The sequence below is a fragment of the Streptomyces sp. NPDC057565 genome, assembly GCF_042801455.1.
GTDB classification, from domain to species: Bacteria; Actinomycetota; Actinomycetes; order Streptomycetales; family Streptomycetaceae; genus Streptomyces; species Streptomyces yanii.
In genome coordinates, this window is record NZ_JBHVFU010000002.1 from 625095 (window position 1) to 682765 (window position 57671).

The window sequence follows — 57671 nt, forward strand, 5'->3', positions numbered from 1 at the left end:
GGTGTACGACGTCGGCGTCGGCGTCCACGTGCCGGTCCGGGCGACCAGACCGGTACCGACCCGGACCGTGCCCGCGATGGTGGGGGCGGCTGTGTTGGCCGGGGGCTGGGGCGCGGTGACCGTGAACTGACCGCTGGAGTACTGCCATCCGTTGGTTGTGATGACGCTGAGCGCCCACGAGCCCGTGGCCGCGTTCGTCAGGTCGAGCGTGGCCGTGAGGGTCCGACGGTCGGGCGCCACCGAGACGGTGGTCGACTCGATCGTTGTGCCGCCGGAGCTGATCCGGACCTTGTCGTCCGCGTGCAGGGCCGAGCCCGACACGTTGACGGTCACCTTGGTGCCGGTGACGCCCGTGGTCGGGGTGACGCCGGTGACGCTGTGCTTCTCGGTGCCACAGGTCGTCGAGCAGACCAGCTCCGCCTTGTAGGGCGTCTGGGACGCCTTCTCGGGCAGGCCGAGGACGAAGAGGGTCGGGACGACCTGGGTGCTGTACGACCCGTTCAGACTGCAGCGGCTCTCGCCGCCGGACGCGGCGGCGCAGGTGTTGTCCAGGTCGGTCTCGTACAGGGCGGGCACGGCGGTAGTGGTCGCGCCGTTCGTGTCGCTCACCTTGACGGTGAAGGCGTCGTTGTACGAGGTGGGTAGCTGGGCGCAGAACGCTGTGTGCTGCTCGTCCAGCGTGCCGGTGAACGGCCCGTATCCGTACGTGATGTTCGGGACCTTCACGCACTCCGGCGACGGGCCGGCGGCCGTGGCGATGCGCAGGGCGTCGAGCCGGTACGAGTCGGCGGCCTTCAGGGACGACGGGACGGTCAGCAGCACCTGGTACCGGGTTGAGCCGGTGACCGCGCAGCTCCTGTTCCGGTTGGTGCACGTGGTGACGGCGCCGTCGCGTCCGTGCGCCAGGATGTTGGTGGTGCCGAGCGCGTCGCGCACATCGAGGTGCAGGACGTTGGCCGGGTCGGCCGTGGTGACCTGGTGGCACACCAGGGTGCCCGGCTCCCCGGGGACGCCCGGCGTCGCGGGGCCGTTGACGGTGGTCGCCGGAGTGGGTGTGCAGCCCTTGGCGGTCCCGGTGACGTCACGGCGGACCAGGGTGTGTTCGGCTGTGGCGTCACGGCCCCGGAAGAGCGCGGTGTACGCGGCCCCGGGGGTGAGGTGGCAAGTGGTCCAGGTCGCGGGGGCCGAAGCGGCCGAAGCGTTCATGGAGCAGGCCTGCTTGCCCGCGGCGTCGAGGACCCAGAACATGGCGCCGTTCGTTTCGGCGACGGTCCGCATCTGGAAATTCTCGACGGCGCTGTGCCCGTCCGCGGGGATGGCCAGGCAGTACGAGAACCCGTCGGCGCCGGCGCCCGTGCGCAGCCGCGCGGACGCGGTCGCGGCGGTGAAGTCACCTGCGGGGAAGACCTGGCAGCCGCTCCCGGCCGGGTCCGTACGGTGGAACGCGACGCGGTACGTCTTGTTTCCCGCGTTGCCGTCGCCGTGGGACACGAGGGCGCGGTACGGGGCCGGGCCGGTGAGGGCGCAGGAACCACCCGCGAGGCTGGAGCCGGAGCACAGGGTGTCGCCGTCGGCGTTGACGACGGTGACGTCCGGGGTCGCCGCGAAACCGGTGTACGCCGTGAGAGCGGCCATGCGGGCGCCCTGGGGCAGAGGCAGTGTCAGGCAGTCCACCGCGGCGCCCGAGGCCCACGCTCCGTCGTTGACGCCGAGGCGCGCGGGCCGGCAGCCGGCGGTGGACCTCCGGTCCAGGACGAGCGTCGCCTCGTCGGTCAGGATCGTGTAGTCACCGTCGGCCGGAACGGTGCAGGTGTTCCCCCGGCAGACCGTGCGCCCGGCGCTGTCGTACAGGAGGGTGGCGGACCGGTAGCCGTCCGGCCCCACGCGGTACACGTCGTAGCGGCCGGCCGTCGAGGCCCTGAAGACCTTGCAGCCGACGGCCGGGTCCACGACGGTCGCAGCGGAACCGTAGGCGTTGACGGGCACGGTGGCGCAGCCGACCGGGTCCGACAGCCTGCGCGCCCCGAGGACGTACGCGGCGGGGTAGCCCTGCGGCGACTTCGCGACACGCACCAGCACCCGGTACGGGCCCTCACCGCGCAGGACGCAGCCCGGATTGTCGTCCCCGCTGGAGGCCGGGCAGAGTGGGGCGCCGCTCTCGTCGGTGATCCACGCTTCGACGGCCGTGTCGTACGTCTGCGGATCGAGGCGGATCCGCTCACCGGCCGTGGCCACGAGGCCGTGGCACCGGACCGTGAACGGGTCGGGAACGGTACCGGTGACGTCGGGCGAGGTGAAGGGCGTGTGGATCGCTTCCCCGGCGCAGTCGGCGGTGGCGGCGCCGAGGGGTACGACGACGAGGGTGCTCGCCTGTTCCTCGTCCCAGTAGTTGGGGATCCGGATCGTGTACGCGCCCGTCCGGGGCAGGTCGCACCAGCCGCTGTAGTACGAGACGTTCTGGTCCTCGCACTGGACTTCCTGCGCACCGTCGTAGACGTGCGCGTACAGCAGGTCGTTGCCGGTGAGGACGCGGTGCATACCGGGCTGCTGGACATCGACGGTGAAGCAGACGGACCCATTGGCCGGAACCGTCGCCTTGCCCATGGCCTCTTCCCCGGTGCCGCCGATGGAGGCGAGCGGGAGAGGTGCGCATTCCTCGGTTCCGGCGGCCCACGCGGTGCCGGCGCCGGCCGGCACCAGCAGCGAGAGCAGGATGGCCAGCGTGGCCATCAGAGCGGTGGCGTGCGGCCATCCGGTTCCGGATCTGCCTTCCGCACGCGGGCGGTACAACATGAAACCCCCAGGAGATCACAGGTTCGGGCTGCATGACCGCCAAGAGGCACAGATGGTTGTATGACACATGGCGCAGGCCGACCGATCCGTGACCGGAGGTCACCGGCTTCGGTGACTCGACGGCCCAATGGGTGCCGGTGAACGGTGCGTTGGTGTGGCGTCCTGCACCCGGCCGTAATGGGGCGCCAGTTGTCACGCACGTAGGAGTACGCACGCCCTGTTGCGATACGAGGCGCCTGGACCGGTCCCGGGCAACAAAGAAGCCCCGGTGCAGCCGAACGCGAAGGGCACGCCTGACCCGTACGGCCAGTGATCCAGCATCTCGTCTCGGGTGACGCGTTCGTGAAGCAGCTCGTCCCGCCCGATCAGCCACGGATGGGGCATGGGCGTGGACTCCACCGTAGGGGGCAGGAACGCGAGCGGGCTATCGCTGGGGAGGATTGGCGCGAGTCGGGGTTCGTCTTCACTTCCCCGTGGGCGAGCCGCTGGTGCCGAGTACGGACTACGACGTGTGGAAGCGGCTGCTCGCCGATGCCAAGGTCCGGGACGGGTGCCTGCACGATGCGCGGCGCACCGCGGCGGCGACGGTGCTCCTCGTCCTCGGTGTCCCCGAACGGGTCGTGATGCAGATCAGGGGCTGGTCGTCCACAGCGATGACGGCCCGGTACCAGCATGTGACGGGCGGCATTCTCGCCGACGTTCCGCAGCGGGTCGGGGGACTTGTCTGGGAAGTGGCCAACCCCGAGGAGAGCGGCCCGGAGGGCTCTGAGAAGTCTCGTTGAGACTGCAGAGGAGACTACGAACGTCGAAGGGCCCCGCAGCAAGCTGCGGGGCCCTTCGACAACGTGCCCGGTGAGGCACTGGCGGAGGATACGAGATTCGAACTCGTGAGGGGTTGCCCCCAACACGCTTTCCAAGCGTGCGCCCTAGGCCACTAGGCGAATCCTCCGCGGCAAACAATACAAGACGTTGAGGAGTGCTCGCGAACCCGTTCCCCGGGGAGGGGTCGGGAGGGCGGGCGGGTGGACTCGACCGGGTGGGGATCGGCTAAGGTGGGAACCAGCCCCTCACGTGGCGCTATCTGACTGAACTCCCCCAGGGCCGGAAGGCAGCAAGGGTAGGTTGGCTCTGGCGGGTGCGTGGGGGGCCCTTGCGTGTTCGGGCCCGTGGCGTCGATTCCCGCGGCCTGCGAGCCGTCGCGGCCGCTCGTTCCCCGGTGCGGCCGCTCCTTCCCCGGCGGTGTTCCCGGTCCGGGACCGGTTGTCGGTCGGCCCCGATAACCTCGTATGTGTGTCGTCCCTTGCGCTGTACCGCCGCTACCGCCCCGAGTCGTTCGCCGAGGTCATCGGGCAGGAGCATGTCACTGACCCGCTGCAGCAGGCCCTGCGGAACAACCGGGTCAATCACGCGTACCTGTTCAGCGGTCCGCGCGGTTGCGGGAAGACGACCAGCGCGCGGATCCTCGCCCGCTGTCTGAACTGTGAGCAGGGCCCCACGCCGACGCCGTGCGGGGAGTGCCAGTCCTGCCGGGACCTCGCGCGCAACGGGCCGGGATCGATCGATGTCATCGAGATCGACGCCGCATCGCACGGTGGCGTGGACGACGCCCGTGATCTGCGGGAGAAGGCGTTCTTCGGGCCCGCGTCGAGTCGTTACAAGATCTACATCATCGACGAGGCGCACATGGTCACATCGGCGGGGTTCAACGCCCTGCTGAAGGTGGTCGAGGAGCCGCCGGAGCATCTCAAGTTCATCTTCGCGACCACCGAGCCGGAGAAGGTCATCGGCACGATCCGGTCGCGTACGCACCACTACCCGTTCCGCCTCGTACCGCCGGGGACGCTGCGCGAATATCTGGCCGAGGTCTGCGGCAAGGAGAACAGCTACGTCGAGGACGGCGTCCTACCGCTGGTCGTGCGGGCCGGCGCCGGTTCCGTGCGTGACTCGATGTCCGTCATGGACCAGCTGCTGGCCGGCGCGGGCGACGACGGTGTGACGTATGCCATGGCGACCTCGCTGCTCGGTTATACGGACGGCTCGCTGCTCGACTCCATCGTGGACGCGTTCGCGGCGGGCGACGGGGCCGCGGCCTTCGAGGTCGTGGACCGGGTGATCGAAGGCGGCAACGACCCGCGGCGCTTCGTCGCCGACCTGCTGGAGCGGCTGCGCGACCTGGTGATCCTGGCCGCGGTGCCGGACGCCGGGGAGAAGGGCCTGATCGACGCACCGGCCGACGTGGTCGAGCGGATGCAGGCCCAGGCGTCCGTCTTCGGCGCCGCAGAGCTGAGCCGCGCCGCCGACCTCGTCAACGAAGGGCTCACGGAGATGCGCGGGGCCACCTCGCCGCGTCTCCAGGTCGAGCTGATCTGCGCCAGGGTGCTGCTGCCCGCCGCCTTCGACGACGAGCGTTCGCTGCAGGCCCGGCTGGACCGGCTGGAGCGCGGTGCTTCGTTCGCGACGGCCGGAGCCGGGCCCGCCGTGGGGTACGTACCCGGGCGGGAGGCGGAGGCGCACGCGCCCGTGGCCATGGTTCCGCCGGGCGGCGGCGTCGCCGCCGCGCGGGCCGCGGTACGGGGGGAGGTACCCGAGACCGCGCCCGTGCCCGCCGCGCCCGTGGCACCGGCCGCGCCCGCGCAGCCTGTGCAGTACGTGGCACCCGCCCCCGCACCTCAGCCACCCGCCGAGACTCCCTCCGGCGGTCAGCGTCCCGGGGCCTGGCCCGCCGCGGCCGCGCCGGAGCCGGGGCGCCGTCCCGGTGGCTGGCCGACCGCCTCCGCCCCCGGTCAGGCCCCCGCCCCCGTCACGCCTGCGGCCTCCGCCCCCGCTCCCGTGCCCGCCGCCGCGCCCGCTCCCGGTGCCGCCGAGCCGGCCCCGGGGATGGCTCAGGGCGCCGCACAGGTGCGGAACATGTGGCCCGACATCCTGGAGGCCGTGAAGAACCGGCGCCGGTTCACCTGGATCCTGCTCAGCCAGAACGCGCAGGTCACCGGGTTCGACGGCACCACCCTGCAGATCGGCTTCCTCAATGCGGGCGCCCGCGACAACTTCGCGAGCAGCGGCAGCGAGGACGTGCTGAAGCAGGCACTCGCCGAGCAGTTCAACATGCAGTGGAAGGTCGAGGCGATCGTCGACCCGTCGGGCGGCGCGGGGCAGCCTCCGCAGACCGGCGGCGGCCGGCCCTCGGCCGCAGCCGCACCGCAGCGTCCGGCCGCGCCCGCCCCGCAGCCGTACGAGTCCCGGCCCGCACCCGCGCCGGCCCCGCACCAGCAGCCGGGCACCGGTCCCGCACCCGCCGCGGCGCCCGCACCCCAGCCGCACCACGCCCCCGAGCCGCCGCGTTCGGTCGCGCCCGAGGACGACATTCCCGAGGCGGACGACCCGGACCTGGTCGACTCCGCCCTCTCCGGCCACGACCTGATCGTCCGGGAGCTGGGCGCCACGGTCGTCGAGGAGTTCACCAACGAGTAGCGGTCCGGAAGCCGCTCCACGGGGTGTCCACGGAGCGGCGCCCGTCAAGGGCGCCGTGCCCCGGCGGCTAGGCTGCACCCCGTGAAGGTCCTCGTCATCGGCGGCGGCGCCCGCGAACACGCCCTGTGCCGCTCTCTCTCCCTCGACCCCGACGTCACCGATCTGTACTGCGCTCCCGGCAACGCCGGCATCGCAGAGGTGGCCGAACTGCACCCGGTCGACGCACGCGACGGCGCCGCCGTCGCGCGCCTCGCCACCGAACTGGGCGCCGAGCTGGTGGTCGTCGGCCCGGAGGCGCCGCTGGTCGCCGGGGTCGCCGACGCCGTCCGCGCCGCGGGCATCCCCTGCTTCGGCCCCTCCGGTGAGGCGGCCCAGCTGGAGGGCTCCAAGGCGTTCGCCAAGGACGTGATGGCCGGGGCAGGTGTCCCCACCGCCCGCAGCTATGTCTGCACCACCCCTGCCGAGATCGACGAGGCCCTCGATGCCTTCGGCGCCCCGTACGTCGTCAAGGACGACGGACTCGCGGCGGGCAAGGGTGTCGTCGTCACGGACGATGTCGAGGCGGCCCGCGCCCACGCGCTTGCCTGCGACCGTGTGGTCATCGAGGAGTTTCTCGACGGCCCCGAGGTGAGCCTCTTCGCGATCACGGACGGCACCACCGTGCTGCCGCTCCAGCCCGCCCAGGACTTCAAGCGGGCCCTCGACAACGACGAGGGCCCGAACACCGGCGGCATGGGCGCCTACTCCCCGCTGCCGTGGGCCGACCCCAAGCTGGTCGACGAGGTCATGCAGTCGGTGCTGCAGCCGACCGTCGACGAGCTCCGCCGCCGTGGCACCCCCTTCTCCGGGCTGCTGTACGCGGGTCTCGCGATCACTTCGCGGGGCGTCCGGGTCATCGAGTTCAACGCCCGCTTCGGCGACCCGGAGACCCAGGTGGTCCTGGCCCGGCTGAAGACCCCGCTGGCCGGTGTTCTGCTGGGCTCCGCCAACGGCACCCTGGACGAGCTGCCCCCGCTCAGGTGGCGTGACGCCGCCGCGGTCACCGTGGTCATCGCCTCGCACAACTACCCGGACACGCCGAGGACGGGTGACCCGATCGGCGGCCTCGACGACGTTGCGGCGCAGGACGCTCCGCATGCGTACGTCCTGCACGCCGGGACCAGGCGGGAGGGCGACACGATCGTCAGCGCGGGCGGCCGGGTGCTGTCCGTGACCGCGACGGGCGAGGACCTCGCCACCGCCCGGGAGCGCGCCTACACGGCGGCCGCCCGGATCCGGCTCGACGGCTCTCAGTTCCGTACGGACATCGCCCGAAAGGCCGCCGAGGCCTGATCGGCCGCTCCGGTACCTCCATTTCGCCCCCTCGGGCCTCGGGCCCGAGGGGGCGAAATCTTGCCCTTGCCCTATGGGTACCGGCGCGTCAGCACCTTTACCCAAAGCCATTCCATCGAGTGACGGCTGGGCTATCCGGATGACGCCCGCCGAGGCCCCAACTAGGGTGCGGCGCAAGCATTCCGGCACTTGGCCCACCGGCATTGCGATGTCTGTGACGGGTGCCACAGTGGGGGAGTGAGCAATACCGCCGCGGGGGCAGAGGGGGTGACGTCCGGCCGTGTCCGGTACTGGTGAGGAGCTGGGCGCGCAGGCTGCGCGCGCCCGAGCGCTCGCCCTGCTGCGCATTCGCAGCAGGGCAACGGCCGCGGCCCTGCTGCCGGCGGCGGTCGCCGTCGTGCTGCTCGTCGCGGGTGCGCAGGGCCGTATCGGCGGTGGCGGCTGGTACGCCGTGCGCTGGGTGGTGACGGCCTGTGCCGCGCTCGTGCTGCTGGGCGCCGTCGCGGTCTCGGTCGCGATCGCACGGGCGAGACCTGCGGTCAGTCCGACGGTCCCGCTCAGCGAGCAGGCCGCCCCCGATCTCTACCGGCTGGTCCGGGACCTCGCCGACCGGCTCGGTGTCCCCGCGCCGTCGGCCATAGCTCTCACGCCCGACTGCGACAGCTGGCTGGAGGACCGGACCCACCCCTCCGCGCAGCGGGCGGAGGGCTCCATGGGCCGCCCCGCGGTCTCCGGCAGCCGCCGTCATGGCGTGCAGGCGGCGCCCGTGCTCGTCATCGGTTCGCCGTTCCTGTGGTGGATGCGGGTCGCGGAGCTACGGGCGGTGCTCGCCCCGGTCGTCGCGGGCACGGGCTCCTCCGCCCATCCCGACATAGCCGCCGCCCGCCGTTTCGTACGGGGTCTGGACGGCGCGGTCGCCGACGCGGACGCTCCCGTGCCCGGACCGCTCGCGACGCTGCGCAGAGTACCGCGCCGCTTCGTCGGCTGGATCGCCCGGCTGCTGCTCCGTACCTGTCGTGGTCATGCCGCGGCAATGGAGCGGGCTGTCGCCGCCGCCGCGTCCGAGCGTGCACAGGCTGTGGACTACGGGCTGCGGATCGTCGCCCAGGAGCAGGTCGGTCTCGCCTACGCGGGCTGGGACCGGCTGCTCACCCGGGTCGCGCTGCCGGCCTGGCGGATGGGCCGCTGGCCGTCCCGGCTCGACGCCGGCGTCGTCTCCGCCCTCACCGAGCTCTCCCGGCGCGACCGGCTCGCCGAGGGCTTCGCCTCCCGGCTCGGCGAGCGCCCCGCCTGCGACCTCCTGGAGGAGCCCGGAGCGGCCGACGAAGCGGCCTCGCTGCTGGCCGCCCGGCTCTTCCACGGCGGTCCGGCCGAGACCGGTCCCGGCTGGTCCCCGGTCGACTGGCAGCAGTATCCGGAGGAGGTCGTCGACCGGAAGTGGCGCACCGAAGCGGCCCGTCTCCACCGCGTCCTGGACGCACTGGGCGTACGGCATGCGCCGGCGGCCGCGGCGGAGGAAGGAGCCCGTGCGACCCACGGATCGCAGGGCGCCGATCCCGTGGACGTCGCCGTGCCGACACTGGCTCGGGTCGTCGAGCATCTGGCCGGCCGGGGCGGCCGCAGCGAGGAGCTCGCCGCGGGGATCAGTGCCGCCGTGGCCCGCGAGGAGGCCACGGCCCCGCAGCTCCCGCCGGGACCCGCGGCGGCCGGTGTCTCCGGCGCCTGCACGGCCTCCGGCGGGGATGTCCTGGACTTCTGGGGACCCGACCCGCTGCCGCTCTTCCCGCTCCAGCCGCCCCGTACGGGTACGGAGCTGCTCGCCGACCATGTCGCGGCGATGGTCTGCTGCGCCGCCGTGGACACGGCAGGTGCGGCGCCCGGCCTGGACTGGCTCGACGGGCCCGCGCTGCTGGTCGACGGCGAGCGCCGGGCCGATCTCGGCAGCCCGGTCCTCAGTCTGGTCGAGGACGGCGACGCCGGACCGCTGCGTTCGTGGCTCGCCTCGGTGGGCGTCCGCACCGACAAACCCGTCCGCCTCGTCTGACTCACGGGTGGACTCCGTACCTGCGGGTCATGGACTCGCCGGTCACAGGATCCGGAAATCAGCGCTCCTTTCTCATCAATTCGCGACGAACGGTGACGGAGTGCATGCGTTATGTGATGTGCTGGGGATCGACGCTGACAGTCGACGCACCACTGTTGTTCTGGGGGACTTGAGGGAGGGAAGCGCCATGGGGGCGGAGCAGATTCGCCGATGGGAATCGGGTGCCCTCGCGCATGCCGTCTCCGACCCGTTCGGCCAGGGCCCCCTGCCCTGGCTCCGCGGCAGCGAGAACTACTTCGACGACACCGGCCAGGTCGTCCCCTGGTACGCCGATCCCACCCTGGCCCGCGGCTCCACCGGCGGAGGCACCCGTACCGCCGACGACGTCCACCGTCAGATCAAGGGATTCATCTCGACGGGCGCCGCGGCCCCCGGTGAGGCGATCGACTTCCACATCACCGTGGACCCGCCGCAGCAGTTCACCGTCGACATCTACCGCATCGGTCACTACGGGGGCGACGGCGCCGCCAAGATCACCACAAGCCCGCGGCTCTCCGGCATCGTCCAGCCCGCCCCGCTCACCGCCGACCGCACGGTCTCCTGCCACCACTGGTGGCAGTCCTGGCGGCTGCAGATTCCCGCCTACTGGTCGATAGGCGCCTACGTCGCCGTGCTCACCACGGTCGACGGCTACCGCTCCCACATCCCGTTCACGGTCCGCGACGACCACCCGGCCGATCTGCTGCTCGTCCTGCCGGACATCACCTGGCAGGCGTACAACCTCTACCCCGAGGACGGCCGCACCGGCGCCAGCCTCTACCACGCGTGGGACGAACAGGGACGGCTGCTCGGCGAGGAGGACGCGGCGGTCACCGTCTCCTTCGACCGTCCGTACGCGGGCGCGGGCCTGCCCCTCCATGTCGGTCATGCCTACGACTTCATCCGCTGGGCCGAGCGGTACGGCTACGACATCGCGTACGCCGACACCCGCGATCTGCACGCCGGCCGGATCGACGTCGGCCGTTACCGGGGCCTGGTCTTCCCGGGCCACGACGAGTACTGGTCGGTCCCGATGCGCCGCACCGTGGAAGCGGCGCGCGACGGCGGCACCTCGCTCGTCTTCCTCTCCGCCAACTCCATGTACTGGCAGGTCAGCCTCTCCCCGTCACCGTCCGGTGTCCCGGACCGCCTGCTCACCTGCCGCAAACGCCGCGGCCCGGGCAGGCCCGCGCTCTGGCGCGAGGTCGACCGGGCCGAGCAGCAGCTCCTCGGCATCCAGTACGCGGGCCGTGTCCCGGACCCCCACCCTCTGGTCGTGCGGAACGCGGAGCACTGGCTCTGGGACGCGACCGGGGCGGGCGAGGGCGACGAGATCGACGGACTCGTAGCGGGCGAGGCCGACCGCTACTTCCCGCGCACCGCCCTCCCGGAGCACGACAACCGCATTCTGCTCGCCCACTCCCCGTACCGGGACGGCGAAGGCGCGACGCGCCACCAGGAGACGTCCCTCTACCGCGCCCCGTCCGGCGCCCTCGTCTTCGCCTCCGGCACCTTCGCCTGGTCCCCGGCCCTGGACCGCCCGGGGCACGTGGACACCCGCATCCAGCGCGCCACCGCCAATCTCCTCGACCGCATCTGCAAACGCGGCTGAGAGGGGGCGTCCGGAGTCATCCGCGGGTGGCCCTCAACCCCCCCGCTCCACCCCATCCCACCGGATACGGGAGAATCGGAACGACTCCTGGATCAACCTACGCGGAGGCAGCGTGTCCGGATTTGTAGAAAAGCCCGAGCCGGTGGTGGTCCCCGGACTCACCCACCTCCACACCGGCAAGGTGCGCGACCTGTACCGGAACGAGGCGGGCGACCTCGTCATGGTCGCCAGCGACCGTATGTCCGCGTACGACTGGGTCCTGCCCACCGAGATCCCCGACAAGGGCCGCGTCCTCACCCAGCTCTCGCTGTGGTGGTTCGACCAGCTGTCCGATCTCGTCCCGAACCACGTCCTGTCCACGGAGCTCCCCGCCGGAGCCCCCGCCGACTGGGCCGGGCGGACGCTGATCTGCAAGTCGCTGCGGATGGTCCCCGTCGAGTGCGTCGCCCGCGGCTATCTCACCGGCTCGGGCCTCGTCGAGTACAACGAGTCCCGTACGGTCTGCGGACTCGCCCTCCCCGAGGGGCTCGTCGACGGATCCGAACTCCCGGAACCGATCTTCACCCCCGCCACCAAGGCGGCCGTCGGTGACCACGACGAGAACGTGTCGTACGAGGAAGTGGCGCGCGAGGTCGGTGCGGAGACCGCGGCCCAGCTGCGCAGCACCACCCTCGACGTCTACGCCCGGGCCCGCGACATCGCCCGCGAGCGCGGCATCATCCTCGCCGACACCAAGTTCGAGTTCGGCTTCGACGGTGAGGACCTGATCATCGCGGACGAGGTGCTGACCCCGGACTCGTCCCGCTTCTGGCCGGCCGCTGCCTGGGAGCCGGGCAAGGCTCAGCCCTCGTACGACAAGCAGTTCGTGCGCGACTGGCTGACCTCGTCGGCCTCCGGCTGGGACCGGAAGAGCGAGCAGCCGCCCCCGGCGCTGCCGCAGGAGATCGTCGACGCGACCCGGGCGAAGTACCTGGAGGCGTACGAACTCCTCACCGGCAACACCTGGCAGTAGGACATGAAGAAGGCCCCGGTCGCAGGACCGGGGCCTTCTTGTGTGGAGCGAACGACGAGGTTCGAACTCGCGACCTCAACCTTGGCAAGGTTGCGCTCTACCAGCTGAGCTACGTTCGCATGCGCCGAAGCGCGATGCCTACTATACCCATCCGCGCTCCCGCGCGAGACGCACCGCCCCATGACGGTTCTCCGCGCCGAGCTTCGAAGCGGCCGCGGAGAGGTAATTCCGTACGGTTCCCGGCGACAACGACGCCCGCTCCGCGATCTCCGCGACCGGCGCCCCGTCCGCCGCCAGTTCCAGCACCTCGGCCTCGCGCGCCGTCAGCGGCGAGTCCCCGGCGGAGATTGCGTCGGCCGCCAACTCCGGGTCCACATAACGGTTTCCGGCGTGGACGGTACGGATGATGCCGGCCGGCTGCCGGGCGCTGACCGTCTTCGGGACGAACGCCCGCACGCCCGCCGCGAGCGCCCGTTTCAGATGTCCGGGGCGGCCATGACTCGTCACGATCATGGTCCGGCAGCCGGGCAGTTCAGCCCGTAGCGATGTGGCCACACTCACATCCGCCCTCCTGGAGCATCACCCCGATCCGGGGGCGGACGGCGGCGCGCTCGCGGTACGGGTCATGGCCGGGCACCCGTACGACCCCGCTGTCGGGCCGGGTCAGTCCCTCCAGCAATTCGACGGTGGATGTCTTGCCCGCGCCGTTCGTCCCGAGCAGCGCGAAGATCTCGCCGCGCGCCACGGAGAAGGAGATCCCGCTCACAGCCTCGAAGCCGCCGGCATAGCGGCGCCGCACCCCGTTCGCCTCGATCACGCATTCATCGCTGGTCATGTCCTCAGACTTCCGCCGCATCACCGCGGCGAGCAGTGCGAGCTGTCACCACTGCCCATGACAAACGTCATGCGGGTCGGGGTGACAGGTGTGGGAATACGACGAAGGCCCTGGTCGATATCGACCAGGGCCTTCGATCAAGAGCGGACGACGAGATTCGAACTCGCGACCCTCACCTTGGCAAGGTGATGCTCTACCAACTGAGCCACGTCCGCATTGCTGCCGCTCAGCTTTCACTGGGCGGTGCGAACACCACTCTACCCGATCCACCGGAGTGGTTGTGAAGAGCGATGCAGAGCGGGTGACAGGAATTGCACACTGCGCCTTCCCCCTGGAAGGGGGATGTTCTGCTACTGAACTACACCCGCACGCTGCGTGAGGCCCGGCTTTTCGGCCTTGCCCCTCGGCGTGCTCCAGACTCTAGCCGACCTGATGGGGTGTCGCGCAAGTCGGTGCCCCGGGGTGTCGTCGCAGGGTCTGCGCGGGGTGTCGTTCAACTGGCGTCGCGGAACGCCTCGTAGACCTTCTTGGGGATCCGGCCGCGGGCCGGCACCTCCATCCGGTGCGAGCGGGCCCAGGCGCGCACGGCCGCCGGGTCGGGCGCCAGTGAGGTGTGCCGGTACGAGGCGGGAGTCTTGCCGCGCTTGCCGGCATTTGTCTGCTTACGGCCGGCCGCCATGTACGGCGCGAGGACCTTGCGCAGTTTCTTTGCATTGGACGGATTCAGGTCGATCTCGTACGACTTCCCGTCCAGGGCGAAGGTGACCGTTTCCGCCGCTGCTCCCCCGTCGATGTCGTCGGAGAGCGTGACCACTACGCGCTGAGCCACGGATATCGGTCCTTTCCTACGGCATCGGCGCGTCTGACATGCGCTGATGACCGGCCTTCCGGCTGCTAGGCGGATGTGGGTCGACCGGGGTCGACTGTTTAGGGGCAATCCTGCTTTCCCCGGTAATCATTTGTACAGCGACAGGCACCGCATTGTGAAGCCCAGCCAATTGCCTCCGCGTGTCCAGCTTCTATGTATGCGCCGTGAGGATATTTCTGCGCGGGATTTTTCCTGCCTGTTGTCACGACCGATATCTCCATGTGATCAAGCCTGTTTGATATCTACCCGCGTAGAATTTCTGGCCAGGTAAGCTGAGGGAACCTGCGGGGGTCTGGGGAGCCCCCCCGGAGAAACAGCCGCACCACACCACCACCGGGAGTGCCAGTGGCACGCGTCGTAGTCGACGTCATGCTCAAGCCGGAGATCCTCGACCCGCAGGGACAGGCGGTGCAGCGTGCACTGCCCCGTCTCGGCTTCGAGGGAATCGCGGACGTACGTCAGGGAAAGCGTTTCGAGCTGGAGGTCGAGGGGCCGGTCGATGAGGCCGCCCTCGGTCGCATTCACGAGATGGCCGAGACGTTCCTCGCCAACACCGTCATCGAGGACTTCACCGTGAAGGTGGAGAAGGCCGAGGAGTCGAAGTGACTGCTCGTATCGGAGTCGTCACCTTTCCGGGCACGCTCGACGACCAGGACAGCCTGAGGGCCGTACGGGTCGCCGGCGCCGAACCCGTATCGCTGTGGCACCGCGACAAGGACCTGCACCAGGTCGACGCGGTCATCCTGGCGGGCGGCTTCTCCTACGGCGACTATCTGCGGGCCGGAGCCATCTCCCGGTTCTCGCCGGTCATGGAGACCGTCATCGAGCAGGCCAAGGCGGGGATGCCGGTCCTCGGCATCTGCAACGGCTTCCAGATCCTGACTGAGGCGCACCTGCTGCCCGGCGCGATGCTGCGCAACAACCACCTGCACTTCATCTGCCGCGACCAGAAGCTCCGCGTCGAGAACGCGGAGACCGCCTGGACCTCGGACTACTCTGCCGGCCAGGAGATCTCCGTACCGCTCAAGAACATGGACGGGCGTTACGTCGCCGACGAGCGCGTCCTCGACGAGCTGGAGGCGGAGGGCCGCGTCGCCTTCCGCTACGTGGACGTGAACCCCAACGGCTCGCTCCGCGACATCGCCGGCATCACCAACGCCGCGGGCAATGTCGTCGGTCTGATGCCGCACCCGGAGCACGCCGTCGAGCCGCTGATCGGAACCGGTCGCACCGACGGTCTCGGTTTCTTCACCTCGATCATCAAGAAGCTGGTCAACGCATGAGCCTGGATACGGTCAAGCACGCGGCCGAGACCCCGGATGTCGAGCAGCCCTGGAAGGAGCTCGGCCTCAAGGAGGACGAGTACGCCCGGATCCGCGAGATCCTGGGCCGCCGTCCCACCGGCGCCGAGCTCGCCATGTACTCCGTGATGTGGTCCGAGCACTGCTCGTACAAGAGCAGCAAGGTCCACCTCAAGCAGTTCGGCGAGAAGGTCCCCGTCAACGACGCGATGCTCGTCGGCATCGGCGAGAACGCCGGTGTGGTCGACGTCGGTCAGGGGTACGCGGTCACCTTCAAGGTCGAGTCGCACAACCACCCCTCGTACATCGAGCCCTACCAGGGCGCGGCCACCGGCGTCGGCGGCATCGTCCGCGACATCCTCGCCATGGGTGCCCGTCCGGTCGCGGTCGTCGACCCGCTGCGCTTCGGCGCGGCCGACCACCCCGACACCAAGCGGGTCCTTCCGGGTGTCGTCGCGGGTATCGGCGGGTACGGCAACTGCCTGGGTCTGCCCAACATCGGCGGCGAGGTCGTCTTCGACGCCTGCTACCAGGGCAACCCGCTCGTCAACGCCGGCTGCATCGGCGTGATGAAGCACGAGGACATCCACCTGGCGCAGGCCTCCGGCCCCGGCAACAAGGTGATCCTTTACGGCGCCCGCACCGGCGGCGACGGCATCGGCGGCGTCTCGGTCCTGGCCTCGGAGACCTTCGAGTCGACCGGTCCGGCGAAGCGCCCGGCCGTCCAGGTCGGCGACCCGTTCCAGGAGAAGCTCCTCATCGAGTGCACCCTGGAGATCTTCGGCGAAAAGCTCGTCGCGGGCATCCAGGACCTCGGCGGCGCGGGTCTGTCCTGTGCCACCTCGGAGCTGGCCTCCGCCGGTTCCGGCGGTATGCGCGTCGAGCTGGACACCGTTCCGCTGCGCGACTCCTCCCTCTCGCCCGAGGAAATCCTCATGAGCGAGTCGCAGGAGCGCATGTGCGCGATCGTCGAGCCGCAGCACGTGGACCGCTTCCTGGAGATCTGCGAGAAGTGGGACGTCATCGCCACCGTCATCGGTGAGGTGACCGAGGGCTCGCAGCTGGAGATCTTCTGGCACGGCGAGCAGATCGTCGACGTGCCGCCGCGGTCCGTCGCCCACGAGGGCCCGACGTACCACCGCCCGTTCGCCCGCCCGTCCTGGCAGGACGCGCTGCAGGCCGACGACGCGAACAAGCTCGCCCGCCCGGCGAACGCCGCCGAGCTGCGCGAGCAGGTGCTGAAGCTGGTCGCCTCCCCGAACCAGGCCTCGAAGGCGTGGATCACGGACCAGTACGACCGGTTCGTGCAGGGCAACACCGTGCTCGCGATGCCCGAGGACGCCGGCATGGTCCGGATCGACGAGAAGTCGAACCTGGGCGTGGCCATGGCGACCGACGGCAACGGCCGGTACGCGAAGCTCGACCCGTACACGGGTGCGCAGCTCGCGCTGGCGGAGGCGTACCGCAATGTCGCCACCTCCGGAGCCAAGCCGCTCGCCATCTCGGACTGCCTCAACTTCGGTTCGCCCGAGGACCCGGACGTCATGTGGCAGTTCGCCGAGGCCACCCGTGGTCTCGCGGACGGCTGCCTGGAGCTCGGCACCCCGGTCACCGGCGGCAATGTGTCGCTGTACAACCAGACCGGTGAGACGGCGATCCACCCGACGCCGGTCGTGGCCGTGCTCGGTGTGATCGACGACGTGACGCGGCGTACGCCGGTCGCCTTCAAGGAAGAGGGCCAGCTCCTCTACCTGCTCGGCGACACGCGTGAGGAGTTCGGCGGCTCGGCCTGGTCCGAGGTCGTCCACAACCACCTCGGTGGGCTGCCGCCCAAGGTCGACCTGGGCCGCGAGAAGCTGCTCGGCGAGATCCTGATCTCGGCGTCCCGCGACGGCATGGTCGACGCGGCGCACGACCTCTCCGACGGCGGCCTGATCCAGGCGGTCACCGAGTCCTGCCTCCGCGGCGGGAAGGGTGCCCGGCTGGTCGTGCCGGACGGTCTGGACGCGTTCACGTTCCTCTTCTCCGAGTCTGCGGGCCGCGCGGTCGTCTCGATTCCGCGCAGCGAGGAGCTCCGCTTCAACGACATGTGCGGGGCGCGGGGTCTGCCCGTCACCCGGATCGGTGTCGTGGACGGTGAGGAGATCGAGGTCCAGGGCGAGTTCAGCATCCCGCTGAGCGAGCTCCGCACGGCCCACGAGGCGACGATCCCCGGTCTGCTCGCCTGAGCCGGACGCGCTGTTCCACTGCGTGACGTCAGAGCCCCCGCCCGGTCCGCCGGGCGGGGGCTTCGTCGTGGGGACACCCCGTAGGCTCGCTCCCATGCCGCCGTCCCAGAAGCGCGCCCGCCGCTACGACCTCGCCCGGACCCGCACCGCCGTACAGGCGCAGTTCGCCCATGTCCGGTCGGCGGTCAGCACGCTGACGCCCGATCAGCTCGCCCTGCCGACCCGGCTCGGGGAGTGGACGGTGCGGGAGCTGGCTGCCCATCTGACCATGGCGGTCTCGAACGTCTGCCGGAACCTGGAGCTGCCCGAGCCGCCCGGCGAGAACCCCGAGGTCTCCCTGCTGGAGTGGCCGTTCTCGACCGCGGGGCGGGCCGGCCGGATCGCCGACGACACCAGGGCGCTCGCCGCGGACCGTCCCGATCTCGACGCGTTGTACGCGGAGGTCGCCGACCGGTTCGATGCGGTCGTGCCGGGCGTGGGCGAGGACCGGCTGCTGCCGACCCGGGTCGGTGTGATGCGGCTGGGTGACTTCCTCGTCACCCGCACCCTCGAACTGGTCGTGCACACGGACGACCTGAACGCGGCTGCCGGGCTCGACATCCCGTACGACCGGCAGGCTCTCGCCGCCTGCACCCGGCTGCTCGCCGACGCCCTCGCGGAGAAGGTGCCCGGCGGCTCGGTGGAGGTGCGCGTTCCGCCGTTCGCCGTCGTCCAGTGCGTCCCGGGCCCGAAGCACACGCGTGGTACGCCGCCCAACGTCGTCGAGACGGATCCGCTGACCTGGATGCGGCTCGCGACCGGACGTACGCAGTGGCGGGCGGCGCTCGATGCGGCAGAGGTCAGTGCCGGTGGTGAGCGGGCCGATCTCGGCGACCTGCTGCCGCTGCTCCGCTGAGGGGAACCGGATCGGCCCTCCGTACCGTCACATGGCCATGCTGAGACAACGTATGGCTGTCAGCGTCGGCGTCCTGGCCCTTCTTGCCCTTGTCGGCTGTGGTACGAAGCAGGGCCAGGGAGCCGGTTCCGGTTCGGGGTCCGACGACCGTGGCTCCGTACGGACCGATCTGCCCGTCACCGATGTCTACTGGAAGGTCGACTCGGTGACGGTCGGCGGCAGGAGAACCGCCGCTCCGGTCGGCGCTCATGTCATGATCACGCCCGAAGGCAAGGCCCACGGGAACTACGGCTGCAACCACTTCTCCGCCACCGCCCGGATGAATGGCGACACGATCACCGTCACGCCGGGCGCGTGGACCACGAAGGGCTGCCGGAAGGACATCGACCAGTTCGAGAAGGCCATGTCCCGCACTTTCAGCGGCACACTCACCGCTGCCGTGACGGACAGGACCCTCACCCTGACCACGGCGACGGGCGACGCCATCGCGTTCACCTCGGAGCCCGCGGCCCCGCTCACCGGCACCACCTGGACGGTCACCACCCTGATCTCCGGCTCGGTCGCCTCGTCGCTGCCCGCCGGTGCGGAGAAGAAGGCGCGGCTGACCTTCGGCAAGGACGGCTCGGTGCAGGGCAGCTCCGGCTGCAACCAGCTGCGCGGCATCGCGACAGTCTCCGGCTCCACCATCGCGTTCGGCCGGATCGTCGGCACGAAGATGATGTGCCCGGATCCGCAGATGGAGGTGGAGCGCCCGCTGCTCGCGATCCTGCAGGGGAAGGCGACGTACCGGATCGATCACCGCACGCTGACCCTCACCGCGGCGAACGGCGAGGGCTTCAGCGCGACGGCATCCGCACCCGGGAAGTGAGTCAGGACCCCGTCGGGTACGGCAGCAGACCGGCGTTCGTCCTCTCCCAGGACGCGCGCAGTTCGGCCAGCAGCTCCGGCTCGGCCTCCGCCCGGTTCGCCTGTTCCCGCTGGTCATGGGCGAGCTGGAAGAGCTGGTCGACGCCGCTCCTGCCCCGGTAGTACTTCCAGTCGCCCCGCCGCAGCGCCCGCTCCCCGCGTACCCGCCAGAACAGGTCCCGTTCCGCGGGCTCCTCGTCCCGCAGCAGATATCCGGCGAGGCTGATGCCGTCCAGCGGATACGCGGGGTCCGGGCGCGCGCCGCCGAGCTCCAGCAGCGTCGCCGTCCAGTCCGGCGAGAACACCGGCAGACCGCTCACCTGGCGCGGGTCGATCCTGGCCGGCCAGCGAAGCACCGCCGGAACCCGGATCCCGCCCTCCTGCAGCGAGGACTTGTTGCCGGAGAGCGGCCACTGGTACGAGAACCGTTCGCCCCCGTTGTCGCTCGCGAAGAAGACCAGGGTGTCCTCCTCCTGACCGGAACGCTTCAGCGCCTTCAGCACCTCGCCGACCGAGCGGTCCAGGTCCTCGACCATCTGCTTGTACTTCTCGACCGAGCCGCCGTCCGCGTGGAACAGGCCCGCGAGCCCGCCGGCCTTGATCCTGCGGACGATCTCGGCGCTCTCGGCCGTGTCGCCCTCCGCGATCCACGGCCAGTGCGGGGTGGTGAAGTTCAGGTTGAGCAGCCACGGCTTGTCGTGGTCGCGCTCTACGTACTCGCTCGCCCGCTCGGTCAGGATCCGGGTGTAGTAGCGCAGGTCCTTGTATGTGGCGTCGCCCTCGTAGAGGTCGTACTCGCCGCCGAGGCCGAGCTTGGAGTAGTACTCCAGCGCCCCGCCGAAGTTCCCGAAGAACTCGTCCCAGCCGGATTTGGTGGGGCTGTAGTCCGGCAGATAGCCGCAGTGCCACTTGCCGATCAGCGCGGTGGCGTACCCCGCGCCGCGCAGCAGGGAGGCGAGCGTCGGGTGCGTGGGTTCGAGTCCGACCGACCGGTCCGCGATGGGCTCGGCGAGTCCGCCCTTCGTACGGCCCGGATAGCGGCCGGTGTAGAGGCTGAACCGGGTGGGGGAGCAGGTCGCCGAGCCTGAGTAGGCGTCCGTGAACCGCACGCCCTCGCGGCCCAGCCGGTCCAGGTTCGGGGTGCGGATGTGCGGAGAGCCGTACGAGGAGAGGTCGGCCCAGCCGAGGTCGTCGCCGAGGATGAAGAGGATGTTGGGCCGCCGGGAGTGCTTGCCGCGAGCGGCCCGGAAGGGGCGCTCCCGGACGTCCTCGGCGGGGGCGGCAGAAGCGGGGGCGGCGGACAGTCCGACGGCGGCGGTGGCGGCGGTCGCGCCCACGGCGGTCCCGAAGGCGCGCCGGGTCAGTGACGCCTTCTCCGTACTGTTGTTCGAATGACCCGGTCCGTGAGAAGTCATGATGCTCCAGGGCAGGGCTCGGCCGCGCATGGCGGCGCAGCGGGGGAGAGCTGGGGCCCGTCAGGCGTCAGGCGCAGGCCGGTGCCGGGTACGGGTGGAGGAGGCGGGAGCGAGGGGCGTGGACGCACGGCCGGGAATCAGCGATGCCGCCGATCCGGCGCGGGGGTGCGTGCAGCGAAAATCAGGCGCAGCGACAGATGGCGCTCGCGAAACGTCCCAGATCGACGTGGCGGCGCTCCACGAGCGTGACCGACCGGTCACCGAGGGGCTGCATGGGCCAGGAGCCTGCCAACGGGGCATGCGCCTGTCAACGGCGGTCTCGCACTCCGGACGCCGGGGCGACGCGCACCCGGGATCCCGTGCACGGCCCACTCGCGGCCCCGCGCACGGAGGACCCGACGGTGACATCGGCGGTGCGGAGAAGCCGCATACCGGCCTCGGCGGCCCGCGCCCGGTGTGAGGCTCACCACGAAACGAGCGTTCGGCCAGCGCCCCGGGCACCCCGCCGGCGGACTCACCGAGCGCCACCACCGGGCCCGGCGCCCCCGGGGACAACCCATGGCTTGAACTAGCCGGTGACGCGCCGGTAGGCCGGGCGTCAGCCGCCCTGTAGCGGATCCTGCCCCCGCCTCCGGCCTCCACCGTCAGCCGAATTCCGTCACTGTCCGTGACCGCGCACGTGGCCCCCGGAACGGCACTTCGGGCCTCTTCCCCGGTGCTCCGGCGGGGTGTCCCGAATTCGGACCAGTGGTCGATCTCGCCTACACTCGGTGGTGTGCCTCGTGGTGATGGACGACTCAACCACGACCTGCTCCCCGGAGAAAAGGGCCCTCAGGACGCTTGCGGCGTCTTCGGTGTCTGGGCTCCGGGCGAAGAGGTCGCCAAGCTCACCTATTTCGGACTGTATGCCCTGCAGCACCGTGGACAGGAGTCCGCGGGCATCGCAGTGAGCAACGGGTCCCAGATCCTGGTCTTCAAGGACATGGGACTGGTCTCGCAGGTCTTCGACGAAACGTCTCTGGGATCTCTCCAGGGCCATATCGCGGTCGGTCATGCCCGCTACTCCACCACCGGTGCCTCGGTGTGGGAGAACGCGCAGCCGACGTTCCGTGCGACCGCGCACGGCTCGATCGCCCTGGGTCACAACGGCAATCTGGTCAATACGGCCCAGCTCGCCGAGATGGTCGCCGACCTTCCTCGTAAGGACGGCCGCGCCACCCAGGTCGCCGCGACGAACGACACCGATCTGGTGACCGCTCTGCTCGCCGGCCAGACCGACGACGACGGTAAGCCGCTCACCATCGAGGAGGCCGCCGCCGCGGTGCTTCCCGAGGTGAGGGGCGCCTTCTCGCTCGTCTTCATGGATGAGCACACCCTCTACGCAGCCCGTGACCCGCAGGGCATCCGCCCGCTGGTCCTCGGCCGGCTGGAGCGTGGCTGGGTGGTGGCCTCCGAGTCCGCCGCCCTCGACATCTGCGGTGCCAGCTTCGTCCGCGAGATCGAGCCGGGCGAGCTCGTCGCCATCGACGAGAACGGCCTGCGCACCTCACGCTTCGCGGAAGCGAAGCCCAAGGGCTGTGTCTTCGAGTACGTCTATCTGGCCCGACCCGACACCGACATCGCCGGGCGCAACGTCTACCTCTCCCGCGTGGAGATGGGCCGTAAGCTGGCCGCCGAGGCCCCGGTCGAGGCCGATCTGGTCATAGCGACTCCGGAGTCCGGCACGCCCGCCGCCATCGGCTACGCGGAAGCCAGCGGAATCCCGTTCGGCGCGGGTCTGGTCAAGAACGCGTACGTCGGCCGGACCTTCATCCAGCCCTCGCAGACCATTCGCCAGCTGGGCATCCGCCTCAAGCTGAACCCGCTCAAGGAAGTCATCAAGGGCAAGCGCCTGGTGGTCGTCGACGACTCGATCGTCCGCGGCAACACCCAGCGCGCACTGGTCCGGATGCTCCGCGAGGCCGGCGCTGCCGAGATCCACATCCGGATCTCGTCCCCGCCGGTGAAGTGGCCCTGCTTCTTCGGCATCGACTTCGCGACCCGCGCGGAGCTGATCGCCAACGGCATGACGGTTGATGAGATCTCCACGTCGATGGGGGCCGACTCGCTCGCGTACATCTCGCTCGACGCGATGGTCGAGGCGACCACGATCGCCAAGCCGAACCTGTGCCGCGCCTGCTTCGACGGTGAGTACCCGATGGAGCTCCCGGACCCGGAGCTGCTCGGCAAGCAGCTGCTGGAGACCGAGCTGGCGGCAGGCCCTGCGGCGACCGCCGCGGCCGACGCACTGCGTCGTCCGTGACCGGCCACGCGCACCAGCCCTGCCACCAGCCCCGTATTTCCACACGAAAGATCCCAGGCAATGTCTGAGACAACAGGTGCTTCCTACGCGGCAGCGGGCGTCGACATCGAGGCCGGCGACCGCGCCGTCGAGCTGATGAAGGAGTGGGTGAAGAAGACGCAGCGCCCAGAGGTCGCGGGCCTCGGCGGCCTCGGCGGATTCGCCGGCCTCTTCGACGCCTCGGCCCTCAAGCGCTACGAGCGTCCGCTGCTCGCCTCCGCCACCGACGGCGTCGGCACGAAGGTCGACCTCGCGCGCAAGATGGGCGTGTACGACACCATCGGCCACGACCTCGTCGGCATGGTCGTCGACGACCTGGTCGTGTGCGGCGCCGAGCCGCTCTTCATGACCGACTACATCTGCGTCGGCAAGGTGCACCCCGAGCGTGTCGCGTCCATCGTGAAGGGCATCGCCGAAGGCTGCGTGCTGGCCGGCTGCTCCCTGATCGGCGGCGAGACCGCCGAACACCCGGGCCTCCTCGGTCCGGACGACTTCGATGTCGCGGGCGCCGGTACGGGCGTGGTCGAGGCCGACCGGCTGCTCGGCCCGGACCGTATCCGTAAGGGTGACGCGGTTATCGCGATGGCGTCGTCCGGTCTTCACTCCAACGGGTACTCGCTCGTCCGCCATGTCTTCTTCGACCGGGCCGGCTGGGCGCTGGACCGCGACGTCGAGGAGTTCGGCCGCACGCTCGGCGAGGAGCTCCTGGAGCCCACCAGGATCTACTCGCTGGACTGCCTGGCGCTGACCCGTACGACCGAGGTGCACGGCTTCAGCCATGTCACCGGGGGCGGTCTGGCCAACAACCTGGCCCGGGTCATCCCGGACGCCCTGCACGCCACCGTCGACCGCTCCACGTGGACGCCCGGCGCGGTCTTCGACCTGGTCGGCAAGACCGGTCAGGTCGAGCAGCTGGAGCTGGAGAAGACGCTCAACATGGGCGTCGGCATGATCGCGATCGTTCCGGCGGAATCCGTGGATGCGGCGCTGACGACGCTGGCCGACCGCGGGGTCGACGCCTGGGTGGCCGGCGAGATCACGGACCGCGGCACGCACGGCTCGGGTGCCGAGCTGGTCGGCGCGTACGCGCGCTAGTGCCGTGACCGGCAAGGCTTGCCGGGAGGGGCGCTAGGACACGCGGCGGGGGCAGGGCGCACCGGTACCGTCCGGTGACCGTCCTGCCTTGGGTCGCCGGGCAGGATCAAGCTGCCGATCGGCCCCGAAAAGCGCAACACAGAACCCGGTCCGGGCAGGCCCGGACCGGGTTGATGTGTCAGCGCGAGGTCAAGCGCCGCGGCGCTGTGACGACGGACCGGACTGGTCGTCCTCGTCCTCATCGTCGTCATCGTTGTACAGATCCGCGTACTGTGCGTACGGGTCATCTTCCTCGTCGTCGTCCTCGAACGGCTCTGCGTTCGGTGGTTGACTCGAAGGCGATGCGCCCAGCTCATTGGCCAGACGCGACAGGTCAGTCCCGCCGCTGCTGTACTTCAGCTGGCGGGCGACCTTTGTCTGCTTGGCCTTTGCCCGGCCGCGCCCCATGGCTCGACCCCCTCGGTGACGGGGCTCGACGGCCCCAGAGTCTTGACACGCGTTCATGTTTCAGGACGGACTCTCGGCAGAGAGACCGTGCCCGTAGGGCTTTAACGGTACCTGCTTCCGTGGCCATACGGTACGCCGCCCGCATCACACGCCCCGGAACAGGACCAACGAGAAGCCCCGTCCTCGCTGGTCAACTGCGATTTTAACCTCTTCTCGGCATGCGACCCGCCGACCGGCGTGAGTCTTGTCTCGCCGGTCGGCGGGTCGGCCGTCCGAGTAACGGCCGCGACGCCCGGTGAGGGCCCCGCGACCGTCGGCGACGAGCGGTCAGGCGCGCCGCGCGTCGGCCATCCGCTGCTCGGCGATCCGGTCGGCCGCCGCAGCCGGCGGAATGCCGTCTTCCTTCGCACGTGCGAATATAGCCAGCGTGGTGTCGAAGATCTTCGACGCCTTCGCCTTGCACCGGTCGAAGTCGAAGCCGTTCAGCTCGTCGGCGACCTGGATGACGCCGCCCGCGTTCACCACGTAGTCGGGGGCGTACAGGATCGAGCGGTCCGCGAGGTCCTTCTCGACGCCCGGGTGCGCCAGCTGGTTGTTGGCCGCGCCGCACACCACCTTGGCCGTGAGCACCGGGACGGTCTCGTCGTTCAGCGCACCGCCGAGCGCGCACGGGGCGTAGATGTCGAGACCTTCGGTACGGATCAGCGCGGCGGTGTCCGCGGCGACGGCGACCTCCGGGTGGAGATCGGTGATCCGGCGCACCGATTCCTCCCGGACGTCCGTGACCACGACCTCGGCGCCGTCCGACAGCAGATGTTCGACGAGGTGGTGACCGACCTTGCCGACGCCCGCAACCCCCACTTTTCGGCCACGCAGCGTCGGGTCGCCCCAGAGGTGCTGGGCCGAGGCCCGCATGCCCTGGAAGACACCGAACGCGGTGAGGACGGAGGAGTCGCCGGCGCCGCCGTTCTCCGGGGACCGGCCGGTGGTCCACCGGCACTCGCGGGCGATGACGTCCATGTCGGCGACGTACGTGCCGACGTCGCAGGCGGTCACGTAGCGACCGCCGAGCGAGGCCACGGCCCGGCCGTAGGCCAGCAGCAGTTCCTCGGTCTTGATCTTCTCGGGGTCGCCGATGATGACGGCCTTGCCGCCGCCGTGGTCGAGACCGGCCATGGCGTTCTTGTACGACATGCCGCGCGCCAGGTTCAGCGCATCCGCGACGGCCTCCTCCTCGGAGGCGTACGGATAGAAGCGGGTGCCGCCGAGGGCCGGGCCCAGGGCGGTGGAGTGGATGGCGATGACGGCCTTGAGGCCGCTGGCACGGTCCTGGCAGAGCACGACTTGCTCGTGTCCCCCCTGATCCGAGTGGAACAGGGTGTGCAGGACGCCGTCGGTCACATCGGTCACGGTGGTGACTCCCAAGTACGAAGCGGCGGAAGACCCCCCTGAAGGTGGGGAGGGCCCCGGACCGACCGGCACGGACGGTCCGACAGGGCACGAGCGTAAGTCCTACGGCGACGGAGATCTGTTCCAGTGCCAAGGATCACCCTCTCGCGGAGTACGGGCGTGACACGATCTGAGGCATGTCGGTGGTGTCTTCGGTGCTCGTTCCTTACGCGTCCTACCTCCGGGTGTACGAACCGCTGGCCGCTTTCCCGGAGCCGGAGCGGGCCCACTGGGCTCGCTACGCGGGGCGCGACCGCATTCCCACGGCGCAGGACGAACTCCGCCGCTCGCTGGCCGACTTGGCGGCCACACCGCCGGTCGGGGTGCCGGTCCACGAGAGCGGGGACGCGTTCGTCGCCGAGGTGGACGGTGTGGTGTGCGTCTGTCCGTGGCGGACCCGGCTGCGCGGCTGGCTGGCGCTGGAGGAGCTGGCGGAGATGTTCCCGGCCCCGGTGCTCGACGCGGTGCTGCCGCCGGTGGTGCGCGGGCAGGCGCTCGCCGACCACGAGCGGTGGGCGGAGCGCAATCCGGACGCCCGGCCGTGGATCCGGACCGCGGTGTGGCAGGTACCGGTGCGCTGGTTCGTCCTCTTCTCCGACGAGGAGCGGGAGCACACGGAGGCGGCCGAGGGCGGGGGAGCGCCGGTGCTGCGCTACCGGACCCCGATGGTGCAGGCGCGTCGTCGGCTGGCCAGATCGCTGAAGGCGCTCAGGGAGACCGTCGACGAGGCGCCGCTGACCGAGGGCCTGGTGGATGTCGGCCGGTGGCTGGAGGAGTTCCATCCGCGCGCACTGGTCGAGCTCGACTACGGCGGTCTGGTGCATGCGCTGTCGGCGGAGCAGCTCGCCGGGGACCGGTCGGCCGCGGATGTCGCCGAGGGCATCGCGGCGCTGCAGGCCGGTGACACCGAAGGGGCGAGTGCGGCGTACGGGCGGCTGGCGGAGCGCTGGCGGGCCGTGAGGGACCGTCAGTTCGCCAGCTGAGTCCGGCGGTGCGGGGCCGGGAACCGGTCGCCCCTGTGGCTCGTCTGTGTGACTCACGAGGATGGTGGGGGTGAAGGGGCGGAAGCGTACTCCCGTGGCTCCGGGACCTACGTCCCGAACCGGGCCTTTGCCTCAGAGGTGACGGATAGCACTAACTGGGCCCTTGCGCCCTTCCCTACTCCTCGTGCCAAAATAGGACAAGGAGTCCGGGGAGGACTCCATCCGTCCAATTGAGGGCGGATTGCTCAGCATTGCACGCTATGGGGGGTCTGGTGACTCCTGATCGCTCTGTGACTGATCGTCACGGTGGTGTGACTGTCCGCTATGGCATGGTCCATCGGCTTCCGTCGCTGATGAACACCTGGGAGGGCAATTCCATCGGTTTGGCCGACGTGGCTGGACGGATGGTGTAGTTGTAGTGCCGAGGACAAGCCGTTCGTCCTATAACCGACTCGGCCCGCGTCCGCCATTTCGGGCAACGCGGGTCAAGGTGCAGAATTTAGAGGAAAGAACCGAGATGGTTCGGTTCTCCCGAGGAGGCCGCTCATGACCGCTCGCACCCCTGACGCCGAGCCGCTGCTGACCCCGGCTGAGGTTGCCACGATGTTCCGCGTGGACCCGAAGACGGTCACCCGTTGGGCCAAGGCAGGCAAGCTCACGTCCATCCGCACGCTCGGTGGACATCGCCGGTACCGCGAGGCAGAGGTCCGCGCACTGCTTGCGGGTATTCCGCAGCAGCGCAGCGAGGCCTGACACACCCCTGTCGCCGCGTCACAACCGGGCTGCCCGGGTCCCCCAACCCGCGTTCGCCCACCCATAGCTCCACACGACGGGCGCCCGCCCCAACGGGCGCCATACCTGTGCAATACGGGGTACGTCGTTCGATCGCGCTGGACTCCGCCGGGTCCAGCGCGATCTTTTTTGTGCCCGCGGGGCGGCCGGTCGGCCGGGGCTCCGGCTTCGCGTGGAGTGCTGTGCGGGCGCATCCGACCCCGACGGGCGGGTCCTCCGGAGGGTTGCCCGGGGCTCAGGGGCTGCCCCCTGGGCCTCCCCGCGGAAGCGTCATCCGAGGGGTGCAATTGCACATATTAAATTCGCCAGTTGTAGGAAGGGTGTAAAGTCACCCTTTCTCAAAACTTGTTGAGTGACACCCGTCACATGGTCCGAGTCTTGCCAAGGTCGAGCCTGCCACTGCCGGGAGGCGGATGTCCTCGCCTTCGGTCACGTGGCGGCAGGACTTTCGTCCTCGGCCCTCTCGGTGCAGTTCTGTTCTTCCGGGGCGGTCGCGGGGGCGGCGAGCGCCGCGACCTCCTGAACGGCCGCTGGGGCCCCGCCGGGTGGCGTGGGCGGTTCGGGGGGCGGGGCGGACTGAGAGGCCGTCACGGGCTCCATGGCGAGCCTCAGGAGCTGATGGCAGATCGGGCAGTGCCGGGTGAGATGCCGGTAGCCGGAAGCGGCCGCCAGATGGGCGCGCAGCAGTGCGCGGGTCTCGTGCCTCGCCGTCGACGCCGCCATCCGCGCCACCTCCCGGTGGACCGCGCCGCCCCGCGCCGAGGAACAGGGGCGGCCCCTGCTGTCTGAGTACCCGTCGGCAGTTGCCGGAGTCAAGACACGCGAAAGCCCGGATCCAGAAGGATCCGGGCTTTCGTTACTGCGGTCCTGACGGGATTTGAACCCGCGGCCTCCACCTTGACAGGGTGGCGAGCACTCCAAACTGCTCCACAGGACCAGGTTTTCGCGGCTTCCTTGCGGCTGCCTGCGAAACCAGACTGTACAGGAGATTGGCCGCTCCGGTCGACTTCACTCCTGGTGGTGGCTCCGTTACACCCCGAGGGGTGCCCGATCAGGGAGCCGCGGCGTCGATCGCCTTCACGATCCGCTTGTCCGAGACGGGGTACGCGGTGCCCAGGGCGTGCGCGAAATAGCTCACCCGGAGTTCCTCGATCATCCAGCGGATGTCCAGGACCTCCTGCGGAACGGGCCTGCCCTGCGGCATCTGTTCGAGCAGCCAGGCGTACTCGTCCTGCATCTCGTGGACCTTCTCCATGCGCGTGGTGTCGCGCTGGACGGCCGTCGGCATCTGCTGGAGCCGACGGTCCACGGCGACCAGGTAGCGCATCAGGTCGGGCAGCCTGCGCAGCCCGGTCCTCGTGACGAAGCCCGGCGGCACGAGGGCGGCGAGCTGGTTCCGTACATCGGTGACGTTGTTGACCAGGACCAGGCTGTTGGTGGCCTTCAGGCGCCGCTCGCAGGCCTGCCAGGCGGCCAGCACCTGCTGCACCTGGGCGACCGTGTGCTCGGTCAGCGCGACGAGATCGGCGCGGACCTTGTCGTACAGCTTCCGGAACGACTCCTCGTCCCAGGCCGGCCCGCCGTGGGCGCCGATCAGCCGGTCCGCGGCAGCGGTCGCGCAGTCCTCGAACAGCGCCTGGATGGAGCCGTGCGGATTGCGGGACAGGGCGAGCTTCTGCTGGTTCGTCAGCTTGTCCGAGGCGAACTTGGCGGGGTTCACCGGGATGTTCAGCAGGATCAGCTTCCGGGTGCCGCGCCACATCGCCTGCTGCTGCTCGGCCTCGGTGTCGAAGAGCCGTACGGCCACTGTGCCCTCCGCGGCTCCCTCCTGGTCGACCAGGGCCGGGTACGCCTTCACCGGCTGGCCGGCCCGCCGGGTCTCGAAGACCCGGTTCAGCGTGCCGATCGTCCAGTCCGTGAGCCCCGAACGCTCGATGGACTCGCCCGAGGGCCCCACGGTGGCCGCAGCGGCCTTGGAGAGGGCCTGGCGGGCCTTGGGGCGCAGCTGGAGCTTCAGCGCCTCCAGGTCCTTGTCCTCGGCCACCCTGCGGCGCCGCTCGTCGACGATCCGGAACGTGATCTTGAGGTGGTCCGGGATCCGGGAGAGGTCGAAGTCGTCGGCGGAGACCGGGACCCCGACCATCTGCTGGAGCTCACGCGCGAGGGTGACCGGCAGCGGCTCCTGCAGCGGCACAGCCCGGTCCAGGAACCGGCCCGCATAGTTCGGCGCGGGGACGTAGTGCCGGCGGATCGGCTTGGGCAGGGAGCGGATCAGCTCGGTGACCACGTCCTCGCGCAGGCCGGGGATCTGCCAGTCGAAGCCCTCGGGGGTGACCTGGTTGAGCACCTGGAGCGGGATGTGGACGGTCACACCGTCCGCGTCCGCGCCGGGCTCGAACTGGTAGGTCACCTTGAACTTGAGCTTCCCCTGCCGCCAGGAGTCCGGGTAGTCGTCCTTGGTGACGGCCCCGGCCTTCTCGTTGATGAGCATCGAGCGCTCGAAGTCGAGCGCGTCGGGCTCGTCGCGGCGCTTGTGCTTCCACCAGGAGTCGAAGTGCGCGCCGGAGACGACGTGCTCCGGGATCCGCTGGTCGTAGAAGTCGAAGAGCGTCTCGTCGTCCACGAGGATGTCGCGGCGCCGCGCACGGTGCTCCAACTCCTCGACCTCGCCGAGGAGTTTGCGGTTGTCATGGAAGAACTGGTGGTGCGTCCGCCAGTCGCCCTCGACCAGTGCGTTCCGGATGAAGAGATCGCGGGACGTCTCGGCGTCGATCCGGCCGAAATTGATCTTGCGCTGGGCGACGATCGGTACGCCGTACAGCGTGACCCGCTCGTACGCCATCACCGCGGCCTGGTCCTTCTCCCAGTGCGGCTCGCTGTAGGTGCGCTTCAGCAGATGCTGGGCCAGCGGTTCGATCCACTCCGGCTCGACCCTGGCATTGACCCGCGCCCACAGCCGGGACGTCTCGACCAGCTCGGCCGACATCACGAACCGCGGCTGCTTCTTGAAGAGCGCCGAACCGGGGAAGATCGCGAACTTGGCGCTGCGCGCGCCGAGGTACTCGTTCTTCTCGGTGTCCTTCAGCCCGATGTGCGACAGCAGCCCGGCCAGCAGCGAGGTGTGCACCGCCTGCTCCGGCGCATCCTCCTCATTGAGGTGGATGCCCATCTGCTTGGCGACCGTACGCAGCTGCGCATAGATGTCCTGCCATTCGCGGATGCGCAGGAAGTTCAGATACTCCTGCTTGCACATCCGGCGGAAGCTGGACGAGCCGCGCTCCTTCTGCTGCTCGCGGATGTACCGCCACAGGTTGAGGAACGCCAGGAAGTCCGACGTCTCGTCCTTGAAGCGGGCGTGCTGCTGATCGGCCTGCGTCTGCTTGTCCGAGGGCCGCTCGCGCGGGTCCTGGATGGAGAGCGCGGCGGCGATCACCATGACCTCGCGCGTGCAGCCGTTGCGGTCGGCCTCGATGACCATGCGGGCGAGGCGCGGGTCGACGGGCAGCTGCGAGAGCTTCCGCCCCAGCTGCGTCAGCCGTTTCCTCGGATCCTTCTCGTCCGGGTCGAGTGCGCCGAGCTCCTGGAGCAGCTGCACACCGTCGCGGATGTTGCGGTGGTCCGGCGGGTCGATGAAGGGGAACTTCTCGATGTCGCCGAGGCCGGCCGCGGTCATCTGGAGGATGACGGACGCCAGGTTCGTGCGGAGGATCTCCGCGTCCGTGAACTCCGGGCGGGTCAGGAAGTCGTCCTCGGAGTACAGCCGGATGCAGATGCCGTCCGACGTACGGCCGCAGCGCCCCTTGCGCTGGTTGGCGCTGGCCTGCGAGATCCGCTCGATCGGCAGCCGCTGGACCTTGGTGCGGTGGCTGTAGCGGGAGATGCGGGCGCTGCCCGGGTCGATCACGTACTTGATGCCGGGAACGGTCAGCGAGGTCTCGGCGACGTTCGTCGCGAGAACGATCCTGCGCCCGGTGTGGCGTTGGAACACCCGGTGCTGCTCGGCGTGCGACAGGCGCGCGTAGAGGGGGAGCACCTCGGTGTGACGGAGGTTCTTCTTGTTCAGGGCGTCCGCGGTGTCGCGGATCTCGCGCTCGCCGGAGAGGAAGACCAGGACATCGCCCGGGCCCTCCGCCTGGAGTTCGTCGACGGCGTCGCAGATCGCGGTGATCTGGTCGCGGTCGGAGTCCTCGCCCTCTTCCTCCAGCAGCGGCCGGTAGCGCACCTCGACCGGGTACGTACGCCCGCTGACCTCGACGATCGGCGCATCGCCGAAGTGCCGGGCGAAGCGCTCCGGGTCGATGGTCGCCGAGGTGATGACGACCTTCAGGTCGGGGCGCTTGGGCAGCAGCCGGGCCAGATAGCCCAGCAGGAAGTCGATGTTCAGCGACCGCTCGTGGGCCTCGTCGATGATGATCGTGTCGTACGCGAGCAGCTCGCGGTCCGTCTGGATCTCGGCCAGCAGGATGCCGTCCGTCATCAGCTTCAGATACGTCGCGTCCGGGTTCACCTGGTCGGTGAAGCGGACCTTCCAGCCCACCGCCTCGCCGAGCGGCGTCTTCAGCTCGTCGGCGACGCGCTCGGCGACCGTGCGGGCCGCGATCCGGCGCGGCTGGGTGTGCCCGATCATGCCCCGGACGCCGCGCCCCAGCTCCATGCAGATCTTCGGGATCTGCGTGGTCTTGCCGGAGCCGGTCTCACCGGCGACGATCACGACCTGGTGGTCGCGTATCGCCTCCAGGATCTCGTCCTTTTTCTGGCTGACCGGAAGTTCTTCCGGGTACGAGAGAACGGGCATCCGCTCGGCGCGCCCCGCGAGCCGCTCGGCTGCCTTCCCGGCCTGTGTGGCGATCTCGTCCAGCACGGCCTGCCGGGCTTCGGGCTTACGGATCCGGCGCGCCCCTTCGAGGCGGCGGCCGAGCCGGTGCGCGTCGCGGAGCGAGACGTGTCCGAGTTGGGACTGGAGATCGGCAAAGGAAGTAGACATACGGGTCCCAGGATCGCACCCGGGCCCGAGGAACGGCGAACCTATTTCGCGCGGTCTGCGTCACGGCCGCGGTGACTGCGGGGGAGCTCCCGATCACAGCACGTACCATTTCGGACAACTGATCTTCGTACCGCAGTGGAAAGGCCGTCGCCCGTGTCCCGTACGCAGTGGTGCTGCCTGGTGGCGGTGCTCGCGGTCGCGCTGGGGCTGTTCTGCGGGCCCGCCACGGCGGGGACGGCGGCGACCGCGTCCGGGGAGTCCGGCACCGCGGTGGCCGCCCCGGCCGTCGACGGTCAGGGGGTGCCCGGCTGCGGCAACGGCACGACGCACGACGACACCGAGCCCGGCGTGCCCGTCCGGGCCCGTGCCGCGCACGACCAGGCACCCGGTCTCGCCGAGTGGGGGCTGAGCGCGACCCCCTGGCAGGGGTCCGCGGAGCCGTGCACATGCGTCGGGCTGCGCGGTCCGGAGTGCGCCGCGCCCTCCTCGGTGGAACTCTCCGTACTGCGGGTATAGGGGCGCCCGCCGCCCGGTCGTCCCTTACCCCCTTCCGCACCACGAGCACGGAGTCTCGCCATGCCCACGCCCAAAACCTCCTCGTCCAGGAAGCCGTTGCTCTACGGCACCGGTGTCGTCCTCGCCGCCGCGCTGCTCGGCTTCATCTCCTACCGCGCCACCGCCCCCGCCGACCGCTCCGGCTCCTCCTCGACCGCGGTCGCCGATGTCACCGCCGACCCGGACGCCGGCGTCTTCCCGGAACTGGCGAAGCTGGCCCGCCGCGACGCCGGCGACGGACTCGCGCAGGGCCGGGCGGACGCACCCGTGGTCCTCATCGAGTACGCCGACTTCAAGTGCGGCTACTGCGGCAAGTTCGCCCGGGACACCGAACCCGCTCTGATCAAGAAGTACGTCGCCAACGGCACTCTGCGCATCGAGTGGCGCAACTTCCCGATCTTCGGCGCCGAATCCGAGGCCGCGGCGCGCGCCGCCTGGGCCGCCGGGCAGCAGGGCCGCTTCTGGCAGTTCCACGCAGCCGCCTACGCCGAAGGGGTCAAGGAGAAGGGCTTCGGCAAGGACCGGCTGAAGGCGCTCGCCAGGGAGGCGGGGGTGCGGGACCTCGGCCGGTTCGTGCGCGACGCGGACGGCGCGGCAGCTTCCGCCGCGGTGAGCAAGGACCAGGAGGAGGGGTACGGGATCGGCGCGAGCTCCACCCCGTCCTTCCTGATCAACGGCCGCCCGCTGGCCGGAGCGCAGCCGGTGGAGGTCTTCGAGCAGGTCATCCAGGCGGCGGCCGACAAGGCCGCCGACACCAAGGACGCCAAGGGGGACGGCGGCTCCAAGGGCTCCGGTGACTCCGGGGGCACCGACAAGTGACGATGGACATCGGCTACTTCGCCGCCTTCCTCGGCGGGCTGCTGGCCCTGGTCAGCCCCTGCAGCGCCCTGTTGCTGCCCGCCTTCTTCGCCTACTCCATCGACACGGCCTCGCGGCTGCTGGCCCGTACCGGCATCTTCTACGCGGGTCTGGCCACGACCCTCGTGCCGCTCGGCGCCGCGGGCTCGTACGCCGGACGGCTCTTCTACAGCCACCGCGACCAGCTGGTCCTCGGCGCCGGCTGGCTGATCATCGGGCTCGGCGTGGCCCAGATCGTGGGTCTCGGCTTCGCCTCGCGCCGGATCGCGGCCCTCAGCGGGCGGATCCGGCCGACGACCGCCCTGTCGGTCTACGCCCTCGGCGCCGTCTACGGGCTGGCCGGGTTCTGCGCCGGACCGATTCTCGGCAGCGTCCTGACGGTGGCGGCGGTCAGCGCCAGCCCGGTCTACGGCGGACTGCTGCTCGCCGTCTACGCCCTGGGCATGGCGGTCCCGCTGTTCCTGCTGGCGCTGGTCTGGGAGCGCTTCGACCTCGGGCGCCGCGCCTGGCTGCGCGGCCGTGCCTTCCGGCTCGGCCGCTTCGAACTGCACACCACCACTGCGCTGTCGGGGCTGTTCTTCATCGGTCTTGGCGCACTGTTCCTGGCGTACGACGGGACGACCGCGCTGCCCGGACTGCTGGACGTGGACGATTCGTTCGCCGTCGAGCAGTGGGCGCAGCGGATCGGCGAGCAGGTGCCGGACGCGGCCGCGCTGGTGACGGTGGTGGCGGTGGCGCTGCTGGTTCTCGGGGTGCGGGCCCGGCGCCGCCGGGACGGGAACTCCGCGGAGCGGGAAGAGGCCTGACACGGCGAAGGCCCCGTCCGGTGGACGGGGCCTTCGGGTGGTGGCTGGGGCCGGGATCGAACCGGCGACCTATCGCTTTTCAGGCGATCGCTCGTACCAACTGAGCTACCCAGCCACGCAGCACTTACGAGCTGCAGCGGTCCTGACGGGATTTGAACCCGCGGCCTCCACCTTGACAGGGTGGCGAGCACTCCAAACTGCTCCACAGGACCAAGCTTTTGTGCGACTAAGTGTCGCACAAGGTGGTGCGTGCCCCCAACGGGATTCGAACCCGTGCTACCGCCTTGAAAGGGCGGCGTCCTGGGCCACTAGACGATGAGGGCAGAACTGCAGTGTTGCTGCTTCTGCGCCTGTCACCCGGGCGGGGGACGTGAGAAGCATGTGACTCCGCTTCCCCTCAAGAGGTTCCGCTTCTCCTTCAACCTCTGGGGTCTCAGAACGGTCAAGCCCTGACCGGCGCCCTTGGGCACGTCGGAGACTGTACTACGGCGTTTCGGTGTCAGCCAAACCGAATAGGCGAAGGGGTCGCTCCGGGTCGGTTCTCGCCCGGCAGATGGCGGCTGACCTCGGCCGTCGTCAGGCCGAGCCCGCCGAGCGTGATCTCGTCCCAGGCCTGCAGACGGCGAGTCGCGCGGTCCAGATAGAGCACCGAGGCGCGCACCTTTTCCGGCTTCCTGTTCTGTACGGCGCGCAGCCCGCCGCCGCCCGTGGAGCCTTCGACCTTGAGCCGGGTGCCGAGTTCCATCAGTTCGTTCTGCCGGTGGTGCACATGGCCGGCGAGGATCAGCGGCACCGTGCCGTCCGTCTCGCGGGCCGCCTCCGGCTCATGGGCGACGGCGATGTCGACGGGGGTGCCGGCCTGTTCCTGGCTGCGGAGTGAGGAGGCGAGCCGCATGCCCGCCATCCGCTCGGCGGCCGCCCCCTGGGCGGGGAGCGAGCGGTCCGGGGTGAACTGCGGGTCCCCGATGCCCGCCACCCGCAGCCCGCCGACGTTCACGGCCCGGCCGTCGTCCAGCACACGCACGTTCTTGAACCGCCCCAGATACCGCTGGGTGATCCGGGAGTCGTGGTTGCCGCGGACCCAGACGTAGGGCGCGCCCAGGTCGCGGATCGGGTCCAGGAAGCCGTTCTCGACGGCGGAGCCGTGGTCCATCGTGTCGCCCGAGTCGATGATCACGTCGATGTCGTACTGCTTGACCAGCGAGCCGATGATCTGCCAGGCCGCGGGGTTGAGGTGGATGTCGGAGACATGCAGGACGCGGAGGGTGGCGGGGTCCGGGCGGTAGACGGGGAGCGTCGATGTGGCGTCGTAGAGCTTGGTCACATTGGTGACCAGCCGGGCCAGTTCCCGTTGGTAGACGTCGAAGTCGGTGACGATCGAGCGGGCGTCGCCGACCACCGAGGGAGCGCTGGAGAGCAGCCCGGAGAACTTGGGCTCCAGGACGGACTTCGGATTCCAGGTGGCGTAGGCGCTGACGCCCGACGCGGCCAGCAGTGCGAGCGCGAGACCACCGGCGGCCAGCGCGCGGCGTGGGCGGCGGTAGACGGCGAGACCGAGCGCGGTCGCACCGGAGACGACGGCGACGACGGAGCGCACGGCGAGCTCACGGGTGCCGGTGGAGACGTCCGCGGATATCTCCTGCTGGAGTCCGGCGAGCCGTTCGGGGTGCTGGACCAGGGCCCCGGAGCGCACCGGGTCCAGCCGGTCGACCTGCACGTCGAGGCGGACCGGGGCTATGTGGGAGTCCAGCTCCAGGGCGCCGAGCGGGGCCACATTGATCTTCGTGCCGCCGCTCAGGGAGGGGCGCAGGGCCATCGTGGTGTCCATCGGGCCGACGGGCGTACGGACACTGCCGACGACCAGCAGCCCCAGCCAGGCGCCGAACACGACGACGGCGATCAGACCCAGCGCGCGCCCGTAGGGGTGCGGAGCGGGGGCGAGGCCACTGCCGGGGGCGGTGGAGCGGGGGTGGTGGTGATGGCGGATGCGGGCGACTGCGGCGCGGAAGGAGGCGCGGACCATTGGGCGCGTATGCCCGGGTTCGGGGGCGGCCATGCGGGGCGCGGGATTGCGGGACAGGGCGGGGGACGGCGGTCCGGGGCCGGTCGGGCGGGGGGTACGTGACAATGGCGGTGTGCTGGAGATGACGCGCGAAGAGTTCGAGGAACTGGTCGCCGAGGCCCTGGACCGGATTCCGCCGGAGCTGACGCGGCTGATGGACAACGTCGCGGTGTTTGTCGAGGACGAACCGGATCCCGGTGATCCGGAGCTGCTCGGGCTGTACGAGGGCACGCCGCTGACCGATCGCGGCGAGTGGTACGCCGGGGTGCTGCCGGACCGGATCACGATCTACCGGGGGCCGACGCTGCGGATGTGCGAGTCGCGCGAGGACGTCGTGGCCGAGACGGAAATCACGGTTGTCCATGAGATCGCCCACCACTTCGGCATCGACGACGAGCGGCTGCACGCGCTCGGTTACGGCTGAGTACGCCCGGGAGGGCAGCGGCGAAGAGGCCGGCGGCGAAGGGGTCGGTGGCGCGTGGGGCGTGTCCCTTGCGGGGGAACGGGAGTTGGGCACAGTGCCCCCGTCCGTTCCCGCCCTTCTTCGCTCCTCGCCTCCCGGAGGTGCCACCCGTGCGCCAGTTGCCCGCCCCTGTCCGATGGGCAGCCGTCACCGCGGTGACGATTGCCGCGTCCACCGGCTGCATGAGCATCAGCGACGACGGCGGGAAGCCGACCCCGTCGCGGTCGGCCGAGCGGAGGGGCTCGTCGGGTGAACCGGACGGCTCCACGGCGGCGGGTACGGGACGGGCCCGTACCGGAGGGGGCGCGGAGGCGCACTCCGACCGGGAGACCGCCGAATCGCCGAGCCCGAGCGCGTCGGCGCGTGCCTCGGCCGGACCCGGTGGTGCGCATGCGGGCGGGGGGTCCGGTGCTCCGTTGCCGACCCGGGGCGGGCAGCTGCCGGCGCCGTCCTCATCGGGGGGCGGGGGGCCGCAGCAGCCGGGGCCGTCCGCGGAGCCGTCGGTGCCCTCCGATCCGTCCGCGCCGGTCACCCCGGAGCCGTCGGGCTCACCTGATCCGGAACCCTCGGATCCGTCTCCGGCCCCCTCCGAGTCTCCGGCCGCGCAGTTCCGCAGTGACGCGATGAGTGCGCCGGACGACATGGAGGCGCTGCGGACTCCCGAGGCATCACCCCAGGTGGGGCCGGTGTAGCGGGTGGTCCGGAGCGTGCGGTTTGCGCGATGGGGGTGCGAGTGCGTATGGTGGTAGATCGTTTGATCCCATTGCCCGGCGCCGACACAGAAGAGCGCCGTGTGGCGCGTACTCTCCCTTGCCGTGGCTGGACCGCATTGAGGCGGTCGAAATTGCGAATCACGGAGTTATGGGCGCGTGCCGAGACTCCGGAAGGTTTCGCATTTCGCATGTCCAATTTCAGCTCTGACAACACCGTCGTGCCCGAGAACGACGAGATTGTCACCGAAGCCGAGGCCGTAGTGGCCGAGGCCGCCGAGGTGTCCGAGCCGATCGAGACGGCCGAGTCCGTCGACTTCACCGGCTCCACCGAGGCCACCACCGACTCCGAGCCGACCGTCACCTTCGCCGACCTGGGCCTGCCCGAGGGCATCGTCCGCAAGCTCGCGCAGAACGGTGTGACCGCGCCCTTCCCGATCCAGGCGGCGACCATTCCGGACGCGCTGGCCGGCAAGGACATCCTGGGCCGCGGCCGTACCGGCTCCGGCAAGACGCTCTCCTTCGGTCTGCCGACCCTGGCCACGCTGGCCGGCGGTCACACCGAGAAGAAGAAGCCCCGCGCGGTCATCCTCACCCCGACCCGTGAGCTCGCGATGCAGGTCGCGGACGCGCTGCAGCCCTACGGCGACGTGCTCGGCCTGAAGATGAAGGTCGTCTGCGGCGGTACGTCGATGGGCAACCAGATCTACGCGCTGGAGCGCGGTGTCGACATCCTCGTCGCCACCCCGGGCCGACTGCGCGACATCATCAACCGGGGCGCCTGCTCCCTGGAGAACGTCCAGGTCGCCGTCCTCGACGAGGCCGACCAGATGTCCGACCTGGGCTTCCTGCCGGAGGTCACCGAGCTGCTCGACCAGGTTCCGGTCGGCGGTCAGCGCATGCTCTTCTCCGCCACCATGGAGAACGAGATCGGCACGCTGGTCAAGCGCTACCTGAGCAACCCGGTGAGCCACGAGGTCGACAGCGCCCAGGGCAACGTCACGACCATGACGCACCACGTCCTCGTCGTGAAGCCGAAGGACAAGGCGCCGGTCACCTCCGCCATCGCCGCCCGCAAGGGCCGCACGATCATCTTCGTCCGCACCCAGCTGGGCGCCGACCGCATCGCCGAGCAGCTCGTCGAGGCGGGCGTGAAGGCGGACGCGCTGCACGGCGGCATGACACAGGGTGCCCGTACCCGCGTGCTCGCCGACTTCAAGGACGGTTACGTCAACGCGCTCGTCGCGACCGACGTCGCCGCCCGCGGTATCCACGTCGACGGCATCGACCTGGTGCTGAACGTGGACCCCGCCGGTGACCACAAGGACTACCTGCACCGCTCGGGCCGTACCGCCCGTGCCGGCAAGTCCGGTGTCGTCGTCTCCCTGGCGCTGCCGCACCAGCGTCGCCAGATCTTCCGCCTGATGGAGGACGCGGGCGTCGACGCCTCGCGCCACATCGTCGGCGGCGCGGGCGCCTTCGACCCGGAGGTCGCCGAGATCACCGGCGCCCGTTCGCTGACCGAGGTTCAGGCCGACTCCGCGAACAACGCCGCCAAGCAGGCGGAGCGCGAGGTCGCCGACCTGACCAGGCAGCTGGAGCGCGTCCAGCGCCGCGCCGGTGAGCTCCGCGAGGAGGCCGACCGCCTGGTCGCCCGTGCCGCGCGCGAGCGGGGCGAGGACCCCGAGGCAGCAGTCGCCGAGGTCGCCGCCGAGGCCGAGGCCGCGATCGAGGCCGCCGTCTCCGTACCGGAGCAGCCCACAGCGCGCGACGACCGTCGCGACGACCGCGGCAACTTCGACCGCCGGGACAACCGTCGGGACGACCGGGGCGGCGACCGCGGTGGGTACCGCGGTGGTGACCGTGGTGGTTTCCAGCGTCGTGACGACCGTTCGTCGGGTGGTTTCCGCCGCGACAACGACCGCCCGTCGTTCAACCGTGACCGTCGTGACGACCGCGGTGGTGACCGTGGTGGTTTCCAGCGTCGTGACGACCGTTCGTCGGGTGGTTTCCGCCGCGACAACGACCGCCCGTCGTTCAACCGTGACCGTCGTGACGACCGCGGTGGTGACCGTGGTGGTTTCCAGCGTCGTGACGACCGTTCGTCGGGTGGTTTCCGCCGCGACAACGACCGCCCGTCCTTCAACCGTGACAACGACCGCCCGTCGTTCAACCGCGACCGTCGGGACGACCGTCCGTCCGGTGGCTTCCGCTCCGGTGGCAGCGACCGTCCGTTCAACCGCGACCGTCGGGACGACCGTCCCTCGGGCGGCTTCCGCTCCGGTGGCAGCGACCGTCCGACCGGCCGCCGTGACGACCACCGCGGTGGCACCGGCACCAACACCGGTTCCTTCGGCCGCCGCGACGACAAGCCGCGCTGGAAGCGCAACGGCTGACCTTCACGCGCACGTCGCTGAACAGCTGAGCAAGTGAACCGAAAGCGGGCCCGCTCTCCAGGAGCTGGGCCCGCTTTCGGTTGACGGGTGGACCCGCTTCGCGGCACGGGTGAAGACCGGGGCGGCCGGCGGATGTACTCCGGGCTCGCCTGCCGTACACACCTCCTCGGGGGTGACTCCTCCATGCAAGGGCGCGGCCTGCGGGCCGCGCCCCTGCGTCGTGCTGCGCCATGTTTTCCCAGTCGTAACCACGGCGGCGGCATGCGTACTCCGGGGCGAGGGCATCGCTGGGGTCATGACAACAGACATCGGCGAGGACAAGCCACCGCCGGGCGCCTCCGACGAGGAGCGTCTCGCGCAGCTCGGCTACACGCAGACGCTGGCCCGGCGTATGTCGGCGTTTGCCAACTACGCAGTCTCGTTCACGATCATCTCGGTGCTCTCGGGCTGCCTGACGCTGTATCTGTTCGGCATGAACACCGGGGGCCCCGCCGTCATCACCTGGGGCTGGGTCGGCGTCGGCCTGATGACGCTGTTCGTCGGCCTGGCGATGGCGGAGATCTGCTCGGCGTACCCGACCTCCGCCGGGCTCTACTTCTGGGCGCACCGGCTGGCCCCGCCGCGCTCGGCGGCGGCCTGGGCCTGGTTCACGGGCTGGTTCAACGTGCTCGGCCAGGTCGCGGTGACCGCAGGGATCGACTTCGGGGCGGCATCGTTCCTCGGGGCCTATCTGAACCTCCAGTTCGACTTCGAGGTGACGCCCGGCCGGACGATCCTGCTGTTCGCCGCGATCCTGCTGCTGCACGGACTCCTGAACACGTTCGGGGTCCGCATCGTCGCGATCCTGAACAGCGTGAGCGTGTGGTGGCACGTCCTCGGGGTCGCCGTCATCGTCGGCGCCCTCACCTTCGTACCGGATTCGCACCAGTCGGCGTCGTTCGTCTTCACCGAGTTCGTCAACAACACCGGCTGGGGCAGTGGCTTCTACGTCGTGATGATCGGCCTGCTGATGGCCCAGTACACCTTCACCGGCTACGACGCCTCCGCCCATATGACGGAGGAGACCCACGACGCGGCGACGGCGGGGCCGCGCGGCATCGTCCAGTCGATCTGGACCTCCTGGATCGCCGGCTTCGTCCTCCTGCTCGGCTTCACCTTCGCCATCCAGTCGTACGACGGAGCCCTGAACTCCCCGACCGGCGCCCCGCCCGCCCAGATCCTCCTGGACGCCCTCGGCGCCACCACCGGCAAGCTCCTGCTGCTGGTCGTGATCGGCGCGCAGCTGTTCTGCGGGATGGCGTCGGTGACCGCCAACAGTCGCATGATCTACGCGTTCTCCCGGGACGGCGCACTCCCGTTCTCCCACGTCTGGCACACGGTCAGCCCCCGCACCCGCACCCCTGTGGCCGCGGTCTGGCTCGCCGCACTCGGCGCGCTGGCCCTCGGTCTCCCGTACCTGATCAACGTCACCGCGTACGCCGCAGTGACCTCGATCGCGGTGATCGGCCTCTACATCGCGTACGTCATCCCCACCCTGCTCCGCCTCCTGCGCGGCGACGACTTCACCCCGGGCCCCTGGCACCTCGGTCGCTGGTCCCGGCCCATCGGGATCGTCGCGGTGGTGTGGGTGGGCGTCATCACGGTCCTCTTCATGCTGCCGCAGCTGTCCCCCGTCACCTGGGAGACGTTCAACTACGCCCCGATCGCCGTCCTGGTCGTCCTGGGTTTCGCGGCGACGTGGTGGGTCGTGTCGGCCCGTCACTGGTTCCTCAAACCGGATCACAAGCGCACGAGTGCGGACATAATCGCCGAATGAACGACCCCCAGAGGCAGCTCGACGGGCCCGACAGCCGATACCCGATCGGCTGCCGGGCCACGGCGGGCTATGCTCAGGGGTGATTCGCCGAGGGCCGTTAGCTCAATTGGCAGAGCAGCGGACTTTTAATCCGTTGGTTGTGGGTTCGAGTCCCACACGGCCTACCAGTGGCGAGGGAGGGAAACACCCTCTGACCTGCTACGCAGCGCCTGATTCGGCTTCGGCCGAGTCGGGCGCTGCCTCGTTTTCGGACGCTTGCGTGAGCGGATGTGCCTTGGAAGGCCGCAGTGAGCAGGGACCAGGAGGACGGATGGCCCTCCTGGCGTGGCCTCAGCTCCGGCAGCCGCACGCCCACATCTCTTGGACTTCCGTAACGGTCAGGGTGGGGTCGCTCGAGGAAGCCATGTCCGGAGCTGCGGGCTTGGTGGCGCGGATGATGGCGGAGTGCATGCCGTCCGCGACGGAGTGGGTGGGAGTGATTTCGATGCCGGTGAAGCCGGCGGCTTCAAGGCTTGCGCGGTATTCGGCGAAGGACGGCGCACCGGCGACACAGCCGACGTAATCGCCGCGCTCCGCTCGCTGTTCGGGGGGCGAGGGCGAGTATCTCCTCGGTCGTGTCCAGTCCGTACGTCTTGCCGGTCGGGCCGACGCGGCGGGCGGAGAGCAGGACGTCGATGCCCCGGCCGGTCAGGGCGAGCCGGTTCGTCCCTGCTGAGGAGGGACTGTCAGACCCGTTCCTGAAACGCGCGGATGCAGAGGCGGCACGCGTACATGGGCACTTGGGCGCCGACGGCACTCGCGGGGCCGATCCACAGGACGCGAGTCCACCGCCGGCCGCAGCAGAGCCGGCAGAACCCGTCGACCCACTCGTTGCCGTCGTCCGTGGCCGCTGGTGCGGGCAGCCCGCCCCGGGCGCACAGGGCGATCCCGGGGTCGCCCTGTGCTGTAAGGCGACTTCCGTCAGCATGACTTGTCCGCCTTCCTGGTCAACGGCCCTGAACCGCCGAAGCGTTCTCCTGCTTCTCGGCGTGGGAGAACAGCAAGGCGGGCTTGCCCAGGCGTCACTCCTCGCGGTAGTTCTCCTGGCACCGGACCTCGGTGAGGCCGGGGGGATCGTCGAAGCGAGAGCCCCTGCCCCCACGGCTCGTGTCGGTGGGTGTCCTCGGTTACAGCCCGCAGGAGCCGCGGTCGAGGTGGAAGTATCGGGCGTTGGCCCAGCGGCACAGCCGGATACCGACGATGACGCCGACGATGGTGACCAGGGCAGGCAGGTATCCGCTGGCGACCTGGATGATCGGGATTGCAGGGCACCCACCCGAGATCGCCCAGCCCGTACCGAACAGCACCGCGCCGGGGATCACGCCGGCGTGGATGCGCCCTGGGGTGCGGCGGACCCGCAGCAGAGCGAATGCGCACACGATGATCACCACGGCGCCGGCGAAGGAGAGGAGCATGCGCAGGTCCTGGAAGGTGAACATGCGGTTCAGCTCGGCGTAGTCGCCGAAGCCGATGTTGGTGACGGTATAACCGAGGGCCAGTCCGGTGATGATGCTGGCCAGCAGAATCGCGCCCCGGGTACGCATCAGATCACCTTCCACAGGAGGAACGACACCGCGATGGCGGTGCCGAAGAAGACGGCGGTCGCGACGATGCTGACCGGGCGTAGACGGCCGCAGCCGTTGAGTCCGTGGCCGGAGCTGCACCCACCGGCCAGCCGAGTGCCAAAGCCGACCAGCACGCCTCCCACGAACAGCAGGGCGATCATGGTGGTCGGATTGGCGGTGACCAGGCTCCGGAAACCCGGGCCCATGTCGTAGCGGAGGTGGAACCGCCCGGAGGTGACCGCGGCGATCAATCCGCCGAGGAAGATCGATATCAGCAGGGCAGCCTGGGTGACCAGCGGGGCCGGACGCATGCTTGTGGCCGCGGGGCTCTCGCTCGCCGCTGGTTCGGTATCCGCTTCGAGTGGCTGTGAATTCCCGTACGGAACCTGTGGCAGGGTGGACGCGCCGGTGCCGGTGCCGAAGTGCTCCGTCGTAGCTGCGGCGAGCGCCTCAGCGAGAGCTTGATCGTCGGCGAACTCCTCGTCCATCTCCTCGAGGTGGCGTTCGCGGCGCCAGTGCAGCACGCGATCCCACGCGGACGACACCCCGAAAGACCGATCGGTGATGAGGGTGTAATTGATGGTGACCAGAGCGAGCCCGATAGCGCCCGCCCACCAGGGCCAGTAGGTACTCATGCGGGTCCTCTCATCCAATCGGCAAATCGAGCCAACCAGCCGCGCTTCGAGCTGGGAGCTTGCCGCGCTCGTCCAGCGGGGCTGTTTGAAGGCTGGGGAATCTGTGGGGGCGGTGACGGTTGGTGATGCCAGACAGGTGCCGGCGGAGATGTCGCCCCGAAGTGGGCCGTGGCCCCCGGTGTCACGGTTCCAGGTTCTGACTGCTCATATGGGTGTGCCGGTGCCGGCTGGGACCAGGACGCGGCCTCCGGTGACCACGGATCGGGCCGTGGCTGCGGGGCCTGCCGGGGCACCTCCCCCGGATTGGCGGCGCCGGACCGGTCCGCCTCGGCGACGTCTTCGAGGTGTCGCGCGCGGGCTCCATTGGGCAGCAAGCCGATTGGCACGCGCTCGCCGGTGAGTGACACCTGGTAGCGCGCACAGTCGAGCCACCGATTGTCGCTGTCGCAGTAGTGTTCGCGCCAACCTGCCAAGCTCGCCCTGAGCAGGGGGAAAAGGGGGCATCCCGCGGCGTGTGAGCAACTCACGTTGCTCCCTCCTGATCGGCGCACACCACCCGTTCGGGGAGAGCGGTTGCCGTTCTCGATTCTTGCCCTCGCCGCGCTCGGTCGACGATCTGCAAAGCAACGCGGTGACGGGCAGTGACAATAAGGCTCTGCGCCTCCATTCCGCCGACCGGGCGTGATGCAATCACTGTTTCGATGTCCCGAGCAAATTCAGGGTATTTTTCAATCGGACCACTTGACACTACTTGGTGAGATATTCCGCGCGACGGATATGTAGCGTCTACCCCTCATATCCGGATATTTGCAACCCGTAATGAGGTCACTTGGATCACTATTCGACCCCATGGCCGCGGCCCGTGCCGGTGCAAGTCGGCTGTTTGCGGAGAGGGTGAAAATAATGGAGCCCCTTGTGATGGTGGCGTGAATATCGTGAATCTCAAATGAAGAGCTAATGGAGAAGAATTATGTGCCAGCGTGCTGTCTGTCGGTCGTGCCGGAAGATGACCTATGAGGGCTGCGGGAGACATGTGGACCACGTACTCATGGGCGTGCCGACGGCTCAGCGGTGCATGTGTGAGTCTGCGGAGCGCAGGGGTGCGTGCGCAGTGGAGGCGACGACTCGATCGGAATCGGTGCCGGCCCGGCGGGGCGAGTCGCCGCGACACGCACAGGCCCCTCGGCGCCCGGAGGGTTCACCAGGCCGATCGAGGGGTGACTGGTGGGCCCGGCTCGTCAATTGGGTGAAAAGCCCGGCATGATGAAATCAGTCGACTATGCGTACTTCGCTAACTTTGGTGTGGAGGTGTCGGTTATTGCATCATGAAAGCCCGAATTTGGAACTCCAGGGCGGCAGGCGATGCCGAGCCCGAAGCCGGCAGCGATACCGCGTCTCGTGACGGACGTCGTCGGCGCTGTCTGCCCGGCACACGCCGTTCTCCATCCACGCCGCCCGCGCCTGACCTCACGCGTCGGCAGTACGCCGCCGCCTCCGTTCCGCGAGTCGGCGTGTTTGTGCTGTGCCTGAGCTGACCACTCCCGGACCGGAGGACTGCCCCGCTCATGCGTGAATGCCGGTGCGGCGTCGATGGGGTGCTGTGGTATCTAATGTCCTGATGTGACACATTCCCCTCTCCGCGCGCAGACTTAGAGGAGCTCACAGGGGCCGTCCCGAACAGCGGCCCTTCCTGCTCCGAAGGACTGCCTTGATCGATGACCTCATCCACTTTCTGCGGGCCCGCTACACGGAAGAACGCCAGAGCGCGATGGCGCGTCGGATGCAGAACTGGCAGTCGGTCGTCGCCGACGTGAATTCCAGGCAGGCCGTCGTGGATGCCTGCGAGAGGGCAACCGTCCTGGCTGCCGGGGCCACACGACGGGTCACGGAAATGATGGCGACAGGTATTCCGGTGCAGACGGACGACCTCGTCGATGCCGCCCGGCTGGAAGGTCAGGCCGCTGCGCTGAGCCATGCCTTGGCGCTGCTTGCGCAGCCGTATGCGCGGCATCCCGACTACCGGCAGGAGTGGCGTCCACGATGAAAGGGAGCTGTTGACGGTCGGCTTGTGAGCTCTTCTTGGGAGAACGGCTTACCAGTCGTCCCGCTGGCGACGGCGGCCCGGGCGCGACTGCCACGTGGACACCCGGGCTGCCGTATGCGAGCAGGAGCGAGCCGGCACGGGGGGAACCAGCCCGCTCCTGCGGTCGGCGCTCGCGTACCTCCCCATGAGGGCGAGCGCCTCGACCCTCACGATGGGGTCACTCCTTCCAGCGTGCTGTGCCCCTGGGATGTCACTGGTGGCGAGAGGTGGTAACAACGGGACCTCCCGCTGCAACCCGGCGCAAAGGCACACCGAGGGATGGCTGCGCCGCCCGGAAAGGCAAGGTCGCAGGGCCGGTACGCCGGGGCCGCTTCGGCGCCCTCCGGAGCGGGTGCGTGTCCGTCAGCCTGCCGTGATGGTGGTGATCCGCCGCTCGAAGGCCGCGAAAGCGGCTTCCTGGCGCCACTGGACCCGCGCCTTCGCGCTGGCGTCCAGCAGGCGTCGGCACTGCTGCCGCGGGTTGTCCGTACCGGGCCTGTCGTGGCGGCAGGGGCCGGCGAGACGGTAGCCGTCCCGGGTCGGGTTGCCCTGCCAGAGGCCGGCGCCCGGCAGGAAGGCGTACTCCAGGGAGGCCCGCGCGAGGTCCTTCAGGTCGCGGTAGCCGAGGCCGTACGTCGTGGCGGCGTACTGGTACTCGTGGCTGATGTCGATCCGGGAGACGCCGGGGTCGTCGGTGGCCAGCACGACGGGCACGCCGTAGGCGCGGTAGGTCGTGAAGGGGTGGTCGGCGCCCTTGACCCCGAGGATCTGTGCGTTGCTGCTGAACGGGACCTCGACCGCGATCTGCCGTGCGGCCATGGTGCGGGCGAGCTGCCGCCAGTTGTCCTCGTGGACCAGGTCGACACCGTGGCCGATGCGCTCGGCGTGAGCGACGTTCACGGCCTCACCGATGTGGAAGGTCAGGTCCTCGGGCTTGACCAGGCCGGGCCACAACTCGCCCGCGTGCAGGGTGATGTGCGCCTTGGGGTACACGCGGTGCAGGTAGTCGAGCATCCGCATCTGAAGGCTGTAGTTCTGCAGGGAGCTGTCCCAGTCCTCCGGCTGCACCAGATTCACGGCGACGAACCGTTTGTCCCGTTCGGCGAGGCGCAGTCCCAGGGCCATCTGTGTGAAGACCCGCTCGGGCGAACTGCCGCGTGAGACCTGGGAGATCCACCGCACCGGAAGTCGGCAGCCGGCCTCCGCGCGGGGCGTGCCGCACTGTGCTGCCGTACGGAACTCCGCGTCGGACTCGTCCGTCTCCCGGCTCGCCTCGGCGACCAGCTTGTCGAGCTTGCCGCCGGCCAGCAGTTTGCTGTGCAGCCTCGTCAGGTCCGGGTCCCAGCCGACCTCGGCGGCCAGGTCCCTCGCGCCGTCGGACGCCGGGGTCACCATCGTCTCCAGATAGAACTGATTCTGTTTCGCGACGCTGTTGGCCACTTCGGCGAGGAGCTTGCCCCGGTGGCGCCAGGTGACCTCGCCGAACTTCCCGAACGTGTCGAAGAAGTGGTCGTGCCCCGACTGCCCCGGCGGGAAGTCCTGCATGGACCACGCCTGCAGCACCGAGCGGCGGAAGGGGCCGTCGGACAAGGCGTCCGAAGCCGGTCGCCGGCCGGGGCCGCACGGCGGCTGCACCGCGGTCAGCGTCGTCCCGTCGATGCACAGTCCGTCTTCCGCGGCGAGCGAGATGAGGTACTCGGTCGAGACGGCACCGGACAGGTGGTTGTGCAGGTCCCCTCCCTTCGGCAGCGCTGTGAAGAAGGCCTTCAGCGCGGCCGGATCGTGCTGGATCGCGGTGAGCCGCGCGGAGGCCAGGGACTCCCCATGGGTGGGTGCGGGCAGGGGTGCGGCAGCGGGGGACCGCGTGGCGGCCACCGGCTGCGCGGCGGCGGGCAGCGAGCCCGGCAGCAGGGTCAGGACGGCGAGGGCGCCGAGACCGATCGGGGCCAGAGGGCCACGTGGGCGGCGCACGGAGCGGCGGTTCACGGAGATCACCTGCGCATGATCCCGATTTCGGACGGCGCTGAACGCGCGACGGGCGGGCACCTGGCCGGGACCACCCGGCCGAGTGATCACGCCCCACGTCCTGCTGTCCCCTCCCGCGGTCCACGAGCGCCTGGCGCACGCAAGCACGCACCTGTCCGTCGACTGCCTGCTCCTCGGCCGGTGCGGGTCCGGTACGGCCTGTGCCCTCGCGGACGGGCGGCCGGCCGTCGGAGGGATGGCCGGCCGCGCGGCTCACGCATGACCGGCGGCGGTCGGACCGGGCGCGCCGGGGGAGTCGACGAGAGGGCGGCGCCGGGTGGGTGCGGCGCCCCGTGCGGAACGGGGCGCCGCACCCGCGTACGCCTGTCGGCCCTCAGTCCTCGCCCTCCAGGTCCCCTTCCGTCTCCAGGAACGCCTGGCGCAGTGCCTCCAGTACCGCAGGGTCCGGCTTGGCCCACATGCCGCGGGACTCGGCCTCCAGGAGGCGTTCCGCGATGCCGTGCAGGGCCCAGGGATTGGCCTGCTGCAGGAATTCGCGGTTGGTCGGGTCCAGGACGTACGTCTCGGTGAGCTTGTCGTACATCCAGTCGGCGACCACGCCCGTCGTCGCGTCGTAGCCGAAGAGATAGTCGACCGTCGCGGCGAGTTCGAAGGCGCCCTTGTAGCCGTGGCGGCGCATCGCCTCGATCCACTTGGGGTTGACCACGCGGGCGCGGAAGACGCGGGACATCTCCTCGACGAGGGTGCGGGTGCGGACCGTCTCCGGGCGGGTGGAGTCGCCGATGTACGCCTCCGGGGCCGTGCCGCGCAGGGCGCGGACCGTGGCCACCATGCCGCCGTGGTACTGGAAGTAGTCGTCCGAGTCCGCGATGTCGTGCTCGCGGGTGTCCGTGTTCTTGGCGGCCACGGCGATGCGCTTGTACGCCGTCTCCATCTCGTCGCGGGCCGGGCGCCCGTCGAGTTCGCGGCCGTAGGCGTACCCGCCCCAGACGGTGTAGACCTCGGCGAGGTCGGCGTCGGTGCGCCAGTCGCGGCTGTCGATGAGCTGGAGGAGACCCGCTCCGTACGTACCGGGGCGGGAGCCGAAGATGCGCGTGGTGGCCCGGCGTTCGTCGCCGTGTTCGGCGAGGTCGGCCTGGGCGTGCGCCCGGATGTGGTTCTGCTCGGCCGGTTCTTCGAGGGACGCGGCGAGGCGTACCGCGTCGTCGAGCAGGCCGATGGTGTGCGGGAACGCGTCCCGGAAGAAGCCGGAGATGCGCAGCGTCACATCGATGCGCGGGCGGCCCAGCTCGGAGAGGTCGATCGGTTCCAGGCCGGTGACGCGGCGCGAGGCGTCGTCCCAGACCGGGCGGATGCCGAGCAGTGCCAGTGCCTCGGCGACGTCGTCGCCGGAGGTGCGCATCGCGCTGGTGCCCCACAGGGAGAGGCCGACCGAGGTGGGCCACTCGCCGTTGTCGGTGCGGTAGCGCTCCAGGAGCGAGTCGGCCAGGGCCTGGCCGGTCTCCCAGGCGAGGCGGGACGGGACGGCCTTCGGGTCGACGGAGTAGAAGTTGCGGCCGGTCGGCAGGACGTTGACCAGGCCGCGCAGCGGGGAGCCGGACGGGCCCGCCGGGACGAAGCCGCCGTTCAGGGCGTGGACGGTGTGGTCGAGTTCGGCGGTGGTGGCGGACAGTCGGGGGACCACCTCGCGGGCGGCGAAGTCGAGGATGTCCGTGACCGCTCGGGGATGCGATGCCGTGACGGTCGCGACGGCCGCCGGGTCCCAGTCCGCGTCCTCCATCGCCTGGACCAGGGCGCGTGCCTGCTCCTCGGCCTCGTCGGCGGTGGTGCGGGTGGCGGCGGACTCGTCCAGCCCGAGTGCCTCGCGCAGGCCGGGCAGCGAGGCGGTACCGCCCCAGATCTGGCGGGCGCGCAGGATCGCCAGGACCAGGTTGACCCGGTCCGCACCGGCCGGTGCGCCGCCCAGGACGTGCAGGCCGTCGCGGATCTGGGCGTCCTTGATCTCGCAGAGCCAGCCGTCCAGATGCATGATGAATTCGTCGAAGCCCTCGTCGTCCGGGCGGTCGTCGAGCCCCAGGTCGTGGTCGAGCTTGGCGGCCTGGATCAGGGTCCAGATCTGGGCGCGGATCGCGGGCAGTTTCGCCGGGTCCATCGCGGCGATCTGGGCGTGTTCGTCGAGGAGTTGTTCCAGGCGCGCGATGTCGCCGTAGCTGTCCGCGCGGGCCATCGGCGGCACGAGGTGGTCGATCAGGGTGGCGTGGACGCGGCGCTTCGCCTGCGTGCCCTCGCCCGGGTCGTTCACCAGGAACGGGTAGACGAGCGGGAGATCGCCCAGTGCGGCGTCCGGGCCGCAGGCGGCGGACAGGCCCGCGTTCTTGCCCGGCAGCCACTCCAGGTTGCCGTGCTTGCCGAGGTGGATCATCGCGTCGGCCCCGAAACCGCCGTCGTCCTGCGCCGCCGCGATCCAGCGGTATGCGGCCAAGTAGTGGTGCGAGGGCGGCAGATCGGGGTCGTGGTAGATCGCGATCGGGTTCTCGCCGAAGCCGCGCGGCGGCTGGATGAGAATGAGGAGGTTCCCGCGGCGCAGGGCGGCGAGCACGATGTCGCCCTCCGGATTGCGGGAGCGGTCCACGAACATCTCGCCGGGCGGCGGACCCCAGTGCTGCTCGACGGCGTCGCGGAGTTCGTCCGGGAGCGTGGTGTACCAGCGTCGGTAGTCGGCGGCCGGGATACGGACCGGGTTGCGGGCCAGCTGCTCCTCGGTCAGCCACTCCTGGTCGTGACCGCCGGCCTCGATCAGGGCGTGGATCAGCTCGTCGCCGTCGCCGGAGACCAGGCCGGGGAGCTCGTCCTCGGGCCCGAAGTCGTAACCCTCTGCCCGCAGTCGGCGCAGCAGGGCGACGGCGCTGGCGGGGGTGTCGAGACCGACGGCGTTGCCGATACGGGAGTGCTTGGTCGGGTAGGCGGAGAGGACGAGCGCGAGGCGCTTGTCCGCGGCCGGGATGTGGCGCAGCCGTGCGTGGCGTACGGCGATTCCGGCGACGCGTGCGGCGCGTTCGGCGTCGGCGACGTACGCGGGCAGCCCGTCCTCGTCGATCTCCTTGAAGGAGAACGGGACGGTGATCAGCCGGCCGTCGAACTCGGGGACCGCGATCTGGCTGGCCGCGTCGAGCGGGGAGACGCCCTCGTCGTTGTCCTCCCAGTCGCTGCGCGAACTGGTCAGGCAGAGAGCCTGCAGGATCGGCACGTCGAGTCCGGTGAGCGCACCCGCGTCCCAGGACTCGTCGTCGCCGCCCGCCGATGCCTCGGCGGGCCGGGTGCCGCCGGCGGCGAGGACGGTGGTGACGATGGCGTCGGCGGCGCGCAGTTCGTCGATGAGTGCGGGTTCCGGGGTGCGCAGCGAGGCGACGTAGAGGGGGAGGGCGCGGGCGCCCGTGTCCTCGATCGACCGGCAGAGCGTGTCGACGAACGCGGTGTTCCCGCTCATGTGGTGGGCGCGGTAGTAGAGCACCGCGATGGTCGGGCCTTCGGTGGCGCGCGCGGTGCGCTCCAGAGGGCCCCAGGACGGTGCGGGCGCCGGGGGTTCGAAACCGTGGCCGGTCAGCAGCACGGTGTCGGAGAGGAACCGGGCCAGCTGGTCCAGATTGGCCGGGCCGCCGTGTGCCAGGTAGGCGTGGGCCTCGGCTGCGATTCCGATCGGGACGGTGGAGGCGGCCATCAGCTGGGCGTCGGGGGCCTGTTCGCCGGTGAGGACGACGACCGGCCTGCCGGTGGCGAGGACGTGGTCGAGCCCTTCCTGCCAGGCGCGGACACCGCCGAGGAGGCGTACGACGACGAGGTCGGTGCCGTCGAGGAGAGCGGGGAGGTCGTCGAGCGGCAGGCGCGAGGGGTTGGCGTAGCGGTAGGTCACCGGACCGTCCGCGGCGCGGGCGCTGAGCAGGTCGGTGTCGGACGTCGACAGGAGCAGGATCATGCGGCGTCGGGCCTTCCTCGGGGTGTCCACGCCCCGGGCGGTGTCGGAATGGGGTCTCCCCTGCTCGAGCGGGATCGAGAGCTCGGGGAAGGGAGTTCCTGACTCGCCCGGCCGCTCAGGCCGGACTCACAGTGGCGGGACCGCGCCGGACTTGCACCGGGCTTCCTCCCCTATCGCCGTCTCCGGCGATGCCGGGCCGGGTGGCCCGTTGCTAGGCATAGTAAGGGCCTTGCATCAGATGGGATTCATACAGCTCAGAATGATGGTCGGTATGCTCGCCGCCATGTCCACTTCCGACACCCCGCCTTCGGCCCCGGGGGAGCCCGTCTCCCGTGACCGCGGCGATGCCTGCCCGGGGTCGCTGCGGCTCCACTGGGCGGACGACGGGGCGCTGGCGCGGGTCCGGATCCCCGGCGGCGTGCTGACTGCCCGACAGGCGGACGCGCTCCACGAGGCCGCGCGGGAGTTGGGCGACGGTGAGCTGCATCTCACTTCGCGGGGCAATGTCCAGCTGCGCGGCCTCGGCCAGGAGTGCGGCGGACGGCTCGCCGAACTCCTGGACGGGGCTGGGCTGCTGCCGTCCCGGAGCCATGAGCGGATACGTAACGTCGTGGCCTCCCCGCTCTCCGGGCTCGACGGCCGGGGCCACCGGGATGTCCGGCCGTGGCTGACCGCGCTGGACGCGCTGTTGTGCGGAAGTGACAAAGCGGCCGGACTGTCCGGCCGCTTTCTCTTCGCGCTGGACGACGGCCGGGGCGACGTCGATGCCCTGGGAGCGGATGTGACGTTGCTCGGACAGAGCGACGGAAGCGCGCTCCTGCGGATCGGGGCTGCGGAAGCAGTGCTGAGGGTCTCCGGGGACGATGCGCCGCGCGCGGCGCTGATCGCCGCCGAGTCGTTTCTGGAGGCGGCGCAGGGGACGGGCGCCTGGCGGGTGAGCGAACTACCTTTTGCTGCCGCGGAGTTGCTGGAGCCGGTGAGGGCGGCGTTGCGGGTGGCCGGTGCCGCGGAGCGCGTACCCCCGGCGACGGCGGCGCAGGAGCCCGCGTACGGCGTCGTCGGCACCGCGGCCTGTGTGGGGGTGCCGCTCGGTCGGCTCACCGGTGCGCAGTGGAAGAGCCTGTCCCGCGTGGGCCACGAGCTGCGGTTGACCCCGTGGCGGAGCGTCGTCGTGACGGGAGTGACGCCCGGCGACGCGGCGGCGCGGCTGCGCGAATGGGGCGCGGCCGGACTGATCGCCGGACCCGACTCCGTGTGGACGGGGGTCGGTGCGTGCATCGGACGGCCCGGCTGTGCGAAGTCCCTGGCAGATGTGCGGGGCGACGCGGAGGCCTTCGTACGGACCGCCGGAGCCCCCCTTGCCGGGCAGCTCCCCGTCCACTGGTCCGGCTGCGAACGCCGCTGCGGTCACCCCAAGGGCGCCTGGGCCGACGTCGTCGCCGTTCCCGGCGGGCACCAGGTGACCCGGGTCCGCGGCGACGAACGGGACGCTCCCGTGACGGTCCACGGCAGTCCGTCCGACCTGGCCGCCGCGGTGAACGCCGCCCGCCGCACCCGTATCTGAACCACCGACCCGAGGGCGCTGCAGCCCGACCACCGACCGGAGAGAGCGAAACCACCGTGTTCCAGTACGAGAAGGACGGACCGGCGATCTACCGCCAGTCCTTCGCCACCATCCGCGCCGAGGCGGATCTCGCGGGGCTGCCCGCCGACGTCAGTCAGGTCGCGGTCCGCATGATCCACGCCTGCGGCATGGTCGACCTCGTACGCGACATCGACTTCACCCCGGGGGTCGTGGCCGGTGCCCGCGCGGCGCTGCGCTCCGGTGCGCCGATCCTGTGCGACGTGGCCATGGTCGCCAGCGGCGTCACCCGCAAGCGGCTGCCCGCCGACAACGAGGTCATCTGCACCCTGTCGGACCCCACGGTCCCCGATCTCGCCAGGAAGCTCGGCACGACCCGCAGCGCCGCCGCGATGGAGCTGTGGCGGGACCGGATGGAGGGGGCGGTGGTGGCCGTGGGCAACGCACCGACCGCCCTGTTCCGGCTGCTTGAGATGATCGAGGAAGGCGCTCCGCGCCCGGCCGCCGTCATCGGTGTGCCCGTCGGCTTCGTCGGAGCCGCCGAGTCCAAGGACGCCCTGGCCGACCACTCGTCGGGTCTGGAACACCTGGTCGTACGGGGCCGTCGTGGCGGCAGCGCCATAGCCGCGGCCGCGCTCAACGCGATCGCCAGCGAGGAAGAGTAAGAGTGAGCGAGCAGAACACGGGCCGGCTGTACGGGGTGGGGCTCGGTCCCGGCGATCCGGCACTGATGACCGTACGCGCCGTGCAGACCATCGCCGAGGCCGATGTCATCGCCTATCACAGCGCCCGTCACGGACGGTCCATCGCGCGCTCCATCGCCGCCGAGCACATCCGCGCGGACCACATCGAGGAGAAGCTGGTCTATCCGGTCACGACGGAGACCACCGACCACCCGGGCGGCTACCGGGGTGCGATGGAGGAGTTCTACGGCGAGGCCGCGGCCCGGCTGGCGGTGCACCTGGACGCCGGGCGGACGGTGGCGGTGCTCGCCGAGGGCGACCCGATGTTCTACGGCTCGTACATGCACATGCACAAGCGGCTCGCCGACCGGTACCCCACCGAGGTGATCCCCGGGGTCACGTCGGTCAGCGCCGCCGCCGCCCGGCTCGGCACCCCGCTCGCCGAGGGTGAGGAGGTGCTGACGATCCTGCCCGGCACGCTGCCGGAGGAGGAGCTGACGGCCCGCCTGGCCGCCACCGACGCCGCCGTGGTGATGAAGCTGGGGCGCACGTTCCCCGCGGTCCGGCGCGCCTTCGATGCCTCCGGGCGACTGGACGAGGCGCACTACGTGGAGCGCGCCACGATGGCCGGGGAGCGCACCGGCGATCTCGCGGACACCGACCCGGATTCCGTTCCGTACTTCGCTGTCGCGGTGCTGCCCAGCCGGATCGACGCGCCACGGCCGGAGGCGTCCGAGGACGCGGAGCGCGTGGGTGAGGTCGTGGTCGTCGGGACCGGTCCCGCCGGTCCGCTGTGGCTGACCCCGGAGTCCCGAGGGGCGCTGGCCGCCGCCGACGATCTCGTCGGCTACACCACGTATCTGGACCGCGTCCCGGTCCGCCCGGGACAGGCGCGCCACGGCTCCGACAACAAGGTGGAGTCGGAGCGTGCCGAGTTCGCCCTCGACCTGGCTCGGCGCGGACGCCGCGTGGCCGTGGTCTCGGGCGGCGACCCGGGGATCTTCGCCATGGCGACCGCCGTCCTGGAGGTCGCCTCGCAGGACGCGTACGCGAAGGTGCCCGTGCGGGTGCTGCCCGGGGTGACCGCGGCCAACGCCGCCGCCGCCCGCGCGGGCGCGCCGCTCGGCCACGACTACGCCACGATCTCGCTCTCCGACCGGCTCAAGCCGTGGGAGGTGATCGCCACCCGGCTGCGCGCGGCCGCGGCGGCGGACCTGGTGCTGGCGCTGTACAACCCGGGTTCGCGCACCCGCACCGAGCAGGTCGGCAAGGCCCGTGACCTGCTGCTGGAGCACCGTTCGCCGGATACTCCGGTGGTGGTGGGCCGGGATGTGGGCGGGCCCTCGGAGAGCGTACGCATCGTCACCCTGGCGGAGCTGGAACCGGCCGAGGTCGACATGCGGACGATCCTGCTGGTCGGTTCCTCGCAGACGCAGTCGGTGCGGCGGGGGGACGGTCAGCAGATCGTGTGGACGCCGCGGCGGTACCCGGAGGCCTGAGGTCCGGTCTCTCAGCCGTGCAGGCCGGACAGCCAGTCCACGGCGAGTTCCGGGGTGGGGACCACGGGAACGCCGTCCGGGACCGGTGGCCGGCGGACCACCACGACCGGAACACCGGCCTCCCGGGCCGCGGTCAGTTTCGGCGCGGTGGCGTCACCCCCGCTGTCCTTGGTGACGAGGACATCGATGCGGTGACGGCGGATCAGTTCGCGCTCCCCGTCGAGGGTGAACGGCCCCCGGTCCAGCAGGACCTCCATCCGCGCCGGGTGCGGTCCGTCGGGGGCGTCCACCGACCGCATCAGGAACCACTGCGAGTCGAGACCGGCGAAGGCGGCGAGCCCCATCCGGCCCGTGGTCAGGAAGACCCGCTGCCCGAGCCCGGGCAGCGCCCGCGCCGCCTCGGCCAGGGATCCGACCGGGTGCCAGCGGTCGCCTTCCGTGGGCACCCAGCCGGGGCGGCGCAGAGCGAGCAGGGGAACATGGGCAGCGGCGGCGGCCGACGCCGCATGGAAACTGATCGTCCCGGCGAAAGGATGGGTGGCATCGATGAGCGCGTCGACCCGGTGCGTCCGCAGCCACGCGGCGAGTCCCTCGGCTCCGCCGAACCCGCCCACCCGCACCTCGCCGGGCGGCAGCTTCGGACTGGCCACGCGTCCGGCCAGCGAACTGGTGACCCGGGCCCCGGCCGGGAGCGCCCCGGCCAGGTGCTCGGCGAGACGGCGGGCCTCCGTGGTGCCACCGAGGACGAGTACGTGCATGGGATCGGTCCAGACATGAGTGAGGCGGGGGGAGGGCGCAGCGCCCAACTCAAACACACCGGTCTGCGGCCCGGCTGGACGACCGGTGCCTGTGCGACCGCGGCTACGACCGCCGCGTACACCGCCCTGCTGACCGGCGACTTCCCCGATCCGGTGACCGTCGTCCTGCCCAAGGGCCAGAGCCCGGCGTTCGCGCTGGCGGTGGAGGAGCTCGCCGGCGACCGGGCGGCGGCCGGCGTGGTCAAGGACGCGGGAGACGATCCGGACGTGACGCACGGCGCGCTGGTACGGGCCACGGTGCGCCGGCTGCCGCCGGGTTCGGGCGTGGTGTTCCGGGCCGGTCCGGGCGTGGGCACCGTGACC

General features: G+C 70.4%; 40 protein-coding genes, 9 tRNA genes, 1 other RNA gene, 3 pseudogenes and 1 riboswitch (1 of these 54 only partly in view). Of the genes and pseudogenes, 28 read left to right on the forward strand and 25 right to left on the reverse strand.

Going from position 1 to position 57671, the window contains the following annotated elements; genetic code table 11:
* Nucleotides 1–2730, reverse strand: a 2730-nt coding sequence (locus ACFU8W_RS06890; protein WP_384032857.1) for a hypothetical protein, incomplete at its 3' end; no start/stop codon positions are given.
* A 536-nt stretch (nucleotides 2731–3266) separates the two neighbouring features.
* Here ACFU8W_RS06890 and ACFU8W_RS06895 point away from each other — a divergent pair.
* Nucleotides 3267–3575 (forward strand): tyrosine-type recombinase/integrase, encoded by a 309-nt coding sequence (locus ACFU8W_RS06895; RefSeq protein ID WP_384032859.1) that lies wholly within the window; start codon nucleotides 3267–3269, stop codon nucleotides 3573–3575.
* Nucleotides 3576–3654: 79 nt separating this feature from the next.
* On the opposite strand, the gene ACFU8W_RS06900 is transcribed toward ACFU8W_RS06895, so the two are convergent.
* Nucleotides 3655–3742, reverse strand: a tRNA-Ser gene (locus ACFU8W_RS06900).
* Nucleotides 3743–3851: 109 nt separating this feature from the next.
* On the opposite strand from ACFU8W_RS06900, the gene ffs reads away from it, so the two are divergent.
* From ffs to ACFU8W_RS06930, 6 genes are all read left to right on the forward strand, one after another.
* An RNA gene (ffs, locus tag ACFU8W_RS06905) (signal recognition particle sRNA small type) lies at nucleotides 3852–3948 on the forward strand.
* Between the two features lie 135 nt (nucleotides 3949–4083).
* Complete coding sequence (locus ACFU8W_RS06910; protein WP_384032861.1) at nucleotides 4084–6261, forward strand: DNA polymerase III subunit gamma and tau; 2178 nt, start codon at nucleotides 4084–4086, stop codon at nucleotides 6259–6261.
* An 81-nt stretch (nucleotides 6262–6342) separates the two neighbouring features.
* Nucleotides 6343–7593: a phosphoribosylamine--glycine ligase gene (gene purD, locus ACFU8W_RS06915; protein WP_384032863.1), complete on the forward strand. Its 1251-nt coding sequence runs from the start codon at nucleotides 6343–6345 to the stop codon at nucleotides 7591–7593.
* Nucleotides 7594–7873: 280 nt separating this feature from the next.
* Nucleotides 7874–9637: a hypothetical protein gene (locus ACFU8W_RS06920; RefSeq protein WP_384032865.1), complete on the forward strand. Its 1764-nt coding sequence runs from the start codon at nucleotides 7874–7876 to the stop codon at nucleotides 9635–9637.
* 187 nt (nucleotides 9638–9824) lie between these two features.
* Entirely contained in the window at nucleotides 9825–11288 is a 1464-nt protein-coding gene (locus ACFU8W_RS06925) for a N,N-dimethylformamidase beta subunit family domain-containing protein (protein ID WP_266983430.1), read from the forward strand.
* 112 nt (nucleotides 11289–11400) lie between these two features.
* Nucleotides 11401–12300 carry a phosphoribosylaminoimidazolesuccinocarboxamide synthase gene (locus ACFU8W_RS06930; RefSeq protein ID WP_384032868.1) on the forward strand — a complete coding sequence of 300 codons (900 nt, stop codon included), beginning with the start codon at nucleotides 11401–11403 and terminating at the stop codon, nucleotides 12298–12300.
* A 43-nt stretch (nucleotides 12301–12343) separates the two neighbouring features.
* On the opposite strand, the gene ACFU8W_RS06935 is transcribed toward ACFU8W_RS06930, so the two are convergent.
* The 6 genes and pseudogenes from ACFU8W_RS06935 to ACFU8W_RS06960 all read right to left on the reverse strand — a co-directional run bounded on the left by ACFU8W_RS06935 (nucleotide 12344) and on the right by ACFU8W_RS06960 (nucleotide 13964).
* Nucleotides 12344–12419, reverse strand: a tRNA-Gly gene (locus ACFU8W_RS06935).
* Nucleotides 12420–12441: 22 nt separating this feature from the next.
* Nucleotides 12442–12861: pseudogene (locus ACFU8W_RS06940) on the reverse strand (DNA-binding response regulator); the annotation flags it as partial.
* A gap of 1 nt (nucleotide 12862) precedes the next feature.
* Nucleotides 12863–13135, reverse strand: a pseudogene (locus ACFU8W_RS06945) (ATP-binding cassette domain-containing protein); the annotation flags it as partial.
* Between the two features lie 142 nt (nucleotides 13136–13277).
* Nucleotides 13278–13350, reverse strand: a tRNA-Gly gene (locus ACFU8W_RS06950).
* Between the two features lie 81 nt (nucleotides 13351–13431).
* A tRNA-Gly gene (locus tag ACFU8W_RS06955) sits at nucleotides 13432–13503 on the reverse strand.
* Between the two features lie 125 nt (nucleotides 13504–13628).
* Complete coding sequence (locus ACFU8W_RS06960) at nucleotides 13629–13964, reverse strand: Lsr2 family protein (RefSeq protein WP_345512538.1); 336 nt, start codon at nucleotides 13962–13964, stop codon at nucleotides 13629–13631.
* Nucleotides 13965–14342: 378 nt separating this feature from the next.
* Here ACFU8W_RS06960 and purS point away from each other — a divergent pair, with 378 nt between their 5' ends.
* From purS to ACFU8W_RS06985, 5 genes are all read left to right on the forward strand, one after another.
* Nucleotides 14343–14609: a phosphoribosylformylglycinamidine synthase subunit PurS gene (gene purS / locus ACFU8W_RS06965; protein WP_283852935.1), complete on the forward strand. Its 267-nt coding sequence runs from the start codon at nucleotides 14343–14345 to the stop codon at nucleotides 14607–14609.
* Entirely contained in the window at nucleotides 14606–15286 is a 681-nt protein-coding gene (gene purQ / locus ACFU8W_RS06970) for a phosphoribosylformylglycinamidine synthase subunit PurQ (RefSeq protein ID WP_328888206.1), read from the forward strand. Before purS ends, purQ begins: the two co-directional genes overlap by 4 nt.
* Nucleotides 15283–17532 carry a phosphoribosylformylglycinamidine synthase subunit PurL gene (purL, locus tag ACFU8W_RS06975; RefSeq protein WP_327245251.1) on the forward strand — a complete coding sequence of 750 codons (2250 nt, stop codon included), beginning with the start codon at nucleotides 15283–15285 and terminating at the stop codon, nucleotides 17530–17532. The genes purQ and purL overlap by 4 nt, the downstream gene beginning before the upstream one ends.
* A gap of 94 nt (nucleotides 17533–17626) precedes the next feature.
* Nucleotides 17627–18427 (forward strand): sterol carrier family protein, encoded by an 801-nt coding sequence (locus tag ACFU8W_RS06980; RefSeq protein WP_384032871.1) that lies wholly within the window; start codon nucleotides 17627–17629, stop codon nucleotides 18425–18427.
* A 52-nt stretch (nucleotides 18428–18479) separates the two neighbouring features.
* Nucleotides 18480–19295, forward strand: a complete 816-nt coding sequence (locus tag ACFU8W_RS06985; protein WP_384032873.1) for an META domain-containing protein — start codon at nucleotides 18480–18482, stop codon at nucleotides 19293–19295.
* Between the two features lies 1 nt (nucleotide 19296).
* Here the strand turns inward: ACFU8W_RS06985 and ACFU8W_RS06990 are convergent, their stop codons facing one another.
* Both ACFU8W_RS06990 and ACFU8W_RS06995 read right to left on the reverse strand, forming a co-directional pair.
* Nucleotides 19297–20748 carry a sulfatase gene (locus ACFU8W_RS06990; protein WP_384032875.1) on the reverse strand — a complete coding sequence of 484 codons (1452 nt, stop codon included), beginning with the start codon at nucleotides 20746–20748 and terminating at the stop codon, nucleotides 19297–19299.
* Between the two features lie 181 nt (nucleotides 20749–20929).
* Nucleotides 20930–21022, reverse strand: a complete 93-nt coding sequence (locus ACFU8W_RS06995) for a putative leader peptide (RefSeq protein ID WP_384032877.1) — start codon at nucleotides 21020–21022, stop codon at nucleotides 20930–20932.
* Between the two features lie 501 nt (nucleotides 21023–21523).
* Here ACFU8W_RS06995 and purF point away from each other — a divergent pair.
* Both purF and purM read left to right on the forward strand, forming a co-directional pair.
* Nucleotides 21524–23050 carry an amidophosphoribosyltransferase gene (gene purF / locus ACFU8W_RS07000; protein ID WP_384032879.1) on the forward strand — a complete coding sequence of 509 codons (1527 nt, stop codon included), beginning with the start codon at nucleotides 21524–21526 and terminating at the stop codon, nucleotides 23048–23050.
* Between the two features lie 60 nt (nucleotides 23051–23110).
* Nucleotides 23111–24184 (forward strand): phosphoribosylformylglycinamidine cyclo-ligase, encoded by a 1074-nt coding sequence (gene purM / locus ACFU8W_RS07005; RefSeq protein WP_345512532.1) that lies wholly within the window; start codon nucleotides 23111–23113, stop codon nucleotides 24182–24184.
* Between the two features lie 189 nt (nucleotides 24185–24373).
* Here the strand turns inward: purM and ACFU8W_RS07010 are convergent, their stop codons facing one another.
* A complete protein-coding gene (locus ACFU8W_RS07010) occupies nucleotides 24374–24631 on the reverse strand; it encodes a DUF3073 domain-containing protein (RefSeq protein ID WP_030979949.1) in 258 nt (85 codons plus the stop codon).
* Between the two features lie 327 nt (nucleotides 24632–24958).
* Nucleotides 24959–26041 carry a Leu/Phe/Val dehydrogenase gene (locus ACFU8W_RS07015; protein ID WP_384032882.1) on the reverse strand — a complete coding sequence of 361 codons (1083 nt, stop codon included), beginning with the start codon at nucleotides 26039–26041 and terminating at the stop codon, nucleotides 24959–24961.
* A 176-nt stretch (nucleotides 26042–26217) separates the two neighbouring features.
* Between ACFU8W_RS07015 and ACFU8W_RS07020 the strand changes: the two genes are divergently transcribed.
* Nucleotides 26218–27063 carry a hypothetical protein gene (locus ACFU8W_RS07020; protein ID WP_345512529.1) on the forward strand — a complete coding sequence of 282 codons (846 nt, stop codon included), beginning with the start codon at nucleotides 26218–26220 and terminating at the stop codon, nucleotides 27061–27063.
* 546 nt (nucleotides 27064–27609) lie between these two features.
* A complete protein-coding gene (bldC, locus tag ACFU8W_RS07025; RefSeq protein ID WP_003949541.1) occupies nucleotides 27610–27816 on the forward strand; it encodes a developmental transcriptional regulator BldC in 207 nt (68 codons plus the stop codon).
* Nucleotides 27817–28284: 468 nt separating this feature from the next.
* Here bldC and ACFU8W_RS07030 read toward each other — a convergent pair whose 3' ends face one another.
* From ACFU8W_RS07030 to hrpA, 3 genes are all read right to left on the reverse strand, one after another.
* Entirely contained in the window at nucleotides 28285–28578 is a 294-nt protein-coding gene (locus ACFU8W_RS07030; protein ID WP_384032884.1) for a DUF6274 family protein, read from the reverse strand.
* Between the two features lie 139 nt (nucleotides 28579–28717).
* Nucleotides 28718–28792: transfer RNA gene (locus ACFU8W_RS07035), tRNA-Asp, on the reverse strand.
* Nucleotides 28793–28906: 114 nt separating this feature from the next.
* Nucleotides 28907–32839, reverse strand: a complete 3933-nt coding sequence (gene hrpA / locus ACFU8W_RS07040; RefSeq protein WP_345512507.1) for an ATP-dependent RNA helicase HrpA — start codon at nucleotides 32837–32839, stop codon at nucleotides 28907–28909.
* Between the two features lie 153 nt (nucleotides 32840–32992).
* Between hrpA and ACFU8W_RS07045 the strand changes: the two genes are divergently transcribed.
* Genes ACFU8W_RS07045 through ACFU8W_RS07055 form a run of 3 tightly spaced genes read left to right on the forward strand, consistent with a single transcriptional unit; the run spans nucleotide 32993 to nucleotide 35058 of the window.
* Complete coding sequence (locus ACFU8W_RS07045; protein WP_345512506.1) at nucleotides 32993–33355, forward strand: hypothetical protein; 363 nt, start codon at nucleotides 32993–32995, stop codon at nucleotides 33353–33355.
* A 60-nt stretch (nucleotides 33356–33415) separates the two neighbouring features.
* Entirely contained in the window at nucleotides 33416–34213 is a 798-nt protein-coding gene (locus ACFU8W_RS07050) for a DsbA family protein (RefSeq protein WP_384032887.1), read from the forward strand.
* A complete protein-coding gene (locus ACFU8W_RS07055) occupies nucleotides 34210–35058 on the forward strand; it encodes a cytochrome c biogenesis CcdA family protein (RefSeq protein WP_384032889.1) in 849 nt (282 codons plus the stop codon). The genes ACFU8W_RS07050 and ACFU8W_RS07055 overlap by 4 nt, the downstream gene beginning before the upstream one ends.
* A gap of 38 nt (nucleotides 35059–35096) precedes the next feature.
* Here the strand turns inward: ACFU8W_RS07055 and ACFU8W_RS07060 are convergent.
* The 4 genes from ACFU8W_RS07060 to ACFU8W_RS07075 all read right to left on the reverse strand — a co-directional run bounded on the left by ACFU8W_RS07060 (nucleotide 35097) and on the right by ACFU8W_RS07075 (nucleotide 37081).
* Nucleotides 35097–35173, reverse strand: a tRNA-Phe gene (locus ACFU8W_RS07060).
* A gap of 22 nt (nucleotides 35174–35195) precedes the next feature.
* Nucleotides 35196–35270: transfer RNA gene (locus tag ACFU8W_RS07065), tRNA-Asp, on the reverse strand.
* 38 nt (nucleotides 35271–35308) lie between these two features.
* Nucleotides 35309–35381, reverse strand: a tRNA-Glu gene (locus ACFU8W_RS07070).
* Nucleotides 35382–35557: 176 nt separating this feature from the next.
* Complete coding sequence (locus ACFU8W_RS07075; protein ID WP_384032891.1) at nucleotides 35558–37081, reverse strand: metallophosphoesterase; 1524 nt, start codon at nucleotides 37079–37081, stop codon at nucleotides 35558–35560.
* Nucleotides 37082–37193: 112 nt separating this feature from the next.
* On the opposite strand from ACFU8W_RS07075, the gene ACFU8W_RS07080 reads away from it, so the two are divergent.
* From ACFU8W_RS07080 to ACFU8W_RS07095, 4 genes are all read left to right on the forward strand, one after another.
* The gene (locus ACFU8W_RS07080; RefSeq protein WP_030929660.1) at nucleotides 37194–37544 is read left to right on the forward strand and encodes a metallopeptidase family protein; all 351 of its coding nucleotides are present in this window, start codon (nucleotides 37194–37196) and stop codon (nucleotides 37542–37544) included.
* A 940-nt stretch (nucleotides 37545–38484) separates the two neighbouring features.
* Entirely contained in the window at nucleotides 38485–40689 is a 2205-nt protein-coding gene (locus ACFU8W_RS07085; protein WP_345512503.1) for a DEAD/DEAH box helicase, read from the forward strand.
* Between the two features lie 295 nt (nucleotides 40690–40984).
* Nucleotides 40985–42505, forward strand: a complete 1521-nt coding sequence (locus tag ACFU8W_RS07090) for an amino acid permease (protein WP_384032894.1) — start codon at nucleotides 40985–40987, stop codon at nucleotides 42503–42505.
* A gap of 91 nt (nucleotides 42506–42596) precedes the next feature.
* A tRNA-Lys gene (locus ACFU8W_RS07095) sits at nucleotides 42597–42672 on the forward strand.
* A 163-nt stretch (nucleotides 42673–42835) separates the two neighbouring features.
* On the opposite strand, the pseudogene ACFU8W_RS07100 reads toward ACFU8W_RS07095, so the two are convergent.
* The 3 genes and pseudogenes from ACFU8W_RS07100 to ACFU8W_RS07110 form a co-directional block, all read right to left on the reverse strand.
* Nucleotides 42836–43193: pseudogene (locus ACFU8W_RS07100) on the reverse strand (hypothetical protein); the annotation flags it as partial.
* A 478-nt stretch (nucleotides 43194–43671) separates the two neighbouring features.
* Complete coding sequence (locus ACFU8W_RS07105; protein WP_266990003.1) at nucleotides 43672–44088, reverse strand: YeeE/YedE thiosulfate transporter family protein; 417 nt, start codon at nucleotides 44086–44088, stop codon at nucleotides 43672–43674.
* Nucleotides 44088–44744 carry a YeeE/YedE family protein gene (locus tag ACFU8W_RS07110; protein WP_384032896.1) on the reverse strand — a complete coding sequence of 219 codons (657 nt, stop codon included), beginning with the start codon at nucleotides 44742–44744 and terminating at the stop codon, nucleotides 44088–44090. The genes ACFU8W_RS07105 and ACFU8W_RS07110 overlap by 1 nt, the downstream gene beginning before the upstream one ends.
* A 1708-nt stretch (nucleotides 44745–46452) precedes the next feature.
* On the opposite strand from ACFU8W_RS07110, the gene ACFU8W_RS07115 reads away from it, so the two are divergent.
* On the forward strand, nucleotides 46453–46788 hold the full coding sequence (locus ACFU8W_RS07115; protein WP_384032898.1) for a DUF6221 family protein: 336 nt from the start codon (nucleotides 46453–46455) through the stop codon (nucleotides 46786–46788).
* Between the two features lie 402 nt (nucleotides 46789–47190).
* Here the strand turns inward: ACFU8W_RS07115 and ACFU8W_RS07120 are convergent, their stop codons facing one another.
* Both ACFU8W_RS07120 and cobN read right to left on the reverse strand, forming a co-directional pair.
* Nucleotides 47191–48822: an adenosine deaminase gene (locus tag ACFU8W_RS07120; protein ID WP_384032900.1), complete on the reverse strand. Its 1632-nt coding sequence runs from the start codon at nucleotides 48820–48822 to the stop codon at nucleotides 47191–47193.
* A 364-nt stretch (nucleotides 48823–49186) separates the two neighbouring features.
* A complete protein-coding gene (gene cobN, locus ACFU8W_RS07125; protein ID WP_384032902.1) occupies nucleotides 49187–52786 on the reverse strand; it encodes a cobaltochelatase subunit CobN in 3600 nt (1199 codons plus the stop codon).
* Nucleotides 52787–52878: 92 nt separating this feature from the next.
* A riboswitch (cobalamin riboswitch) is annotated at nucleotides 52879–52954 on the reverse strand.
* Between the two features lie 103 nt (nucleotides 52955–53057).
* Between cobN and cobG the strand changes: the two genes are divergently transcribed.
* From cobG to ACFU8W_RS07140, 3 genes are read left to right on the forward strand one after another with little or no spacing between them, the layout of a single operon-like run.
* Nucleotides 53058–54350 (forward strand): precorrin-3B synthase, encoded by a 1293-nt coding sequence (gene cobG, locus ACFU8W_RS07130; protein ID WP_384032904.1) that lies wholly within the window; start codon nucleotides 53058–53060, stop codon nucleotides 54348–54350.
* A gap of 56 nt (nucleotides 54351–54406) precedes the next feature.
* Nucleotides 54407–55033: a precorrin-8X methylmutase gene (locus ACFU8W_RS07135; RefSeq protein ID WP_384032906.1), complete on the forward strand. Its 627-nt coding sequence runs from the start codon at nucleotides 54407–54409 to the stop codon at nucleotides 55031–55033.
* Between the two features lie 2 nt (nucleotides 55034–55035).
* A complete protein-coding gene (locus ACFU8W_RS07140) occupies nucleotides 55036–56550 on the forward strand; it encodes a precorrin-2 C(20)-methyltransferase (protein WP_384032908.1) in 1515 nt (504 codons plus the stop codon).
* A gap of 11 nt (nucleotides 56551–56561) precedes the next feature.
* On the opposite strand, the gene ACFU8W_RS07145 is transcribed toward ACFU8W_RS07140, so the two are convergent.
* Nucleotides 56562–57308, reverse strand: coding sequence for a cobalt-precorrin-6A reductase (locus ACFU8W_RS07145; protein WP_384032911.1), 747 nt, complete (start codon nucleotides 57306–57308; stop codon nucleotides 56562–56564).
* Between the two features lie 15 nt (nucleotides 57309–57323).
* On the opposite strand from ACFU8W_RS07145, the gene ACFU8W_RS07150 reads away from it, so the two are divergent.
* Nucleotides 57324–57671 carry the start of a cobalt-precorrin-5B (C(1))-methyltransferase gene (locus ACFU8W_RS07150; RefSeq protein WP_384032913.1) on the forward strand. 768 nt of this gene lie beyond the right edge of the window, so only the first 348 of its 1116 coding nucleotides appear in the window; it begins with the start codon at nucleotides 57324–57326; the stop codon falls past the right edge of the window.

Bases quoted from the DNA above. Each gene is read 5' to 3' on its own strand.
- ACFU8W_RS07075 (WP_384032891.1), bottom strand. From the start codon at position 37,081: ATGGTCCGCGCCTCCTTCCGCGCCGCAGTCGCCCGCATCCGCCATCAC.
- ACFU8W_RS06995 (WP_384032877.1), bottom strand. From the start codon at position 21,022: ATGCAGCCCCTCGGTGACCGGTCGGTCACGCTCGTGGAGCGCCGCCAC.
- purM (WP_345512532.1), top strand. From the start codon at position 23,111: ATGTCTGAGACAACAGGTGCTTCCTACGCGGCAGCGGGCGTCGACATC.
- cobG (WP_384032904.1), top strand. From the start codon at position 53,058: ATGCTCGCCGCCATGTCCACTTCCGACACCCCGCCTTCGGCCCCGGGG.
- ACFU8W_RS07090 (WP_384032894.1), top strand. From the start codon at position 40,985: ATGACAACAGACATCGGCGAGGACAAGCCACCGCCGGGCGCCTCCGAC.
- purL (WP_327245251.1), top strand. From the start codon at position 15,283: ATGAGCCTGGATACGGTCAAGCACGCGGCCGAGACCCCGGATGTCGAG.
- ACFU8W_RS07110 (WP_384032896.1), bottom strand. From the start codon at position 44,744: ATGAGTACCTACTGGCCCTGGTGGGCGGGCGCTATCGGGCTCGCTCTG.
- ACFU8W_RS07145 (WP_384032911.1), bottom strand. From the start codon at position 57,308: ATGCACGTACTCGTCCTCGGTGGCACCACGGAGGCCCGCCGTCTCGCC.
- ACFU8W_RS07105 (WP_266990003.1), bottom strand. From the start codon at position 44,088: ATGCGTACCCGGGGCGCGATTCTGCTGGCCAGCATCATCACCGGACTG.
- ACFU8W_RS06985 (WP_384032873.1), top strand. From the start codon at position 18,480: ATGGCTGTCAGCGTCGGCGTCCTGGCCCTTCTTGCCCTTGTCGGCTGT.
- hrpA (WP_345512507.1), bottom strand. From the start codon at position 32,839: ATGTCTACTTCCTTTGCCGATCTCCAGTCCCAACTCGGACACGTCTCG.
- ACFU8W_RS07020 (WP_345512529.1), top strand. From the start codon at position 26,218: ATGTCGGTGGTGTCTTCGGTGCTCGTTCCTTACGCGTCCTACCTCCGG.
- ACFU8W_RS06990 (WP_384032875.1), bottom strand. From the start codon at position 20,748: ATGACTTCTCACGGACCGGGTCATTCGAACAACAGTACGGAGAAGGCG.
- ACFU8W_RS07030 (WP_384032884.1), bottom strand. From the start codon at position 28,578: ATGGCGGCGTCGACGGCGAGGCACGAGACCCGCGCACTGCTGCGCGCC.
- cobN (WP_384032902.1), bottom strand. From the start codon at position 52,786: ATGATCCTGCTCCTGTCGACGTCCGACACCGACCTGCTCAGCGCCCGC.
- ACFU8W_RS06925 (WP_266983430.1), top strand. From the start codon at position 9,825: ATGGGGGCGGAGCAGATTCGCCGATGGGAATCGGGTGCCCTCGCGCAT.
- bldC (WP_003949541.1), top strand. From the start codon at position 27,610: ATGACCGCTCGCACCCCTGACGCCGAGCCGCTGCTGACCCCGGCTGAG.
- ACFU8W_RS06980 (WP_384032871.1), top strand. From the start codon at position 17,627: ATGCCGCCGTCCCAGAAGCGCGCCCGCCGCTACGACCTCGCCCGGACC.
- ACFU8W_RS07050 (WP_384032887.1), top strand. From the start codon at position 33,416: ATGCCCACGCCCAAAACCTCCTCGTCCAGGAAGCCGTTGCTCTACGGC.
- ACFU8W_RS07085 (WP_345512503.1), top strand. From the start codon at position 38,485: ATGTCCAATTTCAGCTCTGACAACACCGTCGTGCCCGAGAACGACGAG.
- ACFU8W_RS07010 (WP_030979949.1), bottom strand. From the start codon at position 24,631: ATGGGGCGCGGCCGGGCAAAGGCCAAGCAGACAAAGGTCGCCCGCCAG.